The sequence below is a fragment of the Micromonospora sp. WMMA1976 genome (genome assembly GCF_027497335.1).
In the GTDB taxonomy this organism is placed as follows: domain Bacteria; phylum Actinomycetota; class Actinomycetes; order Mycobacteriales; family Micromonosporaceae; genus Micromonospora; species Micromonospora aurantiaca.
On the sequence record NZ_CP114912.1, the window covers coordinates 4,602,976 to 4,659,255 of the forward strand.

General features: G+C 73.1%; 55 protein-coding genes, 1 tRNA gene and 2 pseudogenes (2 of these 58 cut by a window edge). 32 read left to right on the plus strand and 26 right to left on the minus strand.

What is annotated here, in order from left to right; genetic code table 11:
* Both O7546_RS21005 and O7546_RS21010 read right to left on the minus strand, forming a co-directional pair.
* A protein-coding gene (locus O7546_RS21005; RefSeq protein WP_194801077.1) for a DUF1501 domain-containing protein crosses the window boundary here: on the minus strand, positions 1 to 545 show its 5' end (the start). It extends 835 nt beyond the left edge of the window; the window shows 545 of its 1,380 coding nt (coding positions 1–545); its start codon is at positions 543 to 545; its stop codon lies off the left edge, out of view.
* Between the two features lie 8 nt (positions 546 to 553).
* Positions 554 to 2,602, minus strand: a complete 2,049-nt coding sequence (locus tag O7546_RS21010; RefSeq protein ID WP_269697408.1) for a DUF1800 domain-containing protein — start codon at positions 2,600 to 2,602, stop codon at positions 554 to 556.
* Between the two features lie 446 nt (positions 2,603 to 3,048).
* Between O7546_RS21010 and O7546_RS21015 the strand changes: the two genes are divergently transcribed.
* Entirely contained in the window at positions 3,049 to 3,306 is a 258-nt protein-coding gene (locus tag O7546_RS21015; protein ID WP_135241429.1) for a DUF3040 domain-containing protein, read from the plus strand.
* Positions 3,307 to 3,326: 20 nt separating this feature from the next.
* Here the strand turns inward: O7546_RS21015 and O7546_RS21020 are convergent, their stop codons facing one another.
* Entirely contained in the window at positions 3,327 to 4,319 is a 993-nt protein-coding gene (locus O7546_RS21020) for an SWIM zinc finger family protein (RefSeq protein WP_194801075.1), read from the minus strand.
* On the minus strand, positions 4,316 to 7,636 hold the full coding sequence (locus O7546_RS21025) for a DEAD/DEAH box helicase (protein WP_194801074.1): 3,321 nt from the start codon (positions 7,634 to 7,636) through the stop codon (positions 4,316 to 4,318). Before O7546_RS21025 ends, O7546_RS21020 begins: the two co-directional genes overlap by 4 nt.
* An 82-nt stretch (positions 7,637 to 7,718) precedes the next feature.
* On the opposite strand from O7546_RS21025, the gene O7546_RS21030 reads away from it, so the two are divergent.
* A complete protein-coding gene (locus O7546_RS21030; protein ID WP_269697410.1) occupies positions 7,719 to 8,579 on the plus strand; it encodes a carbohydrate kinase family protein in 861 nt (286 codons plus the stop codon).
* 4 nt (positions 8,580 to 8,583) lie between these two features.
* Here the strand turns inward: O7546_RS21030 and O7546_RS21035 are convergent, their stop codons facing one another.
* Positions 8,584 to 9,105, minus strand: a complete 522-nt coding sequence (locus O7546_RS21035) for a DinB family protein (protein ID WP_194801072.1) — start codon at positions 9,103 to 9,105, stop codon at positions 8,584 to 8,586.
* Between the two features lie 86 nt (positions 9,106 to 9,191).
* On the opposite strand from O7546_RS21035, the gene O7546_RS21040 reads away from it, so the two are divergent.
* On the plus strand, positions 9,192 to 9,398 hold the full coding sequence (locus tag O7546_RS21040) for a hypothetical protein (protein ID WP_194801071.1): 207 nt from the start codon (positions 9,192 to 9,194) through the stop codon (positions 9,396 to 9,398).
* A 9-nt stretch (positions 9,399 to 9,407) separates the two neighbouring features.
* On the opposite strand, the gene O7546_RS21045 is transcribed toward O7546_RS21040, so the two are convergent.
* Entirely contained in the window at positions 9,408 to 10,553 is a 1,146-nt protein-coding gene (locus O7546_RS21045; protein ID WP_194801070.1) for a polysaccharide pyruvyl transferase family protein, read from the minus strand.
* 74 nt (positions 10,554 to 10,627) lie between these two features.
* Positions 10,628 to 11,206 carry a TetR/AcrR family transcriptional regulator gene (locus tag O7546_RS21050; RefSeq protein ID WP_194801069.1) on the minus strand — a complete coding sequence of 193 codons (579 nt, stop codon included), beginning with the start codon at positions 11,204 to 11,206 and terminating at the stop codon, positions 10,628 to 10,630.
* A gap of 92 nt (positions 11,207 to 11,298) precedes the next feature.
* On the opposite strand from O7546_RS21050, the gene O7546_RS21055 reads away from it, so the two are divergent.
* Both O7546_RS21055 and O7546_RS21060 read left to right on the plus strand, forming a co-directional pair.
* Positions 11,299 to 11,874, plus strand: coding sequence for a dihydrofolate reductase family protein (locus O7546_RS21055; RefSeq protein WP_269697411.1), 576 nt, complete (start codon positions 11,299 to 11,301; stop codon positions 11,872 to 11,874).
* Between the two features lie 41 nt (positions 11,875 to 11,915).
* Positions 11,916 to 12,848 (plus strand): aminoglycoside phosphotransferase family protein, encoded by a 933-nt coding sequence (locus O7546_RS21060; protein ID WP_269697412.1) that lies wholly within the window; start codon positions 11,916 to 11,918, stop codon positions 12,846 to 12,848.
* Positions 12,849 to 12,967: 119 nt separating this feature from the next.
* Here the strand turns inward: O7546_RS21060 and O7546_RS21065 are convergent, their stop codons facing one another.
* Both O7546_RS21065 and O7546_RS21070 read right to left on the minus strand, forming a co-directional pair.
* Positions 12,968 to 14,179 carry an ROK family transcriptional regulator gene (locus O7546_RS21065; RefSeq protein WP_269697413.1) on the minus strand — a complete coding sequence of 404 codons (1,212 nt, stop codon included), beginning with the start codon at positions 14,177 to 14,179 and terminating at the stop codon, positions 12,968 to 12,970.
* 160 nt (positions 14,180 to 14,339) lie between these two features.
* Positions 14,340 to 15,209, minus strand: coding sequence for a universal stress protein (locus O7546_RS21070; RefSeq protein WP_269697414.1), 870 nt, complete (start codon positions 15,207 to 15,209; stop codon positions 14,340 to 14,342).
* Between the two features lie 104 nt (positions 15,210 to 15,313).
* Between O7546_RS21070 and O7546_RS21075 the strand changes: the two genes are divergently transcribed.
* Positions 15,314 to 15,772, plus strand: a complete 459-nt coding sequence (locus O7546_RS21075; protein ID WP_194801064.1) for a MarR family winged helix-turn-helix transcriptional regulator — start codon at positions 15,314 to 15,316, stop codon at positions 15,770 to 15,772.
* 73 nt (positions 15,773 to 15,845) lie between these two features.
* Positions 15,846 to 17,273 (plus strand): MFS transporter, encoded by a 1,428-nt coding sequence (locus O7546_RS21080; RefSeq protein ID WP_281599970.1) that lies wholly within the window; start codon positions 15,846 to 15,848, stop codon positions 17,271 to 17,273.
* 1 nt (position 17,274) lies between these two features.
* On the opposite strand, the gene O7546_RS21085 is transcribed toward O7546_RS21080, so the two are convergent.
* Both O7546_RS21085 and O7546_RS21090 read right to left on the minus strand, forming a co-directional pair.
* The gene (locus tag O7546_RS21085; RefSeq protein ID WP_194801062.1) at positions 17,275 to 18,072 is read right to left on the minus strand and encodes an alpha/beta fold hydrolase; all 798 of its coding nucleotides are present in this window, start codon (positions 18,070 to 18,072) and stop codon (positions 17,275 to 17,277) included.
* A gap of 52 nt (positions 18,073 to 18,124) precedes the next feature.
* Positions 18,125 to 18,709, minus strand: a complete 585-nt coding sequence (locus O7546_RS21090) for an XRE family transcriptional regulator (RefSeq protein WP_091421325.1) — start codon at positions 18,707 to 18,709, stop codon at positions 18,125 to 18,127.
* A gap of 80 nt (positions 18,710 to 18,789) precedes the next feature.
* On the opposite strand from O7546_RS21090, the gene O7546_RS21095 reads away from it, so the two are divergent.
* The 4 genes from O7546_RS21095 (at position 18,790) to O7546_RS21110 (ending at position 24,083) form a co-directional block, all read left to right on the plus strand.
* Positions 18,790 to 19,746 (plus strand): NAD(P)/FAD-dependent oxidoreductase, encoded by a 957-nt coding sequence (locus tag O7546_RS21095; RefSeq protein ID WP_281599971.1) that lies wholly within the window; start codon positions 18,790 to 18,792, stop codon positions 19,744 to 19,746.
* Between the two features lie 75 nt (positions 19,747 to 19,821).
* Positions 19,822 to 21,669: a glycoside hydrolase family 15 protein gene (locus O7546_RS21100; RefSeq protein ID WP_194801060.1), complete on the plus strand. Its 1,848-nt coding sequence runs from the start codon at positions 19,822 to 19,824 to the stop codon at positions 21,667 to 21,669.
* A gap of 201 nt (positions 21,670 to 21,870) precedes the next feature.
* Entirely contained in the window at positions 21,871 to 23,622 is a 1,752-nt protein-coding gene (locus O7546_RS21105) for an ABC-F family ATP-binding cassette domain-containing protein (protein WP_281599972.1), read from the plus strand.
* Between the two features lie 287 nt (positions 23,623 to 23,909).
* A complete protein-coding gene (locus O7546_RS21110; protein WP_194801058.1) occupies positions 23,910 to 24,083 on the plus strand; it encodes a hypothetical protein in 174 nt (57 codons plus the stop codon).
* Between the two features lie 28 nt (positions 24,084 to 24,111).
* Here the strand turns inward: O7546_RS21110 and O7546_RS21115 are convergent.
* Together O7546_RS21115 and O7546_RS30775 are read right to left on the minus strand one after the other, a co-directional pair.
* Positions 24,112 to 24,327 (minus strand): annotated as a pseudogene (locus tag O7546_RS21115) (hypothetical protein); the annotation flags it as partial.
* Complete coding sequence (locus tag O7546_RS30775; protein ID WP_348651258.1) at positions 24,324 to 24,728, minus strand: hypothetical protein; 405 nt, start codon at positions 24,726 to 24,728, stop codon at positions 24,324 to 24,326. The pseudogene O7546_RS21115 and the gene O7546_RS30775, both read right to left, overlap by 4 nt.
* A 196-nt stretch (positions 24,729 to 24,924) precedes the next feature.
* On the opposite strand from O7546_RS30775, the gene O7546_RS21120 reads away from it, so the two are divergent.
* The 7 genes and pseudogenes from O7546_RS21120 to O7546_RS30780 all read left to right on the plus strand — a co-directional run.
* Positions 24,925 to 25,683 (plus strand): XRE family transcriptional regulator, encoded by a 759-nt coding sequence (locus O7546_RS21120; RefSeq protein WP_281599974.1) that lies wholly within the window; start codon positions 24,925 to 24,927, stop codon positions 25,681 to 25,683.
* Between the two features lie 136 nt (positions 25,684 to 25,819).
* Positions 25,820 to 26,377, plus strand: a complete 558-nt coding sequence (locus O7546_RS21125) for a hypothetical protein (RefSeq protein ID WP_269697417.1) — start codon at positions 25,820 to 25,822, stop codon at positions 26,375 to 26,377.
* Between the two features lie 63 nt (positions 26,378 to 26,440).
* A complete protein-coding gene (locus tag O7546_RS21130) occupies positions 26,441 to 26,953 on the plus strand; it encodes a hypothetical protein (protein ID WP_281599975.1) in 513 nt (170 codons plus the stop codon).
* 45 nt (positions 26,954 to 26,998) lie between these two features.
* Entirely contained in the window at positions 26,999 to 27,205 is a 207-nt protein-coding gene (locus O7546_RS21135; protein ID WP_281599976.1) for a hypothetical protein, read from the plus strand.
* A 101-nt stretch (positions 27,206 to 27,306) separates the two neighbouring features.
* Positions 27,307 to 28,110, plus strand: coding sequence for a hypothetical protein (locus O7546_RS21140; RefSeq protein ID WP_228532611.1), 804 nt, complete (start codon positions 27,307 to 27,309; stop codon positions 28,108 to 28,110).
* Positions 28,111 to 28,241: 131 nt separating this feature from the next.
* Positions 28,242 to 28,595 (plus strand): hypothetical protein, encoded by a 354-nt coding sequence (locus O7546_RS21145; RefSeq protein ID WP_194802219.1) that lies wholly within the window; start codon positions 28,242 to 28,244, stop codon positions 28,593 to 28,595.
* Positions 28,596 to 29,029: 434 nt separating this feature from the next.
* Positions 29,030 to 29,209, plus strand: a pseudogene (locus O7546_RS30780) (hypothetical protein); the annotation flags it as partial.
* 40 nt (positions 29,210 to 29,249) lie between these two features.
* Here the strand turns inward: O7546_RS30780 and O7546_RS21150 are convergent.
* The 6 genes from O7546_RS21150 to O7546_RS21175 form a co-directional block, all read right to left on the minus strand.
* Positions 29,250 to 29,324, minus strand: a tRNA-Val gene (locus tag O7546_RS21150).
* An 83-nt stretch (positions 29,325 to 29,407) separates the two neighbouring features.
* Positions 29,408 to 29,875, minus strand: coding sequence for a peroxiredoxin (locus O7546_RS21155; RefSeq protein ID WP_194802220.1), 468 nt, complete (start codon positions 29,873 to 29,875; stop codon positions 29,408 to 29,410).
* A gap of 81 nt (positions 29,876 to 29,956) precedes the next feature.
* Positions 29,957 to 30,391: a DUF3052 domain-containing protein gene (locus tag O7546_RS21160; protein WP_013287823.1), complete on the minus strand. Its 435-nt coding sequence runs from the start codon at positions 30,389 to 30,391 to the stop codon at positions 29,957 to 29,959.
* Between the two features lie 110 nt (positions 30,392 to 30,501).
* A complete protein-coding gene (locus O7546_RS21165) occupies positions 30,502 to 32,922 on the minus strand; it encodes a transketolase C-terminal domain-containing protein (protein WP_269697421.1) in 2,421 nt (806 codons plus the stop codon).
* Positions 32,923 to 32,984: 62 nt separating this feature from the next.
* Positions 32,985 to 33,455 carry a MarR family transcriptional regulator gene (locus tag O7546_RS21170; RefSeq protein ID WP_194802222.1) on the minus strand — a complete coding sequence of 157 codons (471 nt, stop codon included), beginning with the start codon at positions 33,453 to 33,455 and terminating at the stop codon, positions 32,985 to 32,987.
* 117 nt (positions 33,456 to 33,572) lie between these two features.
* On the minus strand, positions 33,573 to 33,977 hold the full coding sequence (locus O7546_RS21175; RefSeq protein WP_194802223.1) for a secondary thiamine-phosphate synthase enzyme YjbQ: 405 nt from the start codon (positions 33,975 to 33,977) through the stop codon (positions 33,573 to 33,575).
* A gap of 189 nt (positions 33,978 to 34,166) precedes the next feature.
* Here O7546_RS21175 and aceE point away from each other — a divergent pair, with 189 nt between their 5' ends.
* Positions 34,167 to 36,911, plus strand: a complete 2,745-nt coding sequence (gene aceE, locus O7546_RS21180; RefSeq protein ID WP_194802224.1) for a pyruvate dehydrogenase (acetyl-transferring), homodimeric type — start codon at positions 34,167 to 34,169, stop codon at positions 36,909 to 36,911.
* A 132-nt stretch (positions 36,912 to 37,043) separates the two neighbouring features.
* Here the strand turns inward: aceE and O7546_RS21185 are convergent, their stop codons facing one another.
* Positions 37,044 to 37,490 (minus strand): SRPBCC domain-containing protein, encoded by a 447-nt coding sequence (locus O7546_RS21185; protein WP_013287829.1) that lies wholly within the window; start codon positions 37,488 to 37,490, stop codon positions 37,044 to 37,046.
* Positions 37,491 to 37,691: 201 nt separating this feature from the next.
* Between O7546_RS21185 and O7546_RS21190 the strand changes: the two genes are divergently transcribed.
* The 3 genes from O7546_RS21190 (at position 37,692) to gltX (ending at position 41,738) form a co-directional block, all read left to right on the plus strand.
* A complete protein-coding gene (locus tag O7546_RS21190; RefSeq protein WP_194802390.1) occupies positions 37,692 to 39,005 on the plus strand; it encodes a GH1 family beta-glucosidase in 1,314 nt (437 codons plus the stop codon).
* Positions 39,002 to 40,279, plus strand: coding sequence for an MFS transporter (locus O7546_RS21195; protein ID WP_194802225.1), 1,278 nt, complete (start codon positions 39,002 to 39,004; stop codon positions 40,277 to 40,279). The genes O7546_RS21190 and O7546_RS21195 overlap by 4 nt, the downstream gene beginning before the upstream one ends.
* 88 nt (positions 40,280 to 40,367) lie before the next feature.
* Positions 40,368 to 41,738: a glutamate--tRNA ligase gene (gene gltX / locus O7546_RS21200; RefSeq protein ID WP_281601174.1), complete on the plus strand. Its 1,371-nt coding sequence runs from the start codon at positions 40,368 to 40,370 to the stop codon at positions 41,736 to 41,738.
* 166 nt (positions 41,739 to 41,904) lie between these two features.
* On the opposite strand, the gene O7546_RS21205 is transcribed toward gltX, so the two are convergent.
* Positions 41,905 to 42,486 (minus strand): copper resistance CopC family protein, encoded by a 582-nt coding sequence (locus tag O7546_RS21205; protein ID WP_228532612.1) that lies wholly within the window; start codon positions 42,484 to 42,486, stop codon positions 41,905 to 41,907.
* Between the two features lie 213 nt (positions 42,487 to 42,699).
* Here O7546_RS21205 and O7546_RS21210 point away from each other — a divergent pair, with 213 nt between their 5' ends.
* On the plus strand, positions 42,700 to 43,362 hold the full coding sequence (locus O7546_RS21210; RefSeq protein WP_194802228.1) for a hypothetical protein: 663 nt from the start codon (positions 42,700 to 42,702) through the stop codon (positions 43,360 to 43,362).
* A gap of 18 nt (positions 43,363 to 43,380) precedes the next feature.
* On the opposite strand, the gene O7546_RS21215 is transcribed toward O7546_RS21210, so the two are convergent.
* Positions 43,381 to 43,710: a hypothetical protein gene (locus O7546_RS21215; protein ID WP_269697423.1), complete on the minus strand. Its 330-nt coding sequence runs from the start codon at positions 43,708 to 43,710 to the stop codon at positions 43,381 to 43,383.
* A 105-nt stretch (positions 43,711 to 43,815) separates the two neighbouring features.
* On the opposite strand from O7546_RS21215, the gene O7546_RS21220 reads away from it, so the two are divergent.
* The 5 genes from O7546_RS21220 (at position 43,816) to fabF (ending at position 48,853) form a co-directional block, all read left to right on the plus strand.
* Positions 43,816 to 45,090 carry a helix-turn-helix domain-containing protein gene (locus tag O7546_RS21220; protein WP_269697424.1) on the plus strand — a complete coding sequence of 425 codons (1,275 nt, stop codon included), beginning with the start codon at positions 43,816 to 43,818 and terminating at the stop codon, positions 45,088 to 45,090.
* A gap of 97 nt (positions 45,091 to 45,187) precedes the next feature.
* Positions 45,188 to 46,357 carry an acyltransferase domain-containing protein gene (locus tag O7546_RS21225; protein WP_194802231.1) on the plus strand — a complete coding sequence of 390 codons (1,170 nt, stop codon included), beginning with the start codon at positions 45,188 to 45,190 and terminating at the stop codon, positions 46,355 to 46,357.
* Positions 46,358 to 47,302 carry a beta-ketoacyl-ACP synthase III gene (locus O7546_RS21230; protein ID WP_194802232.1) on the plus strand — a complete coding sequence of 315 codons (945 nt, stop codon included), beginning with the start codon at positions 46,358 to 46,360 and terminating at the stop codon, positions 47,300 to 47,302.
* Between the two features lie 82 nt (positions 47,303 to 47,384).
* Entirely contained in the window at positions 47,385 to 47,624 is a 240-nt protein-coding gene (locus O7546_RS21235; protein WP_007072348.1) for an acyl carrier protein, read from the plus strand.
* A 2-nt stretch (positions 47,625 to 47,626) separates the two neighbouring features.
* A complete protein-coding gene (gene fabF / locus O7546_RS21240; RefSeq protein ID WP_135241466.1) occupies positions 47,627 to 48,853 on the plus strand; it encodes a beta-ketoacyl-ACP synthase II in 1,227 nt (408 codons plus the stop codon).
* Between the two features lie 51 nt (positions 48,854 to 48,904).
* On the opposite strand, the gene O7546_RS21245 is transcribed toward fabF, so the two are convergent.
* The 3 genes from O7546_RS21245 to O7546_RS21255 are packed head-to-tail and all read right to left on the minus strand — an operon-like array spanning position 48,905 to position 51,430.
* Complete coding sequence (locus O7546_RS21245; RefSeq protein WP_194802233.1) at positions 48,905 to 49,126, minus strand: hypothetical protein; 222 nt, start codon at positions 49,124 to 49,126, stop codon at positions 48,905 to 48,907.
* Positions 49,127 to 49,180: 54 nt separating this feature from the next.
* Positions 49,181 to 50,905 (minus strand): glycoside hydrolase family 3 protein, encoded by a 1,725-nt coding sequence (locus tag O7546_RS21250; protein WP_194802234.1) that lies wholly within the window; start codon positions 50,903 to 50,905, stop codon positions 49,181 to 49,183.
* Positions 50,906 to 50,938: 33 nt separating this feature from the next.
* Positions 50,939 to 51,430, minus strand: a complete 492-nt coding sequence (locus tag O7546_RS21255) for a DUF3145 domain-containing protein (protein WP_194802235.1) — start codon at positions 51,428 to 51,430, stop codon at positions 50,939 to 50,941.
* A 328-nt stretch (positions 51,431 to 51,758) separates the two neighbouring features.
* Between O7546_RS21255 and O7546_RS21260 the strand changes: the two genes are divergently transcribed.
* The gene (locus O7546_RS21260; RefSeq protein ID WP_013287842.1) at positions 51,759 to 52,088 is read left to right on the plus strand and encodes a hypothetical protein; all 330 of its coding nucleotides are present in this window, start codon (positions 51,759 to 51,761) and stop codon (positions 52,086 to 52,088) included.
* A 37-nt stretch (positions 52,089 to 52,125) separates the two neighbouring features.
* Here the strand turns inward: O7546_RS21260 and O7546_RS21265 are convergent, their stop codons facing one another.
* Complete coding sequence (locus tag O7546_RS21265) at positions 52,126 to 52,749, minus strand: carbonic anhydrase (RefSeq protein WP_194802236.1); 624 nt, start codon at positions 52,747 to 52,749, stop codon at positions 52,126 to 52,128.
* 147 nt (positions 52,750 to 52,896) lie between these two features.
* Between O7546_RS21265 and O7546_RS21270 the strand changes: the two genes are divergently transcribed.
* From O7546_RS21270 to O7546_RS21280, 3 genes are all read left to right on the plus strand, one after another.
* Positions 52,897 to 53,811, plus strand: coding sequence for an alpha/beta hydrolase (locus O7546_RS21270; RefSeq protein ID WP_194802237.1), 915 nt, complete (start codon positions 52,897 to 52,899; stop codon positions 53,809 to 53,811).
* A gap of 124 nt (positions 53,812 to 53,935) precedes the next feature.
* Positions 53,936 to 56,053 (plus strand): AAA family ATPase, encoded by a 2,118-nt coding sequence (locus O7546_RS21275; RefSeq protein ID WP_281599977.1) that lies wholly within the window; start codon positions 53,936 to 53,938, stop codon positions 56,051 to 56,053.
* 91 nt (positions 56,054 to 56,144) lie between these two features.
* Positions 56,145 to 56,280 carry the beginning of a cation diffusion facilitator family transporter gene (locus O7546_RS21280; protein ID WP_194802239.1) on the plus strand. 779 nt of this gene lie beyond the right edge of the window, so only the first 136 of its 915 coding nucleotides appear in the window; it begins with the start codon at positions 56,145 to 56,147; its stop codon lies off the right edge, out of view.

Genomic DNA, 56,280 nt, shown 5'->3' on the forward strand with positions numbered 1-56,280 from the left:
CACGCGTCGGCGGCCTGGAAGTGGCTGCGCGACAGGCGCGGGTCGGACACGGCCGGCACGAAGCCGAGCTGCCCGGCCTTGAGCCACTTCTCCAGCGGCGCGAACGCGCTGGTGAGCTTGAAGCCGCGGGCCAGCGCCAGCGAGTCGTTGCCGAGCAGCAGGTCGGGGCGCGCCTTGGCGAGCACCGGGTCATCGGCGGGAGCGACCAGGCTCAGCCCGTCCAGCCCGCCGTAGAGGAAGACGTGGATCAGCGTGCCGGTCTTGGTCGCGGCGAACGACGCCGACGTGGTGACGAACTGCGCGGTCGCGAGCGCGGTCGCGGTCGCGGCGGCGCCGGCGACGAAGGTACGCCGGGTGACGCCCCGGCCGTCCTGCTGCGCCTCCTCGATCTCCTCCAGCCGGCGGTACCGGTCGGTCTCGGCCGCGTTCTCGGCCGCGACGATGTCCGCCTCCGCGCGCAGCAGCGCCTCGGCCGGGTTGTCGGCCAGCCGCCGCAGGTCGGGGCATTCGGGGTGCAGGGGGTACGGGTTCACGGTCATCTCCATCGAATGCCTCACCGGAGGTGGTGCTGGGGGGACGCGAGGATCGTCCGCGCGACAGCGGCGATGGCCCCGTTGAAGGTGGCGTCGACCTTGGCGCTCTCGGCCACGCCGGCGACGGCGAGCACGAGCTTCCTCTCCTTGGCGCTCAGCTTCTGGTGCACCAGCCGCTGGGCCAGCGCGTCCACGTACGCCCCGGCGGTGGCCGGCGGCTTCGCCACCAGCTTCTCCGGCTTCACGAAGGTGAACTGCTTGCGGTAGCCGGCGATCAGGTCACCGGCCTCGTTCCAGCCGTCGATCATGGTGCCGGCCGAGGTCCAGGCCAGGTACACGTCGGCGTAGCCGTCCGGGGTGGGCTTGCCCATCGGGTACTGGCCGAGTTCGCGCATCTTGTCCTGGATCTGCCGCAGGCCCTGCGCGAACGGGGTGCGCCGGTTGTCGCCGGAGTAGTCGGGGGCCGCGTCCGGCGAGACGCCGAGCGCCCGGTACGTGGCGACCAGGTACTCCATCGGGCGGCGTACCTTCTGCCCGACCGCGGCCCAGAACTCCGAGGAGCTGAACAGCGTCGCCAGCACCGGCCGGATCTGCCCCTTGTTCGTGGTGTACGCCTTCGCGAGCCGGTCCACCACGGACTTCGGCGGGGTGTCGGAGACGAAGCGGGTGGCGAGGTTCTGTGCCACGTACCGCGCGGTCGACGGGTGCATCGCGATGTAGCGGATGTACGAGTCGATGACCTTGTCGGCGGCCACCGGGTCGTCGGAGTTGTTGGCGTGGCTGAACCCGAGGATCTTCACCTTGCCGAGGTAGTGCCGCTCGGCGAAGAACTTGTACTTGCCGTCGGCGACACCGCGTCCGGTCTGGAGCAGTGCGGCCTGGCGGACGTCCTTCTCGGTGTAGCCGCCGTCGACGCCGACCGAGTACAGCTCCAGGTTCTCCCGGGCCAGGTTCTCGTTGACCGCGTCCTTACGCGAGTCGACCTGGTTCAGGTAGAGCAGCAGCGCCGGGTGCTTGTTCGCGGCGACGAGCATCTCCGGGTAGCTGCCCAGCGCGTGCTTGCGGATGACGTCCCGGTCGAACGCGTTGCGGTAGTTCTCCCCGCCGTCGAAGTCGGCGGCGACGTGCAGGAAGTCGTTCCAGAAGTCGACCATCACCTCGAACAGCTGGCGGTCGGACCAGATCTGCCGGGCGATGGTGGCGTCCACCGTCTCCCGGGCCGGGTCGACGCCCTTCTCGTTGAGCTGCTCGCGCTGGTCACGCAGCTGCGTCGGGCTCAGCTTGAGCGACTGCAGCTCGGCCAGCTTCAGCTCGGCCTTCGTCGGGGCCTGCTTCTCCGGCTGGAGCTGCCCACGCAGCCAGTCGTCGATGCCGACCCGCTTGACCTCGGCCATCATCTTCTGCGTCGGACCGAAGGTGGTCCGGCTCAACAGGTGCCGGATCGGGTCCTTGGCGAGCACCGTCTTCACAGTCACCTTGGTCGCCGCGGCGGCTTCGGCCGGGCTGCCGTAGAGCCGTCCGCCGGACGGCGCGTTGCGCTTGAGCGCCTCGCCGGCCCGGGAGCCCATGTAGCTCTCGTTCTGCTCGGTGTAGGTCCGTACTGTGCTGGGCTGCTGCCCGCTGGGCCGGGCGGCGTTGCCGTCGGTGGTCACGGTGCCGGTGGCGTCGCCGGCCGGCGCGTCACTGAACAGGCCGCGCACCTGCGGGGACATGGCCAGGGCGGCGCCACCGGCGACCACCACGGCACCGCCGAGGGTGGCGAGCGCCCGGCGCCGGCCCCGCTTCGGGGCCTCGTCGCCGTCGTCGTCCAGGTCGGGCAGTCCACCGCCGGGCGGCGGGCCGTACCCGCCGGCGGACTGGGCGTAGCCGCCGGACTGGGGGTAGCCGGCGGGGGCCGGCGCGGCGGGGGCGAAACCGTTCGGCCCGACCCACTGCGGGCCTGCGGCGGGGTGAGCGCCGGCGTGCGGCGCGGCGTGCGGGTCGCGGTACCCGTCCGGATGGGGGTGCTGGTATCCGTCCCAGCCGCGATCGTCCCGGGGGCGACGCGGTGGCACGTTCAGGTCGGCCATGTACCTATCCCGTTTTCTTCGAGCGCCGGCACGCCTGCCACCCGGGGGGTCGGGTGGCGCAGGGGCGGCGACGGTTGCCGGAGAAGTTGCCTACGGGAAAGTAGCCATGCCGTCCCGGCCGCTCAAGGCGCGCCGGACGCGCTCGTGAGCGCACTTAAGACAGTGCTCATACCTGCCGGGGAGGGCGCGTCCCGACCGCCGGGGCGCGGCGGCCTCCGGAGCAGGGCCGACCCGGGCGCACAGCGCCCGGATGCGAGGTTTCGCACCCCGCCGCCGCCGCCGGACGCGTTCAGCGCCTCACCGAAACTTAAGGTACGGATAAGCCTGCGCTGAGAAGCTCGTTCCCCCTGTCCGGTACGGCGAAACAGCAGCAGCGGCGGCGCGTGACCGGCCTCCGATCCGGGTATGCCGCCGAACCGCTGAAGCCGTGAGGGGAAGGCACCGCCATGCTCAGCCAAGAGGATCAGCGCAGGTTCGAACAAATCACCCGCCAGCTGCGGGAGAGTGATCCACGTTTCTTCGCCCGGTTGGACAGCCGGATCAAGGGCCGCCGGGGCCGGTACATGATGCTGTTGACGATCGTGCTGTGGGCGTCGCTGCCGGCGATGACAGTGCTCGTCGGACGGCTCGCCGGGGCGATCTGCGCGGTGGTGCTCGTCGCCAACGCCGCAGTGATGTGGCGCTTCCGCCGCCGCCTCCTTTAGGCGTGAGGAAGGGCCCCTTGTCAACGCTCGCCTGCGGGTTCGCCGCGGCCGAACTCCCTGGGGGACGCGGCTTCGCCGCGGCTGAACTCCCGGTACGCCCGGCGCAGCCGCTCGGCCAGGCCCGGCCCGCCGATCCCGGCACCGGGTGAACCGAGCTGGCGCAGCAGCAACTCCGGGCCGGTGGCCAGCGTGGGCGGACGGTCCGGCAGCGCCACCGGCGACAGCCAGAACCGGGCCGGTTCGGCGTCCGCCTCGACCGGCGGCAACCCGGCCAGGGCTCGCGCCGCGCCGACCACCGGCACACCGGTCGTCCCGGCCGGCTCCGGCCCGGCACCCGGCACCGCCTCCGCGCCATCGACTGCGCCAGCACCGCCGGCTCCGCCAGGACCGCCGGCTCCGCCCAAGCTGCCGGTATCGGCGGCGCGCAGCGTACGCAGCCGGTCCAGCAGCTCGGTGCGGGATCGGCCGCGCCAGTGCAGCAGGTGGAACGGGTCCGCGTCGAACGCCTCGGCGAGCAGGTAGAACGTGGCCGCCAGGTGTTTGCACGGCACCGCGAAATCCGGGCAGCCGCAGCGCTGGTCCAGCTCGCCGATCTCGGCCGGGAACAGCGGCGCGCCCGCCTCGGCGAACAGCTCCTCCAGTTCGGCCGGCAGGTCACCGGCGAGCAGCCGGGCGCTGAAGAACGCCTGCCCGGCCAGTTCGGCCTCGATCCGCCGCCAGGTCTCCTCCGGGTACGCGGCCAGCCCGATCCGCACCGGGTAGGGCCGTGGCCGGGAGCCCTGCACCTCGGCGGTGACCTCGCCCGGCGACACGTCCAGCCGCAGCACCTGGCCCCGGCGCGCGTACGCCCGTCCGCGGGTGAGCCGGGAGCCGAGCGCGAACGACTCCAGCACCTCCACGAAGCGCCGGGACCACCAGGACTGACCGATCGCGCCCCTGGTGCTGCGGGCCCGCAGGCCGCCCTCGACGCGTACCGGCGGCCCGTAGTCCTCGAACCGGTTGAACGGGCTCACTCGACCACCGCCCCGGACTCCAGCCGGAACAGGTCACGCAGCGTGTCGGTGGACAGCTCGGTGACCCACTGCTCGCCGCTGCCCACCACCGACCGGGCCAGGCTGCGCTTGTCGGCGATCATCGCGGCCACCTTCTCCTCGACGGTGCCGGCGCAGACGAACTTGCGTACCTGCACGCGGCGGCGCTGTCCGATGCGGAACGCCCGGTCGGTGGCCTGGTCCTCGACGGCCGGATTCCACCACCGGTCCACGTGCACCACGTGGTTGGCGGCGGTCAGGGTGAGCCCGGTGCCGCCGGCCTTCAGTGACAGGACGAACAGCGGCGGACCCTGCGGCGTCTGGAACCGGGTCACCATCGCGTCCCGTTCGGCCTTGCCGACGCCGCCGTGCAACAGCAGGACCTCCCGTCCGGTACGCGCCGACAGGTGCCCGCGCAGCATGCCGCCGAACTCGGCGTACTGGGTGAACAGCAGCGCCTTCTCCTCCGCCGCGAGCACCTCGTCGACGATCTCGTCGAGGCGTTCCAGCTTGCCGGACCGGCCGTCCAGCGCGGATCCGTCGTGCAGCAGCTGGGCGGGGTGGTTGCAGACCTGCTTGAGCCGGGTCATGGTGGCCAGCACCAGTCCGCGCCGCTCGATCCCGTCGCTGGACTCGATCTTCGCCATCATGTCGTCGACCACGGCGCGGTAGAGGGCGGCCTGCTCGGCGGTGAGGTTGCAGACCACCTCCATCTCCAGCTTCTCCGGCAGGTCGGTGATGATCGTCGGGTCGGTCTTGAGGCGGCGCAGCACGAACGGGCCGGTGATCCGGCGCAGCCGCTCGGCCACCTCGGCGTCGCCGTGCCGCTCGATCGGTTCGGCGAAGCGCTTGCGGAACGTCGCGGCCGGGCCGAGCAGCCCCGGATTCGCGAACTGCATGATCGACCAGAGGTCGGCGAGCCGGTTCTCCACCGGCGTACCGGTGACCGCGACCCGGTGCCGCGCGGGCAGCGACCGGACCGCCTCGGCCTGGCGGGTTGCGGCGTTCTTGATCGCCTGCGCCTCGTCCACCACCACCCGGTGCCAGTCGACGCCGGCCAGCTCGAACGCGTCCCGGGCGGCCACCGAGTACGTGGTGAGCACCAGGTCCGCCTCGCCCACTGCGGTCGCGAAACTCTCGCCCCGGGCGCGCTCGGCGCCGTGATGTACGTGTACGCGCAGTCCGGGCGCGAACTTCGCCGCCTCGCGCTGCCAGTTGCCGACGAGCGACATCGGGCAGACCAGCAGCGTGGGCCCGGCGTCCGGCGGGTCCCCGGCGAGCAGGGCGAGCAGCTGCACGGTCTTGCCGAGGCCCATGTCGTCGGCGAGGATGCCGCCGAGCCCGAGCGACTGGAGGAACGCCAGCCAGGCGAGCCCGCGCCGCTGGTACGGCCGCAGCGTCCCGGTGAACCCCGGCGGCGGGTCGGCCGGGGTGAGCCGCCGTTCCGCCTCACCGGCGAGCAGTTCGCCGAGCGCGCCGTCGGCGACCACGTCCAGCACCGGCAGCTCACCGGCACTGTCGTCACCGGACAGTCCCATCCGGAGCAGGTCGGCCACCGTCAGCTCGCCGGAGGACCGCAACAGCTTCAGCCCGGCCTCCAGCCGCTGCGGGTCCAGCTCGACCCACCGGCCGCGCAGCCGGACCAGCGGCGACTTCAGGTCGGCCAGCGACGCCAGCTCCTCGGCGGTCAGCGGCTCGTCGCCGAGTGCCAGCTCCCAGCGGTAGTCGACGAGCGCGTCCAGCCCCAGCTTCCCGGTGTTGGTGGCGACAGCACCCGGCGCGGTACGGCTGCGCGCCCGCAGCCGCGCCCCCAGCCGCGACGAGGAACGCCGCCACCACGACGGCAGCAGCACCCCGAACCCGGCCGCGTGCAGCACCGGCGCGCCCTCGCGCAGGAACCGGTGTGCGCCCTCGGCGTCCAGTTCCATGCCCTCGGGCGCGGCGGTACGCAGCGCGGCGTCCACCTCGGGCCACAGCCGGCTGGCCCGGCCCAGCTCGGCGAGAAGCGTCTCCTGCGGCTCCACGCCCCGGGCGGCGAGCGCCGGTGCGGGCCGCTGCCAGATGTGCGCGGCGTCGACCACGAGTCCCGGCTCGTCGGCCGGGTGCAGGCCGAACTCGACCCGCCAGACGGCGTCCTCGACCAGTTCGGCGACCGGGTCGACGGCCGGCTCGACGAGGCGGAACGTGGCCCGTACCGCGCCGCCCGCGGCGTCGCGCTGCCAGGCGTCCAGTTCGTCGCGCAGCGTCGCCAGCGCGTCCGGCTCGGCCGGGAAGGCGCGTTCCGGGCCGGTGAGCGCGGCCAGCCAGCGCGGCACCGCGCCGACCGGGCGCATCCCCCGGTGCAGCCGGGCGTCGGTCAGCGCCACCCGGGCGGCGGCGTCGACGAGCTCGTCCAGCGCCTCCGCGACCAGCTCACCGGCCCCGACGTCGTCGGCCCGCCCGGCCCACACGTCCTCCGCCGGACCGCTCGGCCCGCTTCGCGGGGCACTTCCTTCCGGCGAGCGCCCGGCGCCGCCGCCCGTCCGGACATCAGCCGACCCCGAGACGACCGCCGCGCCGCCGATGGCAGCCCGCGCGGCCGAGACCTCGGGTCGCCACTCGCGAGCGGCGCAGGCCGCCGGTGGCAACGCCGTCGCCAGGTCGCGCGCCCAGGCCGCGTCGGTGCCGGTGAGCAGTGGCCGCCAGAGCGCCCACGCCGTCGCCACGTCGGCCGCCCCGACGGCCCGCAACGGCCGCCCGGACCCCGCCGCACCCGAGCCGACCGCGCCCGAGGCCGCCGGTGAGCGTCGCGCCGAGGTCCGCCCGCCGGTCGCGGCCGACCCGCCAGCGCCACCACCGGGGTACGCCTCGAGCACGACCGGCAGCAGCCGGCCGCGTACGACCAGGTCGGCGGCGAAGTCGGCCAGCTCGCACAGGTGACGCAGGCTCGCCCCGACCGGGCCCGGCATCGGGGTGCGCAGCAGCGCGTACGCGTCGTCCGGGGCGTACCCCAGGGCGGGAGCCCGCCATCCGGCGCGGGTGACCGGGCCGCGGACCGGTTCCCCGACGGTGGCCCGGACCAGTTCCGGCGAGTCCAGCGGCGAGCCGGCCCGGGTCGGCAGGTCCAGCCGGACGGAGATCGGCTCGCCGGGCGGGCCGTCGAGCGCGGCGGCGAGCGCGGCGTGGTCGGCGGCGAACGGGTGCGGGCGTTCGCGCGGGACGCGGCCGGGACGGCGGGGCGCGCGGGCCGGGAGCGTGCTGTCCTCGGCCCACAGGGCGAGCCCGGCGCCGGGCAACCACAACCCGTGGACGACCAGCACTGCTCCCCCTCGACGGCGCCGGGTCCCGGAGACGACGCCCGGGGGCCAGGATAGGCGGCGGGTCGCGGTTATCGTCGGCGACATGGTCGACCTTCTCGTGATCGGCGGGCTCGGCGTGGACGTCCGCGTCCAGGTGCCCGCCCTGCCGCCACCCGTCGCCGACTCGCTGCTGGTGCCGCCGATCGACCTGCGGATCGGCAACACCGGCTCCGGGGTCGCGCTGGCCGCGCACGCGCTCGGCCTGCGGGTGGCGCTCGTCGACGTGCTGGGCGCCGATGCGGCCGGGGACGTGGTGCGGGCGGCGCTGGCGCGTACCTCGATCCGGACCACGCTCGCGGACGCGCCGGCCGGTACCCGCCGCTCGGTGAACCTGGTCGACCCGGCGGGGCGGCGGATGTCGCTGCACGATCCGCGTCCGTGGTCGGGGCCGGCGCCGTTCGGCGAGGCGGAGCTGGCCGCTCTCGTCGCCGAGACGACCCACGTCCACCTGTCGATCATGGACTGGGCCCGGGACTCGCTGGGGGTGCTGCGCGCCGCCACGTCGGTCTCCACCGACCTGCACGACTGGGACGGCGAGAACGACTACCACCGCCCGTTCGCCCGGATCGCCGACCTGGTCTTCGTGAGCGACACGCGGCTCGGCGAGCGGGCCGTGAAGGAGGCCGCCGAGCTGGCGCCGCGCACGGTGCTGGTCACCGGCGGGGCGGCGGGCGCGACGCTGCACACGCCCGGCGTGCCGCCGACGCACGTGCCCGCCGCCACCCCACTGGGGCCGGTGGTGGACACCAACGGCGCCGGGGACGCGTTCGCGGCCGGGGTGATCGCCGCCCGGCTGCGCGGCGCGGGCGTCCTCGACGCGGCCCGGTACGCCGCCCGGGTGGCCGCCGCCGCCTGCACCCACGACGGGATGGAGTATCCGGATGGGCTGCTGCCCCGCGAGTGACCGGTCAGATCGCGCCGGTCTCGCCGTCGGTCAGCTCGCGCAGGATGTCGGCGTGCCCGGCGTGCCGGGCGGTCTCCTCGATCAGGTGCACCAGCACCCAGCGCAGCGACACCTCGCCGAGCTGCGGGTGCGGCACCACGTGGTCGAGGTCGAACCGGGCGGCGACCCGGCGGGATTCGTCGCAGGCCGCCTCGTACGCGGCGACGAGCGACTCGACGGTGTCGCCGGCGCCCAGCGTGAAGCTGGCGTCGGCGTCGTCCTGCGAGGTGACGTAGACGTCGCCCGGCTCGGGGGCGAACAGGCAGCGGAACCAGTTCCCCTCCACCACCGTCAGGTGCTTGAGCAGCCCGGCCAGGGTGGTCAGCGAGGGCACCAGGCGCCGGGCGGCGTCGGCGTCGGTCAGGCCGCGCGTCTTGCGCAGCACTGTGGCCCGGTGGAAGTCGAGGAACGCGTCGAGGATCGCCCGTTCGCCGCCCGTGCGGGCGAGGACCGGACCGAGTGTCGGATCGATCGTCGGGTGCGCCATCCCCGGACCCTAGTACGCGGTGTGCCCGCCCCGCTGCCCCGCGTGATCCCCCTGCGCGGGCGGGCCGGCCGGGGCAGGATGGGCGCATGGCTTCCACGGTGCAGATCCCCCTGGTGGGCGGTACGGCCGACGGCGAGACCGTCACCGTCGAGCTGGACGTCAACGGCCGCCCGCCGCTGACCCACCACCACCTCGGGTCGAAGGGGCTCGCGGAGGCGCAGATCTACGAGCTGGAGTCGGGCGACCAGCCGGGCCGCGAGTGGGTCTACGCCTGGCGCGGCCCGGCGGTCTGACGGCCCGGCTCACAGCGCGTGCGTCAGCGTGCGGGCCCGGATGCTGTCCAGCACGCTGCGGGTCACCTGCGAGGTGCCGCGCGCCTGCTCGCACACCTCCGCGACCCGGCGCGCGGTCGCGTCGGCCCGGGCCTCCCGCTCGTCCCACAGCCGGTCCACCTCGGCCAGCAACGGGCCCTCCACCTCGCGCTCCACGCCGCGCAGCGCCGGCACACCGAGCCGCTGGGCCAGGTCGAAGACCTTTCCGGCGTACGGCAGCGGCAGGAACGGCGTGCCCATCATGGCCGCGAAGATCAGGAAGTGCAGGCGCATGCCGACCGCGAGGTCGAAGTGGCGCATCAGACCGAGGATCTGCGCCGGGCGGTAGTCGCCGTGCAGGATGCGTCCCCGGTCGGCGGCCGTCATGTGCGACAGCACGCCGTGGGAGTGCCGGATGTCGTCGCGTTCCATCGGCACGAACAGCACGTACGCGTCGATCCGGTGCACCAGGAAGTCACCGATCTGGGCGAGCAGGCGGTGGTAGCCGTCCACGTCGAGCCGTTCGGCGGCCCGGCCCGGCTCGCGCACGCTCAGCCCGACCAGCCGGGAGCCGGCCGGTACGCCCTCCTCACGCAGCCACTGCTGGGGGAACTCCTCCGCTTCGAGCAGGAACGCCGGGTCGGCGGTGACGGTGATCGGGTTGACCAGGCCGGCCTCCTCCAGCACCATCCGCGACTCCTGGTCGCGCACTGTCACCTCGACTGCTTGCGCCAGCGTCTCGCGGACCATGCCGCTGTCCAGCGTGTCGGTGAGCGGGCCGACCCCTACCGCGTACGTGATCAGCGGCAGTCCTCGCTCCTGGGCGACCCGGACCACCCGCAGATAGCGCCGGGCCTCCTTGTCGTAGAGGATCCCGCCGCCGCCGAGGATGAGCAGGTCGAGCTGGTTGAGCACCGGGGACGAGTCGACCCGGCTGACGCCCTCCCACGGCACCGCCTCGACCTCGGGGTGGGCCAGCGCGGTGTGGGCCGGGTTGCGGGAGAAGACGATGATCCGGGCATGCGGCTCGTGGCGGCGCAGATCGTCCAGCAGACCCGTGAGGATCGCCTCGTCGCCGAGGTTGCGACCGCCGTAGGAGCCGAGCACGCCGATGGTCAGTCCGGTGCGTTCCCTCATCCGTTGCTCCTTCCCAGGGGCGTCCGCGCCAGCGTTCCCGCTGGCCGCCCCGGGTTAACGCACGGCGAGGAGGCTCAACCGGTGGCGTTGCCGACCAGACGGGAGACGAGGTCCGTGACCACCTGATCGGTGTCGAACCCGGCGTCGATCGAGGTGGTGAGCAGGTCGAGCAGGAGCCCGTCGACCGCGTAGTGCAGCAACGCCACCTCGTACGCCCCGCCGGGTAGTCCGGCGGCGGTGTGGTGGGCGACGTCGTCGGCGTACCCCCGGCGCAGCACGCCGCCGAGCGCGGCCCGCAGCTCCGGGCGGCGCGCGGCCTCCAGCCGCAGCTCGAACAGCGCCCGGGTGAGGCCCGGTTCGCGGGTGGTGCGGGCGACGATGTCGCGCAGGTAGTCGGTCATCAGCGCGAGTGACGGCTCGCGGCGGCCGAGGCCGGCCAGCACTGCCGGGTCGGGGGCGATCCGGTCGAAGATGCGTTCGGCCAAGCCGGCGAGCAGCGCCGCGCGGGACGGGAAGTAGTTCGAGGTGGTGCCGGTGGGCACGCCCGCCTCGGCGTCGACCGCCCGGTGGGTCAGCCCCCGCGCGCCCGCGTCGGCGAGCACCCTCAGCCCGGCGTCGGCGAGCAGGGTACGGCGTTCCGGATTCCTGGCCACGCGAACACACTAGCAACAACCACGACAGGTGTTGTAGATTCATCGCCGAACCACGACAGCCGTCGTGGATCACCTCGGACATCGGAGCCGGTTTGCGCAAGCTCGTCTACTTCGTCGCCAGCACCCTCGACGGCTTCATCGCCGCGCCCGACGGGACGTTCGACTTCCTCCCGCTGACGCCCGACCTGGCGCCCCACCTGGTGGCCGAGTGGCCCCAGACGCTGCCCACGTTCGCCCACGCCCAGCTCGGCATCGACTCCCCGCCCGCCGGCCGCTTCGACACCGTGCTGATGGGCCGCGGCAGCTACGAGCCGGGCCTGAAGCTCGGTGTCACCAGCCCTTACGCCCACCTGGAGCAGTACGTGTTCAGCCGCTCCCTGCCCCCTGCCGACTACCCGGACGTGCACGTCGTCGACGGTGACCCGGCGGCCCTCGTCCGCGACCTCAAGACCCGCCCGGGGCGCGACATCTGGCTGTGCGGCGGCGGCCGGCTCGCCGGTCAGCTCCTCGACGAGATCGACGAGCTGGTGGTCAAGCTCAACCCGGTGGTCGTCGGCAGCGGCATCAAGCTCGTCGACAGCGGCTTCGACCCGCGACGGCTCACGCTCACCTCGGCGCGACCGTTCGACGCCGGCGTGGTCGTCCTGCACTACACGCGCAACGATTAACCCGGTTGCCCCGGACGGCGGGCGGCACGCACCGTGGAGCGGTGACGAAGACCCGGCTGCACTGGCACCAACTGCCCGCACACGTCCGCGACGGCGTCGAGGCCGTCCTCGGCGACCGGGTGGTGGCGGCGCGGTCCCAGCCGGGCGGCTTCTCCCCCGGCACCGCCGACCGCGTCCGTACCGCAGGCGGTGGCCGGGCCTTCGTCAAGGCGGTCAGCCCGGCGCAGAACGACCGCAGCCCCGACCTGCACCGCGCCGAGGCCCGGATCGCCGCCGCCCTGCCGCCGGACACGCCCGCGCCCCGGCTGCTCGGCAGCTACGACGACGGCGACTGGATCGCGCTCGTCTTCACCGACGTGGAGGGCCGGCACCCGGTCACGCCGTGGCGGGCCGACGAGCTGGCCGCCGTGCTGTCCACGCTGGAGGCGATGGCCGGCGCGCTCACCCCGGCACCGGCCGCCGCACCCACCCCCACCGCCGCCGAACGGCTCGCTCACGACTTCGGCGGCTGGCGGCGCCTCGCCGCCGACCCGCCGGCCGACCTCGACCCGTGGGCCCGGTCCCACCTGCCCGAACTGTGCGCCGCCGCCGAGCGAGGGCTGGCCGCGCTCGACGGCGACACGCTCTGCCACGTCGACGTGCGCGCCGACAACCTGCTGCTCGGCCCGGACGGATCGGTCACCGTTGTCGACTGGCCCTGGGCCTGTCGCGGGCCGGCCTGGCTGGACACGCTGCTCACCGTCGTCAACGTGCAGGTGTACGGCGGACACGACCCGGACGCGCTGCTGGCCGCCCGGCCACTGACGGCAGGCGTGGACCCGGCCGACCTGACGGGTGTGCTGGCCGGATTCACCGGTTTCTTCCTCGACGGCGCCCGCCAGCCCCCACCACCCGGCATCCCCACGGTGCGGGCCTTCCAGCGCCTCCAGGGCGAATCCCTGCTCCCCTGGCTGACCCACCGCCTCACCCCCTGACCCCCGGGCCGGGGATGTCGCCGTCGATCTTGGACTTGTGGCACCTCACAAGGCTCGCCAAAGCCACATCCCAGGCACCACAAGTCCAAGATCGACGAAGCGCGCCGACACGCGTCGGGTTACCCGGGGGTGGGGGTGCCCAGGGGGTCGGCGAACAACGGGGAGAAGCCCAGTTCGGCGGCGCCGATCAGGGTGGCGTCGTAGCCGAGCGCGGACACCCGCAGGCGGGCCTTGTCGCGGGAGATGGGCAGCACGTTGGCGGCGATCCGGCTGCGGACGTGGGCGGCGCAGACCGGAAAGACCTCCTGGAGCGTGCCGCCGAAGATCACCACGCCGGGGTTGAACAGGTTGATCACGTTCGCCACGCCGATGCCCAGCCAGTCACCGATGTGCCGCAGTGCCTCCTGCGCGGCCGGTTCCCCCTGAGCGGCGGCGACGACCGCGCGTACCGCCTCGCGCCCCTTCTCCCGCGCCGGTCGGCCCGCGACGTCGAGCAGCGCCCGCTCGCCGACCTCGGCCTCCAGGCACCCGCGCGAGCCGCAGCCGCAGGGCCTCCCCTGGTACGGGTTCACGAGCATGTGCCCGACCTCGGAGGCGTACCCGCCGTCGCCGTCGAGCAGTTCCCCGCCCACGATGATCCCGCCGCCCACACCGACGTCGCCGTGCAGGTAGACCAGGTTCTGCACGCCGACTCCGGCGCCGCGCTGATGCTCGGCCAGCGCCCCGAGGTGCGCCTCGTTGCCGACCAGGACGGGCAGGCCCAGGTCCAGCCGCCGGGCCAGCTCGGCGCCGAACGCCTGGTCCACCCACCCCATGTCCGGCCCGAACCGGACCATCCCGTCGCCGGGGCGGATCATCCCGCAGTAGGAGGCGCCCACGCCGACGCACACCGACCCGGGTGGCGCGGCGTGGTGCAGCGCCCGTCCGAAGTCGGCGAGCACCGAGACCACGGAGTCGAGGTCGGCCCCGGCCCGCGGCCGTTCCGCCTCCAGCCGCGCCGACACCACACCGCCGAGCCCGACGCGGGCGGCCACGAGCCGGTCCACGGCGATGTCGAAGGCGATGACGTAGACGGCGTCCGACGCGGGACGCACCACACGGGAGGGACGCCCGGCGCGTCCGCTGCCGCCCGCCGTGACCTCCCGGACCAGGCCGGCCGCCGCGAGTTCCGCAGTGAGTGCCATGACCGTGCTGCGGTTGACGCCCATCCACTCGGCCAGCTCGACGCGCGTGACCGGGCCGGTCAGGTGGACGCGCCGCAGCAGCGCGCCGAGGTTGAGCCGGCGGCTGTCCCCCTGCGCGTGCCGGTCTGCTGCCAGACCTTTCAGCATCGACCACTCCGTCGGATGGCGACTGGCTCTCCGAGACCGAGGATAGTTGGCACACATCGACAGCAGCCAGCGCGGAGGCGCTCACCGGACTGCCGAAGTGCGAGTGGAACGCCACGGGTGCCTCCCGGCCCGGGAGGCACCCGTGATGGTCCAGTGACAGCTACTCGGCTTCGCGCACCGGGCTCTGCGGCACCACCATCACCGGCCGGTGGGCGCGGTGCAGCGTGGCCATGGCGACGCTGCCGAGCAGGATCTTGCGGACCGCGGTCCGGCCGCGCGAGCCGACCACGAGCAGGCTCGCCTTGCGCTCGGTGGCGACAGCGGAGAGCGCGTCGGCCACCGCGCGGCCGGGCGCTCCGCCGCCGGCGCGTACGCGCACCGTGGTCACCCCGTCGACCGTCTCCGGCGCGTCCCCCTCGTCGCCGTCGACGGCGACCAGGACGATCTCCCGCTCGGGGAAGAGGCGGCGGGCGGCGGCGAGCGCGGCCTCGGATCCGGCCGAGGCGTCCCAGCCGACCACCACCGGCCCGGCGGCGAGCGCGTCGTACTCGTCGGTCAGCAGCGGGTGCGGCACGACCAGCACGGGACGCGGGCTGTAGTGCACGGCCATGTCGGAGACGCTGCCGAGCACCGCGCGGGCGCCGCCGAGGCCCCGCGAACCGAGCAGCAGCACGTCGGCCTGCTTCTCGTCGGCCAGCTCGGCGAGGCGGAGCCCTTCACCACCGTAGCTGCGGCACACGAGCGGCTCGGCGTCCCAGCCGGCGGCCCGGCCCAGCATCACGCCGACCGCAGTCATCCGGTCGGCCTCCCGGCTGCCCTCGCGCTCGATCGCCTCGACGAACACGTTGATGTTGCGGGTGCCGGTCCAGAGCCGCTTGCGGAGTTCCTCGCTGGCGAACGGAGGCGTCCACAGATGCCCGATCCACGCGTGCGCGCCGGGGAACAGCAGCGCGCCCACCTCGATGGCGGCGCTAGCGGCCGGAGACCCGTCGTAACCCACCACCACTTGCCTGCCGTGCTCGTCGCTCACCGCACCCAACCTCTCTCACCGACGACATCTCACAAGATCGTATCCGGGCCCGGACCGCGTCCGAGCCGGATCATCCGCCACGGAATCATCGGTACGCTGGGCGGATGAGCAGCCCGGACCTGTCGTACCTACTCGACCACACCAGCCACGTGTTGCGTACCCGGGTGGCGGCGGCGCTCGCCGAGATCGGGCTGACCGCACGGATGCACTGCGTGCTCGCGCACGCGCTGCCCGAGGAGCGTACGCAGATCCAGCTCGCCGAGATGGGCGACATGGACAAGACGACGATGGTGGTGACGGTCGACGCGCTGGAGCGGGCCGGGCTGGCCGAGCGGCGTCCGGCGCGTACCGACCGGCGGGCGCGGATCATCGCGGTCACCGAGGAGGGCGCCCGGGTCGCCGCGCGCAGTCAGGAGATCGTCGACCGGGTGCACGCCGAGGCACTGGCGAGCCTGCCGGAGGACGAGCGGAAGGTCTTCCTGCGCGCGCTGGAACGCCTGGCCGCCGGCCATCTGGCCACGCCGGTGCAGAGCCCGAAGCCGGCCCGCCGGGCCCGCCAATAGTCTTTCAATAGATTGTCTGTAACGGAACTATCCGTTACGGTCCTCCTGTCGCACCTCTCGACAGGAGGACTCCATGTCCGCTCCCCGCTCCCGGCAGCTCGCCCTCGGCGTGCTCGCCACCGGCGCCCTGATGACCATCCTCGACGGCAGCATCGTCACCGTGGCGATGCCGGCCATCCAGCGCGACCTGCGCTTCTCCCCCACCGGCCTGAGCTGGGTGGTGAACGCGTACCTGATCGCGTTCGGCAGCCTGCTCCTGCTCGCCGGCCGGCTCGGCGACCTGATCGGGCGCCGGACGATGTTCCTCGGCGGCACCGCGCTGTTCACCGCCGCCTCCGTGCTGGCCGGGGTGGCGGCGAACAGCGCCACGCTCGTCGCGGCCCGCTTCCTCCAGGGCGTCGGCAGCGCGGCGGCCACGGCGGTGAGCCTCGGCATCCTGGTCACGCTCTTCCCCGACGCCGCCGGGCGGGCGCGGGCGTTCGCCGTGTTCGCGTTCACCGGCGCGGCCGGGGCGGCGATCGGTCAGGTCGCCGGCGGCCTGCTCACCGACGCGCTGGGCTGGCACTGGATCTTCCTGATCAACCTGCCGATCGGCCTGGCGACGATCGCGCTCGCGATCCGTACGCTGCCCGCCGACCGGGGCCTGGGCCTGGCCGCCGGGGCCGACGTGGCGGGCGCGCTGCTGGTAACCGCCGGGCTGGTGCTCGGCATCTACACGGTGGTCACGATCGAGCGGTACGGCGCGACGTCCGCGCACACGCTCGGCCTGGGCGCGCTCGCCGCCGCGCTGGTCGCCGGGTTCGTGGTCCGGCAGGCCACCGCGCACCGACCGCTCATGCCGCTGCGGCTGCTGCGCTCGCGCGGCGTCGCCGTGGCGAACGTGGTGCAGGTCCTCACCGTGGCCGCGACGTTCGCGTTCCAGGTCCTCGTCACGCTCTACCTTCAGCAGGTGCTCGGCTATGACGCCACCGGCACCGGGCTGGCGCTGCTGCCGGCCGCTGTCGTCATCGGCGCGGTGTCGCTCGGCGTCTCGGCCCGGCTCAACGCCCGCTTCGGCGAGCGGGCCGTGCTGATCGCCGGGCTCACGCTGCTCGCCGCCATGTTCGCGCTGCTGGCCCGGGTGCCGGTGGACGGCCGCTACCTGCGCGACGTGCTCCCGGTGATGCTGCTCGCCGGCGGGTTCGGGCTGGTGCTGCCGGCGCTCACCGCGCTCGGCATGTCCGCCGCCCGCGCCGAGGACGCCGGTCTCGCCTCCGGGCTGTTCAACACCACCCAGCAACTCGGCATGGCGTTCGGCGTCGCGGTGCTGTCCACGCTGGCCGCCGCGCGTACCTCGGACCGGGTCGCGCTCGGCGACGACCGGGCCACGGCCCTGACCAGCGGCTTCCACGCGGCATTCGCGGTCGGCGCGGGACTCGTGGTGGTCGCCGTCGTGCTCGCGTACGCGCTGCTGCGCCCGCGCACGGCGGCGCGCACCGACGCCCCGGCGCTGGTCGGGTGAGTCAGCCGGGAGCGCGCGCCGGATGGGTGAGGAACGGCAGCACCGCGGCCGGCAGCGCGGGCGAGGCCACCACGTCGTAGTGGGTGAGCCCCGGCAGCACCGCGAGCCGGGACGCGGGCCGGGCGGCACCGTCGCCGCCCGCGTCCCGCCGGCCACCGCCGAGCAGGCCGAAGAACTCCGCCGCGTGGCTCACCGGGATCTCGTCCGCGTCGGCGAAGACCAGCAGCACCGGCATCGGCAACGCGGCCACCTCGGCGGACCAGTCGTAGTCGCGCCGCAGCAGGTCCCCGCTGCGGGCCCAGAGCAGCGGCCAGTCCTGCGGGCGGGGCGCGACCCGCGCGTACCGCTCGTACGGCGGGGTGCCGCGCATGCGTCTCGCGGCGCGCTCGTCGTGGGCGGACATCGCGGCGAGCGTCTCCGGGTACCAGCCGCGCCGCCGGAACGGCGTGGAGACGAGCACCAGGCGGCGGACCAGGGCGGGGTGCTGGATCGCGGTACGCAGGGCCACCCCGCCGCCGAGCGAGTAGCCGAGCACGTCGGCGCGCGGCAGGCCGACGTGACGCAGCAGCCCGGCGACGTCGTCGGCCATCGACTCGTACCGCAGCGGCCGGTCCAGACCGCCGGTGCGGCCGTGGCCCCGCAGATCGACGGCGATCAACCGGCGGCGCGCGGCGAGCGCCTGCCGGACCGGCGCGAACGTCTCGGTCGACCCGTACCCGCCGTGCAGCAGGACCAGCGGCCTGCCGGTGCCGTGCTCCTCGTACCAGATCCGCAGCCCGCCGACGTCCGCATAGCTCACCCGCCGATCGTCGCGCCCCCGGCGCCGTGGCGGGCGCGTTCGCGGACGCCGCTCAGCGGGACGCGCGGGGGCGGGCGCGCAGGTGGGCGCGTTCGCCCTGACTGCCGAAGAGGCTGAGGAACTCCACCCCCTCGCTGTCGGCGCGGCCGAACCAGTGCGGGACGCGGGTGTCGAACTCGGCCGCCTCACCGGGTTCGAGCACCAGGTCGTGCTCGCCGAGCACGAGCCGCAGCCGCCCGTTGAGCACGTAGACCCACTCGTACCCCTCGTGGGTCTTCGGCTCGGGCTCGGACCGCCCACCGGCCGGGATGATCAGCTTGTACGCCTGGATGCCGCCCGCGCGGCGGGTGAGCGGCAGCATGGTCATCCCGAACGCGGCGACCGGCCGCAGGTGGACGCGGGGGTCGCCGGTCGGTGGGGCGCCGACCAGTTCGTCGAGCGTGACGCCGTGCGCGCGAGCCAGCGGGAGCAGCAGTTCCAGCGTCGGCTTGCGGCCGCCGGACTCCAGCCGGGACAGCGTGCTCACCGAGATGCCGGTGGCGGCGGAGAGGTCGGTGAGGGTGGTCTCGCGCTCGCGGCGCAGCGCACGCAGCCGGGGGCCGACCGCGTCGAGGGCCTGATCGAGGTCGTCGTCCATGCCCACGAGTTTGCCACATCAGCAACAGAGTTTGCAGTTCTGCCGAGCCTCGCCGCAATCTGGTCGCGGAGGTGGTCACGATGACCGAGAGCTACGAGGTACTGGTGATCGGCGGCGGCGCGGCCGGGCTCAACGGCGCACTCATGCTGGCCCGGGCACGCCGGTCGGTGCTGGTGGTGGACGGGGGCGAGCCCCGCAACGCGCCCGCCGACGGCGTGCACGCCCTGCTGGGGCACGACGGCGTACCGCCGGCCGAGCTGCTGGCGCGCGGCCGGGACGAGGTGCGCCGCTACGGTGGGCACCTGACCGAGGGCCGGGTCGAGACGGTGGACCGCGACGGCGACCGGTTCGCGGTGGCGCTCGCCGACGGCCGCCGGGTACGCGCCGGGCACGTGCTGGTCGCCACCGGCCTGGTCGACGAGTTGCCCGACGTGCCCGGCCTGCGCGAGCGCTGGGGACGGGACGTGGTGCACTGCCCGTACTGCCACGGCTGGGAGGTGCGCGAGCGGCCGATCGGGGTGATCGGCAGCGGCCCGATGTCGGTGCACCAGACGCTGCTGTTCCGGCAGTGGAGCGACGACGTGGTCTACCTGCGGCACACCGCGCCGCCGCTCACCGACGAGCAGGCCGAGCAGCTCGCCGCGCGCGGCGTGCCGGTGGTCGAGGGCGAGATCGCGGCCGTCGAGACGGACGGGGACCGGCTGACCGGGGTACGCCTGCGCGACGGCCGCACCGTCGACCGCGAGGTGCTCACCGTCGCGCCCCGGATGGTGGCGCGCGCCGGGTTCCTGGCCGGGCTTGGCCTGCGCCCGCAACCGCACCCCAGCGGGATGGGCGAGTACCTGCCGGCCGACGAGTCGGGGCGTACCGATGTGCCCGGGGTGTGGGTCGCGGGCAACGTGACGAACCTGTCGGCGCAGGTCGGCGCCGCCGCGGCGGCGGGCGCCTGGACCGCGGCGATGATCAACGCGGACCTGGTGCAGGCGGAGACCCAGCGGGCGGTCGAGGCGCACCGTGGCGCGCGGGCGGGTGGGTGACCACGAATCACCCCTAACCTGACAATTCTTCCCCTAGGTTGAGTCGGAGAGGGCAGTCGGAACCTGGGGGGCGATGTGAAGGGCTATCCGGCGATCGAGGATCACGGGCTCATCGGCGACCTGCAGACCGCCGCGCTGGTGACCTGTGACGGAACGATCGACTGGTTCTGCGCGCCGCGCTTCGACTCGCCGAGCATCTTCGCCGCACTGCTCGACAAGGACAAGGGCGGCTTCTTCCAGATCGCCCCGCACGAGGTCCGGTACGTCACCAAGCAGCTCTACCTGCCCGGCACACCGATCCTGATCACCCGGTTCATCAGCGCGGACGGCGTCGCCGAGGTGATGGACTTCATGCCTGTGACCGGCGAGCGGGTCACCGACTCGCACCGCCTGGTCCGCATGGTCAACATGGTGCGCGGCAGCATGCGCTTCCGGGTGGAGTGCCGGCCCCGGTTCGACTACGCCCGCGAGCGCCACGAGGTGGAGCGGCACCGCAACGGCTACCTGTTCCGCAGCCCGTCGGCGACGCTCACCTTCAACCCGATCGACCCGGTACGGCAGCTCTGGGCCCAGACCGGCGAGATCCGCATGGAGGACGGCGACCTGATCGCCTACGGCACGCTGAAGGAGGGCGACACCGGCGGGGTGATCCTGGAGACGGGCAGCGACGAACCCCGGATCATCCCGCCGGAAGAGGTCCAGGGCATGTTCGAGTGGACCCGGGACTACTGGCGGCGCTGGGTCGAACGCTCCCGCTACACCGGGCGCTGGCGGGAGATGGTCGAGCGCTCGGCCATCACGCTCAAGCTCATGACGTACGCGCCGACCGGCGCGATGATCGCCGCGCCGACCGCCGCGCTGCCCGAGCTGGTCGGCGGCTCCCGCAACTGGGACTACCGCTACACCTGGGTACGTGACACCTCGTTCTCGGTGCACGCGCTGCTCGGTCTCGGGTTCACCGAGGAGGTCAGCCGGTACATGGACTGGCTGGACGAGCGCATCCGCGAAGCCGGCGACCACCAGGACCCGCTGAAGATCATGTACCGGGTGGACGGCTCCTCGGACCTGCACGAAGAGGTGCTCGACCACCTGGAGGGATACCGGGGCTCCCGGCCGGTGCGGATCGGCAACGGCGCCGCCGACCAGCTTCAGCTCGACATCCACGGCGAGGCGCTGTACGCCATGCACCTCGCCGACGAGCAGGGCATCCGGGTGTCGCACCAGGTGTGGAAGAGCACCGTGCGCCTGGTCGACTGGCTCTGCCACAACTGGGACAAGCGCGACGCCGGGATCTGGGAGAGCCGGCACCACCCCCGCAACTACACGTTCGGCCGGGTGATGTCCTGGGTGGCGCTGGACCGGGCCATCCGGCTGGCCACCCGCACCGGCCGGCCCGGGGACATGAGCTGCTGGACCGAGCAGCGCAACCGGATCTACAACCAGGTCATGGCCCGCGGGTTCCACCGGGAACGCGGCAGCTTCGTGCAGGCGTACGACGAGAACGTGCTCGACGCCGCCCTGCTCTACATGCCGGCGGTCGGCTTCGTCACGCCCAGCGATCCGCTGTGGCTGTCCACGCTGGAGTCGATCGAGCGGGATCTGGTCTCGGACAGCCTGGTCCACCGGTACGACCCGGTGCACTCCCCCGACGGGCTGCCCGGCCACGAGGGCACGTTCAACATGTGCACCTTCTGGTACGTCGAGGCGCTGGCCCGCTCCGGCCGGCTGGACGACGCCCGGCTCACCCTCGAGAAGATGTTCACCTTCAGCAACCACCTCGGCCTGTACGCCGAGGAGATCGCCTCCACCGGTGAGCAGATCGGCAACTATCCGCAGGCGTTCAGCCACCTCGCGCTGATCAACTCGGCGCTGACGGTGAACGACCTGCTCGACGCCGAGGCCTCCGCCCGCCTGCGCCGGTAACTCCGGCGATCTCCGGTCCCGCTCCGGGTAGCCTTGACCGCATGAGGTTCCACGCCGCCGTCATGAAGCCCTGGTCCCTCCGCTGACGGCGGCAGGGTGACCGGCTTCTTCTGACGTACCAGCTCTGCTCCGCCGTCCTGGCGTTCCCGCCGGGCGGTGTCCTCGCGCTGCCCGGCTCCACGACGAGCCGAAGAGCGGACTGTGAACAACCTCGACCACATTCCTTCGTCCCCATCCATCTCAGGCGGTTCGCTGCCCGCCGGGCACCGGGCGCACGTCCGGGCCGACGGCGTCCGCGTCATCCGCGGCGGCCGGGTCGTGCTGTCCGACGTCGGCGTGACCGTCTCCGCCGGCTCCCGCCTGGCGGTCGTCGGCGAGAACGGCCGCGGCAAGACCACACTGCTGCACGTGCTGGCCGGCATCCTCGTGCCCGACCAGGGCACGGTGGAACGGCTGGGCACGATCGGCGTCGCCCGGCAGAACCTGGAGGCGCGCCACGGCGAGACGGTGGGCACGCTCGTCCGGGAGGCGATCCGGGAGTCCGAATGCGCGCTGCGGGCACTGGACGACGCCGCCGGCGCGCTGGCCGAGAGCCGGGCGGGCGCGGACGACGCGTACGCCGCCGCGCTCGACGCGGCAACCCGGCTGGACGCCTGGGACGCGCAACGTCGCGTCGACGTGGCGCTGGCCGGTCTCGACGCCTGCCCGGACCGGGACCGCCCGCTGGCGACGCTGTCGGTCGGCCAGCGCTACCGGGTCCGGCTGGCATGCCTGCTCGGGGCGCGGGTCGACCTGCTGATGCTGGACGAGCCAACCAACCACCTCGACGCGGCCAGCCTGGCCTTCCTCACCGCGCGGCTGCGCGAGCACCCGGGCGGCGTGGTGCTGGTGACCCACGACCGCGCCCTGCTGCGGGACGTGGCCACGGAGTTCCTGGACCTCGACCCCAGCCCGGACGGGCGCCCACGCCGCTACGCCGGGGACTACGACGCCTGGCAGGACGGGCGCAGTCGCGACTTCGCGAACTGGGTACGGGACCACGAGGCGCAGCAGGCCGAGCACCAGCGGCTGGCCGACGCGGTCCGGGAGGCGCAGGGCCGGCTCAGCACCGGCTGGCGTCCGGAGAAGGGCCACGGCAAGCACCAGCGCCAGTCCCGCGCCCCCGGCCTGGTCCAGGCGCTGCGACGCCGGCAGGAGGCGCTCGACGAGCACCGGATCACCGTCCCGGAGCCACCGCAGCCGCTGCGCTGGCCGCCGCTGGACGCCCGGGCCGGACTGCCGATCCTGCGGTGCCACGACGTGACGGTCGCAGGGCGTCTGCGTACCCGGGTCACGCTCACGCTCGACGGCGGGGACCGCCTGCTGGTGACCGGGCCCAACGGCGCGGGCAAGTCGACGCTGCTCTCCGTGCTGGCCGGCGACCTCGTGCCGTCGACCGGCGAGGTTCGCCACCCGTCCGGCGCGCGGGTGGCGTACCTCGGTCAGGAGGTGCCCGACTGGCCTCCCCTGATGCTCGCCCACGACCTGCACGAACAGCACGTGGGCCGGTTGCGCTCCACCGGACGCCTCGGCTCCGGCACGCCTCTGCCGCTGGGCGCGACGAACCTGCTCGACGCCGAGGCCCGGCGTACCCCGGTCGGCCGGATGTCGCACGGACAGCAACGGCGGCTGAACCTGGCGCTCCGCCTGGCCGAGCGTCCCGACCTGCTGATCCTCGACGAACCCACGAACCACCTGTCCGCGCCGCTCGTCGACGACCTCACCGCGGCCCTGCTGACGACCCGGGCGGCGGTAGTCGTCGCCACCCACGACCGGCAGATGCTCCACGACCTGGCGGCCTGGCCCACGCTGCCGCTCACCGCCCCGGCCCCGGACCGGCGGGTGGCGGCGTTCGCCCCTCCGGTGACGCCAGGTCGTTCGGTCACGGAGGGTCATGCGTCTCGGGAAGAGTGATACACCGAGCGATATGCCTGAGAGTCATGAATATGCCTCTCAGGCATATTCACTTCTCATCACCACGTCCTCACCGGGCTGGACCGGCTGGCTACTGTGGGGTCCCGGGACAGTCGGCGAAGGAATGGCGGGATGGCTGTCGACGGAGCGGACGCCGGGCACGTCGGCCGCCCCTAGCGCTACGAGGAGGCCGTCCTCGGCCTGCTGCGGGGCGACGGGGCGACCGCGCTGACAGCCGGCCTCTGGCTGCTCGTCACGTCGCTGTTCACCGGCCGGCAGCAGGCGACGTGATAGCGGTCCGCTACGACCCCCGGCACCCCACCCACCTGCGGGAAGCCGACGCGCCGATCTGGCGGTGGCCGGACTTCCTGGCGACCGTGCCGCCGGCCGTGGCGGGCCGCCTCGTCGTACCGGCGGAATGGATGCGGTTCCGGCGGCGGCTGCGGGAGCGGCGCGGCTGAGCAGTCACCGCCCCCGCGGACCGGCCGCGCGGGTCCACCCGACGAAGCGGCGGTGCAGCGCGCCGGCAGGCGCCCACGGCATGTCCTCGGAGGCCTGCACGAGGTAGGCGCCGAGGTACAGGGTCAGCGACACGGGCGCACCGGCGTACTCCGCGCGCAGTTCCCGTCTCCGCGTGGGGCACGGCCAGGGCAGGTCACAGCCGCCGCAGCTCCAGACCGGCATGACCGGGCCGTGGGTGGTCACCGCGCACCTTCCAGGAACCGCGCGGTGACCGCCCGCGCCTGCCTGCTGGTCGCCCATTCCACCTGCCAGCAGGGGTACGGAGTCAGCCGTGACCACCAGGCCCGGCACCCGGCACACATGCCGTCAAGTCCTCGGACGTGTACCGCGAGGATCGTCTCTTCCGGCCCGCCGATCACTCGTCGCCCCCCTGCGGCCACTGACCACGATTGATCGGAATCCGATGCCGCGAATGGCAGGGCAGATCGGCACCGCACCGGCAGACCCGTGTCCACCGCCGCCAGCACCAGACCGGCCGATGCCGCCGGGCCAACGTCAACGCTGCGGCGGACAGGTACGCGTCCCTCGCCGCGAGCCGCCTCAGCAGCGGCGAGAGGTCGCCTCTTTGTCGCCCCTCGGTCCACCGCGTGGATCTGTTCGCTCCGGCTCATCGACGGTTCGTCGCCAGTGCTCGGCATCTCCACCTCCGCCAGGAGAAACGCGGCGGCCCTCTCAGCCGCCACCAGTCCACAGTGACGTCTGGGTGTCACTGATCGCGACGGCACGAGAGCCGACAGTCCGACTCCATAGGTGGCGACATTTAGGCGACATAGCATTATCGTGGCGGGCATGACCGCCCCCAACACGGTTCTGCGCGGCGTCCGCACCGGAATGCGCATGAGCCAGGACGACTTCGCCCGCGCGCTCCAAGCCGTCGGCCACCGCGTCGGCGAACCCAACGACGCCAACAAGCGACTCGTCCAGCGATGGGAGTCCGGTGCGATCGCCGCACCGCGCCCCGTCTACGCTCGCGCGCTGGAGGTCGTGACCGGCCTGCCCATCTCACTGCTCGGCTTCGCCGCGGTGCCCGGTGGGCACGTGGCCGACGACCAACACGGTGGCTACGACCTGACCTCACCCGTATCGAGCCTGGCTACGCCCACGCCGACATCGAAGTCCGCCACGGCCCACAGGTCGTACGAGGGCGTGTGGCTCAGCCGCTACCAGTACTACTCCAGCGGCCGGGAGGAGTCCTTTGCCGGACAGCACTTCGTCGTCCTGCTGCAGCACGGCGACAGGCTGACCGCGCGCAGCCTGCCCGGATCGGCGTCCTCGTCCCTGTCGCTGGACCTGACCGTGGACGGCGCCGTCATCACCGGCACCTGGGTGGAACAGACGGACCCGGCCGGTTACTACCGGGGCGCCCGCTATCACGGGGCGATCCAGCTCCTGGCCGAGCCGACCGGCCGACGGATGGCCGGGAAGTGGGTCGGATTCGGCAAGGACATGGACGTGAACACCGGCCCGTGGGAGTTCGTCTTCCGCGACGCGTCGACCTCCAAGGCGACGCTGGACCGGTACAACACGCCGGCGACGTAGCAAGCGCCGCGCCATCGCCTCGACGTCGGACAGGAGCGGTGCCGGCGTCGACTACTCTGCATCGGAACACGGCAGGGCACGGTGCCCAGTTCCAGCGAAGCCGCACGTCGTGCCCGCGATACAACAGGAGAACGCTGTGACAGTCCGCGCCGCGGGCCGCCCACTGACCCGACTGGAAGCCGCCCAGGCGCAGGCAGAGCACGCGCTCGGCGCCCGCAAGGCCAAGCGGATCGCGATGTTCGGCAACGGCACGCTGTATGTCAAGGCCGGCACGATGGCGCAGGTCATGTCCTGGCTCATCGACTTCGTGGTGTGCCTGTTCGCTGTCGCGGTAGGTGTCGTCGCCCTGTCCGTGGTGGACCGTGCGGTGACCCTCTCCGGCGGCGCCCTCGCCGGGGCGGTGCTCGCGTTGTTCGTACTGGTGCCGGTGCTCTACGGCCTCTGCTACGGCAACGGCCGGGCGCTCGGCGGGGTCCTCACCGGCACGCAGCTCGTGCGGGTCAAGGACGGCAGCCGGATCGGCCTCAAGGCGTGCTGGGCCATGCTGGTCCGGACGCTGTTCATGCCGGTCCTGTCCGTCGTGCTGGTGGTGACCGCGTTCAGTACCGGTTCCGCGGATGCGCCCGGTTCGCTCGTGCGGACCAGCATCGACCCGGACGCCACCCGACGCCTCCACGCCGCAGGCATCCGCTGACCCGTCACCACACCGCACCGCGACGGCCGACGCCGCTCTCGTCCATCGCCTAGCCTCTCGGGCGTGGAGCACCTGCGCGACCTCGCCGTCCGGCTGGCGATGGACGAACCGGTCGGCGACGACCTGCCGATGGCGGCTGCTCACGCTCTGACCCGAGGCGTCGACTCGCCGGGCCTGCGTGAGCTTGCCGGCCTGTCGAGGGGCCAGTCGCGGGAGGCGGTCGATCTGTTCCGGCAGGCGATGGACGAACTCGGCTCGCCGGTGCCGGACGAGCGCGGCGCTCGGCTGCACCTCATGCGTCAGGTAGCGGCGAGCATCGTTGCGGGAGAGGGCGACGCCGAGGACCTGGCCCACGAGATCTACTGCCAGGCGGCCGAATCCCAGTTGCCGGAGCTGCGACCCGTGGCCGATCGCTTCCTGGAGCTGTACGTCGGATGGGGCACGGCATACGACCAGACAAACGAGGCCGTAGCGGCCACGAAGGCGGCTGCCCAGTCGTTCCTGAACGACCATCCAGCCTCAACGGCTCCCGAAAGTCTCGCAAACAGCGGTGATCGCGAGGGAGCGAGCCCTTGACCGGCTGCGGACACTGGGGGCAGGCATCTGACCCGGGAGGTCGACATGCGCTGGGTGATCCTCGTACTCGTCATCGCGGCCGCCGTGTTCGTCGTCGGCCTGCTGCGTCGTCGTCGGCAGACACCCGTGGACGGCCGCCAGGTACGTGACCTCCGGGCGTCCGCCGAGGCACGCCGCCGGCTCGACGACCATCGGAATCGTACGGACGGCAGCAACACCGGCAGCGGCGGCGTGGGCGGCTGGAGTTCCTGACCGCTCCGGCAGATCACGGACGGTCCGCGCTTCTCCCGCACTCCTGATGGCGGAACCTTCGCCGCGGACGGCACGGGCAAACGCCGGACGTGATGAGCCATATGCTGCACCCCGAGTGGAAGCGGGGATTCGTGGGGATCGTTGATCGGGTTCGCGGCGGATCCTTCGTCGCCGGCGTACTGGTGGTACTGGGCCTTGCCGGCTGCGTCACACGAGCCGACCCGCCACCGCCTCCGGCACCCTCCGTGGATCCGTCACCGTCGGCATCGCCCACCGAGCAGGAGGCGCTGATGGCGACGATTCGCCAGCTGGTCGAGCGGGCCGATGTCGGCGACGACATCCGGGAGCGCACGATCGAGGTCGGCGAGCCCTACAACCCCTGCGACCTGCTCATTGCCGACCCCGACCGGTCGAGCGGGAGCGGCTTGGAGTTCGACCAGGTGTGGGGCGCGGGCCTGGAGGTCAACCCCGTAGGGATCTTCGTCGACGTGCAGCCCCCGACAACCCTTCTGAACGTCACGGTGATCGGTCTGGGCGATGCCTCGGCGGCCGCTGCGGCCGCGCGTACGGCGCGCGCCGCACGTTGCCCGAGTAAGGATTTCCCACTCAACATCGGGATGGCCACCGCCCGGTGGGGCGCACGCACGATGCCCATCGGATCGACGAGCGCGCGGCTGACCACGGCGACGGTGAGCCGGGTGAACCCGGAAAGCGCCGAAGGAATGCCGTTCCTGCCCGGCAACGCGCGGCTGATCTTCGCGCACGGCTCGCTGCTCATCAGCGTCGAGGCGCTCACCTTCTGGCCGCCCAAACTGAACACTGCCACCGAGGTCACCGCAATCGCTCAGGAGAAGGCGACGTCCCTGGCAACGGCGATCGTCACTACCGTCTCCGCGCCAGGTTAGAACCGAGCCGCCCCGCCGGCGTCGACACACGCCGGCCGTGTGACTGGCATCAGCGACTGTCATCCAGGTTCGCTCAAAAGACCGCAACCCCGAACCACAAGGTGCATTCTCAGCCCACGGCAGAGGACGAAATGGACAACCGTACCGACCCGATCGAAATCATCGCCCGGGTATCAGAGAACCAGGGTAAGCAACGGGCCCTAGAGGTCTGGCTCTACAAGGCCCACAAGGAAGGCTGGCCTGTGACAGTGGATTCGTCCTCCGTCGACCAGCCGGGCAACGAATGCGGAGTGGTGGCCATCGAGGGACTGAAGTACCGGATCCGTCACACGAAGCGAGTCCGGCGACGGGTCGCCATCGTGCCCGCAGGGCAGCATCTGACCGCCGCTGCCGTCGACTCGGCCACGGGCAGGTCCGACGGCATCACCTGGACCTGGGAGTTCGACCATGCCGCGTGGGCCGAGCCGATGATCGACGATCACTAGCGCGGGCGAAGCACGAACGACGCACCGCGTAACGGCATTCTGCGGCCATGAGGCCGCAGCGTGTCCGCGCCGCCGTGGGGCATCTGCGGGTACGGGCATCTGACGTCGAGGAGGGTCGTCATGACGTTGGTCAAGAAGGGCTCTCGGCTCATCACGGTGGACGGGGTCACCTACAGGTGGCGCGTACGCGGCAGACCGACCTATGCCCAAGCGCTGTGTGAGGCTCCACTCGCTGTCGCTGTCGAACAGGTCGGCTGCAAGGGCAGGGTGTTGCTGGTCCGCATGTCTCAGGATCATCCAAGCAACTGGTTCGGCACGCCAGTCGTCCCCGTACTTCCGTCGACTGTCGCGGCGATAGTCCGGAAGGCGCTGGCCGAGGGATGGCAACCTACCCAGCCGGGCACGACCATCCACATGACTGCGCCCGCGGGCTGATGACACGGCGCATCGGTGACCGGGCCATGTTCGCGGTGGAGATCGGCGAGGTCGAGCCGCACCAACTCCGCGTCGTCGAACTGTGGGCGGCTGGTCAGAGGTTGACCACCGAGGACAACTGGGCCTTCCTCCCGTTCTTGATCCGCGTCATGCGGTCGAGCACAGCGCAGGTCCGCCGAGGCACACGTACGGACGCTGCCGAGGCAGCCTGCTGAAAGATGGTGGGCGCGGCAGGTTTCGAACCTGCGACCCCTCGCTTGTAAGGCGAGTGCTCTCCCACTGAGCTACGCGCCCGGAACGCCCGTACGGCGGGCCGGAGCGGCCAGCTTACCTGCCCGCCTCCGGCCCCGCGCAACGACGTGCCTGGGGTGTGGGACTCAGGCGGCGACGGCCTCGGCCAGCGCCTTGCGCCAGCCCTGCTGGTCGCGCGCCTCGCCGGGCATGTTCATCTCGGCGAACCGGACCACGCCGGCCTTGTCGATGACGAAGGTGCCCCGGTTGGCGATGCCTGCGACGTCGTTGAAGACGCCGTACGCCTGCGCCACCGCGCCGTGCGGCCAGAAGTCCGCCAGCAGCGGGAACTGGTAGCCCTCCCGGTCGGCCCAGATCTTGTGGGCGTACACGGAGTCGACGCTGACGGTCAGCACCTGGACGTCGTCGTTGACGTACTCGTTGAGGTTGTCCCGCACCTCGCACAGCTCGCCCTGGCAGATGCCGGTGAAGGCGAGCGGGTAGAAGACCAGCAGCACGGTCTTGCTACCGCGGAAGTCGGAGAGCCGGACCTCCTGGTTGTTCTGGTCCTTGAGCAGGAAGTCGGGCGCCTCGGCGCCAACCTCGATGGGCATGCGTGCTCCCTCGGGATCGGGTCTGGAGATGATCAGCCTGCCACACCCGGCGACCTCGGTCGCCGGATGTGCGGCGCCGCCCTACTTCTTGCTCTTGGACCCGCGACGCATGACGAGGCGGGCCCCGCTCCAGTCGCGGCCGGCGTTGATGGTGGAGGTCTGCTGGAGCCCGGCGGTCTGCGCGCTCTCCGCGACCTCGCTCGGCTCGACGTGGCCGTCGCGGCCGGCCTTCGGGGTCAGGAGCCAGACCACGCCGTTGTCCGCGAGCGGCCCGAGGGCGTCGACGAGGAGCTCGAACAGGTCACCGTCGCCGTCTCGGTGCCAGACCAGAACCGCGTCGACAACCTCGTCGGTGTCCTCGTCGACGAGTTCCCCACAGCGGTCGGTCAGGGCGTCCCGGAGATCGGTGTCGACGTCGTCGTCGTAGCCCATCTCCATGACGACCATGCCCGGCTCGATACCGAACCGGTCCGCCAGGCTGCGTACCCCGTCGGCCTGGCCAGCGGTCGCGCTCACTGTCGAGTGCCTCCTCATCTATCCCTGCTCGTGGCGTCGGGTGACACCGTCGGGCTCAGTCCACACAGTTGCGGCTCGCCGCGCAAGTGGCGCACCGGGTGGAACGGAATTTACCGTGCCAGCAGCGTACGGGCACCCTGGGTGATGGCTTCCGCGGAGACCAGAACCTGACGGGCAGCCGGACCTAATGGTACAAACGAGTCAAGTGCGGCTACGCGGCGCGCGGCGCCCACGTACCCGGTGTCGACGAGCGCGGACAGCACGCCCTCGCCCACCCCGCCGGTTCGCCGCGTCTCGTCCACCACCAGCACCCGGCCGGTCGCCGAGGACTCCCTGATGATGTCGGCCACCGGCAGCGGGGCCAGCCAGCGCAGGTCGACCACCCGGCTGCCCACGCCCTCCTCGGCGAGCGTGGCGGCGGCGCGCAGCGACATCCGCACTCCGTTACCGAACGTAATGATGGTGAGGTCCTCGGCGGAGCCGATCCCGTACACGCGGGCCCGGCCTATCGGCACGTGCCGGTCGGCCCAGGCGCCCGGTTCGGCGTACTCGGCGGTCCACTCGTCGTCACCGTCCGTGTACAGGTCGCGCACGTGGTAGAGCGCGATCGGCTCCACGAACACGCAGACGCTGCCGTCCACCCGGGCCGCCGCCAGGCAGGTCCGCAGCATCGGCGCGGCGTCGTCCGGCCGGGCCGGCACGGCCACCACCAGGCCCGGTACGTCGCGCAGCGCCCCCAGCGAGTCGTCGTTGCGGTCGTGGCCGCCGAGTCCGTCCGGGCTCGCCAGGCCGGGCACCCGCACCACCATCGGGTTGCGGAACGCGCCCCGGGAGAGGAACCGCATGGTGGCCGCCTCACCGCGGAGCTGGCCCTCGGCGCCGTGCAGCAGCGTCAGGTGGCGGATCTCCGGCACCGGCAGCAGACCGGCCAGCCCGGCGCCCAGCCCGAGCCCGAGGATCGAGGTCTCGTCCGGCAGCGTGTCGAACACGCGCGCCGCCCCGAACCGGTCCCGCAGCCCTTCGGTCACCCCGTACACCCCGCCCCCGGCGGCGACGTCGTGGCCGAACACCGCCGTACCGGGATGGTCCAGCATGCCGTCGGCGAGCGCGGCGTTGATGCTCTGCGCCAGCGTGAGCGGGCCGGTCAGCTCCGGCGGCTTGCCGCCGAACGCCTCCGCCCGCGCTCCGGCGCCCGGCCCGGCCGCATGCGCCGCCGCCTCGGCCACCGCGCGGGACACCCGCACCGGCCGGCGTGGCGCCAGTTCCCGCACGATCTCGACCGGGGCGGCGAGCTTCGGCTCGTCCAGCACCTCCTCGGCGACGCGGCGCAGCTGCCAGCCCCGCTCGTCGTAGCGGGCGAGCAGTTCCTCGCCACTGGCGTACCCGGAGGTCACCAGCAGCCGCGCGGTGGCCAGCAGCGGGTCGCGGGCCGCGTCGCCGTCACAGTGCTCCATCAGGCGGACCACGCTCAGGTGCAGCACGGCGGGCCGCCGCTGCCGGCGTACCCACTCCGCCGCCTCCGCCGCGACCCGGTAGGTCGCGGCCACGTCCGTGCCGTCGGCGGCGAAGTACCTGATGCCGGGCCGGGCCCGCAGCGTGGTGGCCACCCAGCCCTCGGCGGACGCGCCGCTGTCCGCGCAGACGAACAGCACCGGGATGCGCAGGCCGGTGTGGTCGTACCAGCCGGTCGTGTTCAGCGCGGCGGTGGCCGTGGCGTGGTCGACCGCGCCGTCGTCGAAGGCGCAGACAACCACGGCGTCGGCGGGCCACTGCGCCGCCTCGGCCTCGCCGTCGGCGGGCCGCGCGCCGCGGCGCAGCCGCTCCAGCGCCAGCCCCAGGCCGACGGCGCGCGGCAGGTGCGAGCCGGCGGCGGAGATGGTCGGCACGACCGCCAGGTCGGCGCGGCCGAAGACCTTCGCCCGCCCGCCGGCCGCGGGTTCCTCGGCGGAGGCGACGATGCCGCGCAGCACGTCGCGCGCCGCCGCCGCGAACGCGTCGTCGGGCGCGGGCTGCGGCAGATCGGGTACGACGACAGTCGCGTCCCCGTCCGCGTCCACGACGATCCCGGCGCCCACGGGCAGGCTGGCCGCCTCCGTCTTTTCCGGTTCCGGTTCCGGTTCCGGTTCCGGCTCCGGCTCCGGCTCCGGCTCCGGCTCCGGCTCCGGCTCCGGCTCCGGGAAGGTGACGGGGAAGGCGCCGCCGGCCTGGGCGACGCGCAGGCAGTAGAACGCGCCGGAGCGGGCGTGCAGCAGCGCGGGGTCGGTCGGCCGCAGCGCGGCTGCCACCGCGGCGTCGCCCTCGTGACCGGCCGACTCGATCGTGTAGTACCCCTCACCGAAGCCGGACAGCCACCGGCCGGCCAGGTCGAGCAGCCGGCTGGTCAGCTGCGCGTCGAACAGGGCCAGTGCCTGCGCCCCGGTCAACGCACCGCCGTCGGGCAGCGGTTCGCCCAGGTCGCGCCGCTGGTCGGGCGCCCCGAGCGCGGCCAGTTCGGCTCGGAGCCGGTCGTCGAGATCGTGCGGGGTGGTCACGCGGACAGCATTACCGACTCGGGCCCGCCTCGCCCACTCGGACACGTTCCGCCCGGCGTGGCTCAGACCTGCCCACACTCCGTCGGGCAGCCCCCGTCGGAGACCTTGAGCACCAGGTTCCGCAGTGTGGCCAGTTCTTCGGTGCTCAGGGCGTCGAGGAGTCGGGAGTCCGACATCACCTGGCGGACCCGCTCGCGTACCTGCCGCCCCCGCCCGGTGACGACGAGCGCCTTCTGCCGCCGGTCGGCCGGGTCGGTACGCCGTTCCACCAGCCCGGCCTGCTCCAGCTTGTCGGCCAGTCCGGTGACGTTCGACCTGTCGCAGCCGAGCTGCGCGGCGAGGTCGCGGGCCGGGAGCGGGCGGTCCGGGTCCAGCTCGTGCAGCGCCCGGGCGACCGCCGGGGTGAGGCCCAGTGCCGCGATCCCCTCGTGCTGGTGGTGCCGCATCGCGGCGGCGACGTGCAGGATCCGGCGCACGGTCTCCCCGGCCAGGCCGGCCCGGTCACGGGCGGTGGGAACGGTGGAATGCGCCATCCGTTCATGTTATGGCGAAGTCGATCTTCGTTCATCCGAACGGTCAGGCACCTCGTGCAACCGATTGCCGATCATGAAGCGCTGTTCGGCGGAAACTCCCGCCCGGTCGTCCGCGCGTCAGCCGGCCAGGAACGAGAAGCGGACCTGGCGGTCGGCGTTGTCGCCGTTGGTGTCGACCAGGCAGATCGACTGCCAGGTGCCGAGCTGGAGCCGCCCGCCGAGCACCGGCAGCGTCGCGTACGGCGGTACGAACGCCGGCAGCACGTGGTCGCGGCCGTGCCCGGCTGAGCCGTGCCGGTGCCGCCACCTGTCGTCGGTGGGGAGCAGGTCGTCGAGCGCCCGCAGCAGGTCGTCGTCGGACCCGGCGCCGGTCTCGATGATCGCCAGCCCGGCGGTGGCGTGCGGGACGAAGACGTGCAGCAGTCCGTCGCCGGCGCCGGAGACGAACCGTTCGGCCTCGCTCGTGATGTCCCGGACGGTCGGACGGGAGCCGGTCCGGACGGTGATCACCTCACTGCGCATACGGCGCATTCTGCCGCAGTGCCCGGATCCCCGCCGCGTCCGCCGATAGCGCATCCGGCGATCGCGCAAAGTTACTGATGGGTACCTGTGTTGAGCGTCGCGTCTGGGGGTGGGAGAGGTGACGACACGCGCCACCAGGGGGCAGGATGGCGCTAGAGACCTATCCCACACGAAACCGAGGGAACGCCTGTGGCTACGGAACGCAAGCGCCCGGTGATCACCGCTGGTCTGCCGAGCCAGCTTCCGGACATCGACCCTGAAGAGACCAGCGAATGGGTTGAGTCACTCGACGGTGTCATCGACGAGCGCGGGACAAAGCGAGCCCGGTACGTCATGCTGCGCCTGCTGGAGCGGGCCCGCGAGCGGCAGGTCGGGGTGCCGTCACTGACCACCACCGACTACATCAACACGATCCCGCCGGAGCGCGAACCGTGGTTCCCGGGTGACGAGCACGTCGAGCGGCGGCTGCGGGCGTACATCAGGTGGAACGCCGCGATGCTGGTGCACCGGGCGCAGCGCCCGGAGATCGGCGTCGGTGGCCACATCTCCACGTTCGCCAGCTCGGCGTCCCTCTACGAGGTGGGCTTCAACCACTTCTTCCGGGGCAAGAACCACCCCGGCGGCGGCGACCAGATCTTCTACCAGGGCCACGCCTCCCCCGGCATGTACGCGCGGGCGTTCCTCGAGGGCCGGCTCAGCGAGAACCAGCTCGACGGGTTCCGGCAGGAGCTGTCGCACCCCGGTGGCGGGCTGCCGTCGTACCCGCACCCGCGGCTGATGCCGGACTTCTGGGAGTTCCCCACCGTCTCAATGGGCCTCGGCCCGCTGAACGCCATCTACCAGGCGCGGTTCAACCGCTACATGCAGCACCGCGGCATCAAGGACACCTCTCAGCAGCACGTCTGGGCGTTCCTGGGCGACGGTGAGATGGACGAGGTCGAGTCGCTCGGCGCGATCGGCGTAGCCGCCCGCGAGGAGCTGGACAACCTCACCTTCGTGATCAACTGCAACCTCCAGCGCCTGGACGGACCGGTCCGCGGCAACGGCAAGGTCATGCAGGAGCTGGAGGCGTTCTTCCGGGGCGCCGGCTGGAACGTCATCAAGGTCGTCTGGGGCCGCGAGTGGGACCCGCTGCTCGCCGCGGACACCGACGGCGCGCTGGTCAACCTGATGAACACCACGCCCGACGGTGACTACCAGACCTACAAGGCGGAGTCCGGGGCGTACGTGCGGGAGCACTTCTTCGGCCGCGACCCGCGGACCCGCAAGATGGTCGAAGGGCTGACCGACGACGAGATCTGGAACCTCAAGCGGGGCGGCCACGACTACCGCAAGCTCTACGCGGCCTACAAGGCGGCGATGGAGCACACCGGCCAGCCGACGGTGATCCTCGCCAAGACGATCAAGGGCTGGACGCTCGGCTCGCACTTCGAGGGCCGCAACGCCACGCACCAGATGAAGAAGCTGACGCTGGAGGACCTGAAGCTCTTCCGCGACCGCCTCTACCTGGACATCCCGGACAAGCAGCTGGAGGAGAACCCGTACCTCCCGCCGTACTACACCCCGGGCGAGAAGTCGGACGAGATCGCGTACCTGAAGGACCGGCGGCAGCAGCTCGGCGGCTACCTGCCCACGCGCAGCACCGCGCGCAAGACGCTGGCCATCCCTGGTAGCGAGCGGTTCTCCGACGTCAAGCGCGGGTCGGGCAAGCAGAAGGTCGCCACCACGATGGCGTTCGTCCGCCTGCTCAAGGACATCATGAAGGACAAGGAGTTCGGCAAGCGCTGGGTGCCGATCATCCCGGACGAGGCCCGTACCTTCGGTATGGACTCGCTGTTCCCGACGCAGAAGATCTACTCGCCGCACGGCCAGCGCTACACCGCCGTCGACCGGGACCTGTTCCTGTCCTACAAGGAGTCGACGACCGGCCAGATCCTGCACGAGGGGATCAACGAGGCCGGGTCGGTGGCCTCCTTCACCGCCGCGGGCACGGCGTACGCCACCCACGGTGAGCCGATGATCCCGCTGTACATCTTCTACTCGATGTTCGGCTTCCAGCGCACCGGCGACGGATTCTGGGCGGCGGCGGACCAGATGGCTCGGGGTTTCGTGCTCGGCGCGACCGCCGGCCGGACCACGCTCAACGGTGAGGGCCTCCAGCACGAGGACGGCCACTCGCTGCTGCTCGCCGCCACCAACCCGGCGGTGGTCTCCTACGACGCGGCGTTCGCCTTCGAGCTGGCGCACATCGTGGAGAACGGCCTGCACCGGATGTACGGCGAGGCGCAGGAGAACATCTTCTACTACCTCACCGTCTACAACGAGCCGATCTTCCAGCCGGCCGAGCCGGAGGGTGTGGACGTCGAGGGCATCGTCAAGGGCATCCACCGCTACTCCCCCGCGCCGCAGGTCGGCGAGGACGCGCCGAAGGCGAACATCCTCGCCTCCGGCACCGGCATGCAGTGGGCGCTCAAGGCCCAGCAGCTGCTCGCCGAGGACTGGGGCGTGGCCGCCGACGTGTGGTCGGTGACGTCCTGGACCGAGCTGCGCCGCGACGCGGTCCAGTGCGAGGAGCACAACCTGCTCAACCCGGGCGAGGAGCCGCGGGTGCCGTACATCGCGCGGAAGCTGGCCGACGCCGACGGGCCGAAGGTCGCGGTCAGCGACTGGATGCGCGCGGTACCGGACCTGATCGCCCGCTGGGTACCCGGGGACTACACCTCGCTCGGCACCGACGGGTTCGGCATGTCGGACACGCGGCACGCGCTGCGCCGCCACTTCCACGTGGACGCCGAGTCGGTGGCGGTGGCCACGCTGCGCCAGCTCGCGCTGCGCGGCGTGGTGCCGGCGCACGTGCCGGCCGACGCGGCCCGCAAGTACGCGCTGGACGACGTCAACGCCGCCCCGGTCGGCGAGACCGGCGGCGACAGCTAGTACGCCTCACGCGAGAAGGGCCCGGCGCCAGGCGCGCCGGGCCCTTCTCGTCCCCCGATGCGACGACGGCCCGGCGTCCCTGGCGGGAACGCCGGGCCGTCACCATCGCGGGCGACGCCGGGACGGGCTCGGTCAGCCGACGGCGGCCAGGTCGGTCAGCCGGGCCAGCGAGTCCTCCAGGTCGGCGCCGACCCGGCGCAGGCCGAGCCGGAGCAGGGCCGCCTTGACGGGTCCGGCGGGCCACCGCACGACGATCAGGCGTACGACGGTGCCGCCGCCCTCCTCGTCCGGGGTCAGCTGGACGTAGATCTCGGTGCGCGCCTCGGCCCGGGCGCCGGCGCCCTTCGCGCGTTCGCGCCAGCCGATCAGGGTCGGCTCCTGGAAGGCGATCACCTCGGCCTCGTGCGCGGCGCCGCGTCCGGCCTGGACCAGCTGCCGCCGCCCGAATCCCTCCCCGGACAGGACCTCGGCCGCGCGGACTCCCGCCAGCCAGGCCGGCAGCTGCTCGGCGCGCTGCACGACGTCCCAGACCACATCCACCGGCGCCGCCACGTGCGCGCTTCGTTCCACGAGGATCATGAGTATCTTTCCCCCACTTAAATCACATCCGCGATATTTGGCACTCTATGTGTAAATCGGACTTAAGCGGACGGGTTCGGAAAAGACACGCCGAACTCCCTTGCGCCACCCAGTCATCTCGGCCTATGGCGCGGCGGTCCGCGGAGCCCTAGAGTCGCGAGCACGCTTCACGTTCTGGAGGGTGACTTGACGACCGCGCCGATGCCCGAGTTCCCCGCCGGCTTCCGCTGGGGGGTCTCCACCTCCGCGTACCAGATCGAGGGCGCGACCTCGGTCGACGGACGTGGTCCGTCCATCTGGGACACGTTCGCCCACGACCCGGGCCGGATCGCCGACGGGAGCACCGGCGACCAGGCGTGCGACCACTACCACAGGTACGCCGAGGACACCGCGCTGCTGGCCGGGCTGGGGGTGTCCGCGTACCGGTTCTCGATCGCCTGGCCCCGGATCCAGCCGGCCGGGACCGGCCCGGCCAACGCCGCCGGGCTGGACTTCTACGACCGGCTGGTGGACGGACTGCTCGCCGCCGGCGTGGACCCGGTCGCCACGCTGTTCCACTGGGACCTGCCGCAGGCGCTGGAGGACGCCGGCGGCTGGCTCAACCGGGACACCGCAGCCCGCTTCGCCGAGTACGCCGACCTGACCGCGGCCCGCCTCGGCGACCGGGTGAAGCTCTGGATCACGCTCAACGAGCCGTTCATCCACATGAGCCTCGGTCACGGCACGGGCGAGCACGCGCCCGGCCGGACGCTGCTGTTCGACGCGTTCCCGGTGGCCCACCACCAGCTCCTCGGGCACGGCCTCGCGGTCGCCGCGCTGCGCGCCCGCAGCGCGTCCCCGGTGGCGATCGCCAACAACTACTCCCCGGTGCGCCTGGCCGGCGACACCGACGCGGACCGGGCCGCCGCCACGGCGTACGACGCGCTGCACAACCGGCTGTTCACCGATCCGCTGCTCGGACGCGGCTACCCGGATGCGCTCGGCCCCGAGCCGGGCGTGGTACGCGACGGCGACCTGGCCGTCATCGCCGCCCCGATCGACGTGCTCGGCGTCAACTACTACAACCCGACCGGCATCCGCGCGCCGGAGGCGGACTCGCCCCTGCCGTTCGAGATCGTGCCACTGGAGGGCTACCCGCGTACCGCGTTCGACTGGCCGGTGGCCCCGGACGGCCTGCGCGAACTGCTGCTCCTCCTGCACGAGCGGTACGGCGACGCGCTGCCGCCGATCCAGGTCACCGAGAGCGGCTGCGCGTACGACGACGCGCCGGACGCCGACGGCCGGGTGCACGACCCGGAGCGGATCGCGTACCTGGACGGGCACATCCGCGCGGTGCGCGAGGCGATGGCCGGGGGCGTGCCGGTGACCGGGTACTTCGTCTGGTCCCTGCTGGACAACTGGGAGTGGGCCGAGGGCTTCACCAAGCGGTTCGGCCTGGTGCACGTCGACTTCGCCACGCAGCGGCGGACGCCGAAGTCGTCGTACACCTGGTTCCGGGATCTGGTCCGGCGGTGACCACCGTCAACCCGACGCCGGCCTCGCTGCCGGCGGCGCTCGCGGAGCCGACCGTCCCGGTACGGCGGGGCTGGATCGCGCTGATCTTCGCGGCGAACCTGGGCGTCTGGATGGCGTTCTTCACCCCGATCCAGGTGCTGCTGCCGCAGCAGGTGGAACGAATCGCCCCGGCCGACAAGGAGGCCATGCTGGCGGTGGTCACCGGCATCGGCGCGCTCGCCGCGGTGCTGGCGAACCCGCTCGCCGGGGCGCTGTCCGACCGCACCTCGCTGCGGCTGGCCAACCGGCACTTCGGCCGCCGGCACGTCTGGACCGCGCTCGGCGCGGTGGTCGGCGCGCTCGCCCTGGTGCTGCTGGCCCGGCAGAACACGATCGCCGGGGTGGCGGTGGCCTGGGTGGCGGCGCAGGTCTGCTTCAACGCGATGCTCGCCAGCCTCACCGCCGCGATCCCGGACCGGGTGCCGGTGGCGCAGCGCGGCGGCGTGTCCGGCTGGGTGGGCATCCCGCAGGCGCTGGGCCTGGTGCTCGGCGCGGTGCTGGTGACCGCCGTGGTCACCGGCAACGCCGCCGGGTACGCCGCGATCGCGCTCGCCGTGCTGCTGCTGTCGCTGCCGTTCGCGCTGCTGACCCAGGACGACCACCTGCCCCGGGAGCACCGCTCCCCGCTGCGGCTGCGCTCGCTGTTCGCCTCGATGTGGATCAGCCCGCGCCGCCACCCCGACTTCGCCTGGGCCTGGTTCACCCGGTTCCTGGTGCAGACCGGCAACGCGCTGGGCACGCTCTACCTGCTCTACTTCCTCACCGACGGGGTACGGGTAGCCGACCCCGAGGGCTCCCTGCTGGTGCTGATCCTGCTCTACACGGTGGGCATGATGCTCACCGCAGTGGTGGCCGGGCGGATGTCCGACCGCTCCGGCCGGCGCAAGGTCTTCGTGATCACCTCCGGGCTGATCATGGCGGTGGCGGCGGTGCTGCTCGCGGCGGCGCCGACCTGGCCGATGGCGATCGTCGCGGCACTGCTGCTCGGCGCCGGGTACGGCGTCTACCTGTCGGTGGACGCCGCGCTGATCACGCAGGTGCTGCCCGCCGCCACCGACCGGGCCAAGGACCTCGGCGTGATCAACATCGCCAACTCGGCGCCGCAGGTGCTCGGTCCGGCGCTGTCCGCGCCGATCGTCGTGCACCTCGGCGGCTACCCGACGCTGTACGCGGTCACCGCGGCGGTCACCCTGCTCGGCAGCGCCCTGGTCGTGAAGATCAAGTCGGTGCCCTGACCCGGCCCCCTGCCGGAAACCCGTCGCGGTCAGCCGTAGGCTGGGGGGCGTGACGGTACGTGTACGCTTCGCCCCTTCCCCGACCGGTATGTTCCACGTCGGCGGTGCCCGCTCGGCGCTGCAGAACTGGATCTTCGCCAAGCAGCAGGGCGGGGTGTTCGTGCTGCGCATCGAGGACACCGACGCGGCACGTAACCGGCCCGAGTGGACCGAGGGCATCCTCTCCGCGCTCGACTGGATCGGCATCGCCCGGGGCAGCTACGAGGGCCCGTACTTCCAATCCTCGTACGCGGGCGAGCACCGGGCCGCCGCGCAGCGGCTGTACGAGGGCGGCCGGGCCTACTACTGCGACTGCACCCGCGAGGACGTGCAGGCGCGTACCGGCCCGCAGCAGCGCGGCTACGACGGCTTCTGCCGGGACCGCGGCCTGGAGCCGGGCGAGGGACGGGCACTGCGCTTCCGCACGCCGGACGAGGGCGAGACCGTGGTCGTCGATCTGGTCCGCGGCGAGCCGACGTTCGAGAACAAGCTGATCGAGGACTTCGTCATCGCCCGCGGCGACGGCTCCCCGGTGTTCCTGCTGGCGAACGTGGTCGACGACATGTCGATGGGCATCACCCACGTGATCCGGGCCGAGGAGCACCTGCCGAACACCCCGAAGCAGCAACTCCTGTGGGACGCGCTCGGCGTCAAGCCGCCGGTCTGGGCGCACGTGCCGGTGGTGGTGAACGAGAAGCGGCAGAAGCTGTCCAAGCGGCGGGACAAGGTCGCACTGGAGGCGTACCGGGACGAGGGCTACCTCGCCGACGCGATGCGCAACTACCTGATGCTGCTGGGCTGGGCGCCCTCGGGCGACCGGGAGATCGTGCCCTGGTCGGTGATCGAGGAGGAGTTCCGGCTGGACGAGGTCAACCCGTCCCCGGCGTTCTTCGACGAGAAGAAGCTGCGCGCGTTCAACGGCGACTACATCCGGGCGCTGCCGGTGGCGGACTTCGTCGAGGCGTGCCGGCCGTGGCTCACCGGCACCGGGACCATCGCCCCGCCGCCGTGGCAGCCCGAGGAGTTCGACCCGGCCGCGTTCGCGGCGGTGGCCCCGCTGGCGCAGACCCGGATCGCGGTGCTCAGCGAGATCGTGCCGAACGTCGACTTCCTGTTCCTGGCCGACCCGCTGATCGACGAGGCGGCCTGGGCCAAGGCGATGAAGGAGGGCGCCGCCGACCTGCTGGACGCGGCGATCGTCGCGTTCGAGGCGCTGGAGTCCTGGGACGCCGAGTCGCTGAAGGCCACGCTGGAGGCGGTCGGCGCGGAGCGCGGGCTGAAGCTCGGCAAGGCGCAGGCACCGGTACGCGTCGCGGTCACCGGGCGCACCGTCGGCCTGCCGCTGTTCGAGTCGCTTGAGGTGCTCGGCCGCGACCGTACGCTGACCCGGCTGCGCGCCGCCCGCGTACGCCTGGTCTGAGCCGCGGGCCCGGCGCCCGTTCCGACGCTCGGGCGTGTCGTGGCCGGAGAGCGGTACCTCTATTGCGCGATATGCCTCTGAGTCATAGTTATGGCTCAGAGGCATATGCGTTTTCGGCGAACATTGCGCCAGCAGTGTCACGCAGAGTGAAGCGCGCTGGCCACAATCACCGGCGAGTGGCCCGGCGCCGCCACAGCAGCCCGCCACCCAGCGCCGCGAGCACCACCACCGCGCCGGCCGCCCACAGCCAGCCCGTCCCCCAGTCGTCGTCCGCCCCAGCGGCGGCCGGAGTCGGGCTCGCCGGGGACGGCGCGGCGCTGGTGGGCGCGGCGGTCGGCGCGGCGCTGGTGGGGGGCACCGTCGCCGACGGCGACTCGGCCGGGGTGCCGGTGGTCAGGGTGAACCGGACCTCCCCCTTGATCGGGTGTCCGTCGTCGGAGGCCAGCCGGTAGGTCACGATGTAGAGGCCGGCCGCGCCCGGCCGGAACGGCACGATCACGCGCTTGCCGGAGAAGGTCGGCGCGCCGCCGGTAGCGGCCACGTTGTCCGGGCCGGTGACGGTGACCTCGGTGGTCGCCTCCTTCGGCGTGGCGAGGAACCGCAGCTCGATCCGCTCCGGCGCGGCGGCCAGCCGGGCCCCGTCGCGCGGATCGCTGCCGGTCAGCGAGTTGTGCGCGGCGGCCGGCGCGGCCGGCAGCAGTGCGAACGCCGCCACCACCCCGAGCACCACCACCCAGGTACGTGTCATACGGGCGACCCTGCCCCCCATGATTCCCTCCGTCCGGGTAGGATCCGGCCGATGATCATCGACCGCTCGTTGGTCGGTCTCAGCTCGCAGATAGTTCCAAATACTCTTCCACCAGCTGCAACCGAGCGCCGTTCTGCGGAGTCTTTGTGGTGGACACCGGTCCAGTGTGACCTGCAGCGGAAGCCAGCCATCGAACGGGGCGAGGAGGCGGCGATGGTCCGAAGGGTGAGACGGCTGCTTGTCGCCGTGACCGGGAGCGTAGCGGCCCTGGCGTGCACGCTGGCCCTGGCCGGCACGGCAGCGGTTCAGGCCGCGCCGAAGCCCAAGCCGGCCCCGACCGGCGTCGACATCACCGGCGAGCGGCTCGACGCGCCGTTGCAGCTGCGCGCCGACGTCAGCCCGAACGAGGTCAACCTGGTGGTCGACCAGGTCAAGTGGCTCGGCACGACCGGTCAGCTGCGCGGCCCGGCCGCCAAGGACCTCGGTCCGAAGTACACGGTGGTGGTGCTCGCCGCCGCCGGCCCGCAGCGCACCTACGACCTGTTCCCGCTGGCCAAGGGCGGTCCCCGGATCTACCGGCCGGGCAAGCAGCCGGACCTGAGCAGCACCCGCGCCGGCTGGTTCTTCGGCCGGCTCAACATGCCCGAGACGCTGCGCTCGGTGGGCGTGCCGATGCCGGCGCAGTTCGACACGCTCGCCGGCGGCATCGGCGGCGGCGAGCGGGTGCTTCCGGAGGAGGCGCTCGACCCGGTGCAGAACATCGACACCGCGCTCGGTGAACTCCAGCGGCTGCTGCTGCTCAACGTGGGCATCGTGGTCGTCATCACCGCCGGGCTGGCCGGCATCGCGCTGCTGGTCCGGCGGCGCACGCGCTGACCCGCACCCGGCGGAGCGTCAGCACCAGCGGCGCGGCGGGCGCTCCCGGCGGGTGGTGCGGTTGCGCGGGCGTACCGCGCCGTGCCGATGGGCGCCCGCCCAGCCCGCGAGATCGCTGCGGCAGTTCCGGTCGAACGGCTCGTCGTCGGCCGGGTGCGCCGGCTCCGCCGCCCGCTGCCGGGGCACGCCCGGCTCGTCCTCGGCGCGCTCCGGCACCCGGCCCGCAGGCTGCTCGCCCTGATGGTTCAGGCACGGCCGGCGCGGGTGCGTGGCAGTCGCCGGCTGGTCGTGGCCCCGCCGGCAGGCCTCACCCTGGGCGCAACCGTGCTCGGCCTCCCCCTGCGCCATCCCCGGCCCCCCTCACGCGTCGCCCTCGCCCGCCCGGCCGGAGTCTGGCCCGGCGTGCCCTGACACCGTACTGGCCCGGCCGGACGAGATCGTCAGCGCGTACCGGTGGAGATCGTCACGCCACCGCGGGCCCGCCGGCTCGAAGTGGATCCGCTGGTCACGCCGTGTCAGGCTGGTGCGGTGAGCGAACCGGGCGGAACGGAGACGTCGGCGACGCTGCGCCGCATCGAACGGGCGGCGGGCGGCCTGGCGACCGCAAGCGTGGCCCGGATGGACGAGACGCTGCCGTGGTTCCGTGAGCTGCCCGCCGACCAGCGCTCCTGGGTCATGCTCGTCGCCCAGGCCGGCGTGCGCTCCCTGGTGCAGTGGCTGCGTCAGGGCGGCGGCGCGACCGACCGCACCCAGGAGGTGTCGGACGAGGTCTTCGCCGCCGCGCCGCAGGCACTGGCCCGCTCGATCAGCCTCCAGCAGACCGTGGCGCTGATCAAGGTGACCATCGACGTGGTCGAGGAACAGGTGTCGGACCTGGCCGTGCCGGGCGAGGAGCAGTCGCTGCGGGAGGCGGTACTGCGCTTCTCCCGGGAGATCGCGTTCGCCGCCGCACGGGTGTACGCCCGGGCCGCCGAGAGCCGCGGCTCCTGGGACGCCCGGTTGCAGGCGCTGCTTGTCGACGCGCTGCTGCGGGGCGATTCCCCGGACGTGCTGGCCAGCCGCGCCGCCGCGCTGGGCTGGACCGACGCGCCGCCGGTGGCGGTGGCGGTGGGCCGCTCCCCCGGCGGCGAGGTCGCGGCCGTGCTGCACACCGTCTACCGGCAGGCCCGCCGGATCGGCGTCGAGGTGATCGGCGGCGTGCACGGCGACCGCCTGGTCATCGTGCTGGGCGGGGCGGCCGATCCGGTGGCGGCCACGGAGAAGCTGCGTACCGCCTTCGGTGAGGGGCCGGTGGTGGTCGGCCCGGCGGTGCCCAGCCTGGACGAGGCCACCGAGTCGGCGCGGGCCGCGCTGGCCGGGTTCCGGGCCGCGCCGGCCTGGCCGACCGCGCCGTGCCCGGTCGCCGCCGACGAGTTGCTGCCGGAACGCGCACTGGCCGGGGACACCGAGGCCCGCCGCCGGCTGCGCCACGACGTGTACGCGGCGCTGGCCCGCTCCGGCGGTGAGCTGCTGGAGACGCTCGACGCGTTCTTCGCCGCCGGCGGCACGCTGGAGAGCGCGGCCCGGGCGCTGTTCGTGCACCCGAACACCGTGCGCTACCGGCTGAAGCGGATCGCCGAGGTGACCGGTTTCTCCCCACTGGCCCCGCGCGACGCGTTCGCGTTGCAGGTCGCGCTCACAGTGGGACGGCTCGACCCGGTGGTGCCGTCGGTCTCCGACAGGCGATGATCGCCAGCGATCTTTGTAGGTTTCCTCTAAAGGTTCTAGTGCGGTTTGGTGCCGTACGTTACAGCGCGGCACGCCCGGATCCGTCAGAGTCGTACACGTGCTCGCCGTACTCTCTCCCGGACAGGGTTCGCAGAAGCCCGGCTTCCTCACGCCGTGGCTCGACCTCCCCGGCACCGAGGCACGTCTGCGCTGGTGGTCGGCGCTCGCCGGGGTGGATCTGATCCACCTGGGCACCCGGGCGGACGCGGACGAGATCAAGGACACCGCCCGCACCCAGCCGCTGCTGGTCGCCGCCGCGCTGCTCGCCGCCGAGCACCTGCCGATGCACGACGTCGGCCTGGTCGCCGGGCACAGCGTCGGTGAGCTGGGCGCCGCCGCGCTGGCCGGAGTGCTCCCGGCCGAGGCCGCCGTGACGCTCGCCGGCGTACGCGGGCGGGAGATGGCCGCCGCCTGCGCGCTGGAGCCGACCGGGATGGCCGCCGTGCTCGGCGGCGACCCGGACGAGGTGCTCGCCGCGCTCCAGTCGCACGGGCTGCACCCGGCCAACCGCAACGGCGCCGGTCAGATCGTCGCCGCCGGCGCGGTCGACGCGCTGGACAAGCTGGCCGCCGAGCCGCCGGCCCGCACCCGGGTCATCCGGCTCCAGGTGGCGGGCGCGTTCCACACGCCGTACATGGCGCCGGCCGAGACCGCGCTCGCCGCGATCGCCGCCGGTGTCCCGGCCTCCGCCCCGGCCCGGATCCTGCTGTCCAACCTCGACGGCGCACCGGTCGGGCACGGCCCCGAGACGGTACGCCGGCTGGTCCGGCAGGTGACCGCCCCGGTCCGCTGGGATCTGTGCATGCGTACGCTGGCCGACCTCGGCGTCACCGGCGTGATCGAATTGCCGCCCGCCGGCACGCTCGCCGGGCTGGTCAAGCGGGAACTCAAGGGCGAGGGCGCACCCGAGATCGTCGCCCTGAACACCCCGGCCGACCTGCCCGCCGCGCGCCGCCTGATCGCCCGGCACGCCGGCCCCGCCGCCCGCCCGACCGCGCCGTCGTTCCGGGTGGTCGTCTCCCCCGCCGCCGGACGCCTCGACCGGTCGGCCGGACCGGCCGAGGGCGCCGAGGTACGCGCCGGTGCGGTCCTCGGCCACGTCACCACCGGCCGGGGCCCGGTCGAGGTGACCGCACACGACAACGGGCCGCTCGTCGAGTGGCTCGCACACCACGACGACCCGGTCGCACCGGGCCAGCCCCTCGTCCGTATCGGAGGAACGCACTAAATGGCCGGCAGCCGGATCGTCGCGATGGGGCACTACCAGCCCTCCCGCGTCGTCACGAACGACGAGATCGCCCAGATGGTCGACACCAACGACGAGTGGATCCGGGACCGGGTCGGCATCGTCACCCGGCGGATCGCCGGCGACGAGACGGTGGCCGACATGGCCGCCGCCGCCGCCGGCAAGGCGCTCGCCAACTCCGGCCTCACCGCCGCCGACATCGATCTGGTCGTAGTGGCCACCTGCTCGTCGGTGGACCGCAGCCCCAACGTGGCCTGCCGGGTCGCGGCCAAGCTGGGCATCAATGCGCCCGGGGCGTTCGACCTCAACACCGCCTGCTCCGGTTTCGCGTACGCGCTGGGCACTGTCGACCACGCGATCCGGGCCGGCGCGGCGCGCAACGCGATCGTCATCGGCGCGGAGAAGCTCTCCGACTTCACCGACTGGACCGACCGCTCGACCTGCATCATCTTCGCCGACGGCGCCGGGGCGGCCGTGGTCAGCGCGACCGCCGACGACGAGCCGGCCGGGATCGGGCCGGTGGTCTGGGGTTCCGCGCCGGAGAAGAGCGACGCGGTCCGGATCGAGGGCTGGCAGCCGTACATCACCCAGGAGGGCCAGTCGGTGTTCCGCTGGGCCACCACCGCGATCGCCCCGCTCGCGCTGCAGGCGTGCGAACGCGCCGGGGTGGACCCGTCGGAGCTGGCCGCGTTCGTGCCGCACCAGGCCAACGCCCGGATCATCGACGGCATCGCCAAGCGGCTGAACATCCCGGACGCGATCATCGCCAAGGACATCGTCGAGTCCGGCAACACGTCGGCGGCGAGCATCCCGCTGGCGCTGTCGAAGCTTGTCGAGCGGCGCGAGGTGCCCTCGGGCGCCCCGGTGCTGCTGTTCGGCTTCGGCGGCGGCCTGACCTACGCCGGTCAGGTCGTGCGCTGCCCCTGAGACCCCCTCGGGCGCGAACGCGCCGAGGTGCGTGACCGGCGACGCCGGTCACCGGAACCCCCGATGAGAGGAACCAACCGCAATGACCCGTGACGAGATCACCGCCGGCCTCGCCGAGATCCTCGAAGAGGTTGCCGGGGTGAACCCGGACGACGTGGCCGAGGGGAAGTCCTTCACCGACGACCTCGACGTCGACTCGCTCTCCATGGTCGAGGTCGTGGTGGCGGCCGAGGAGAAGTTCGGCGTCAAGATCCCGGACAACGAGGTGCAGAACCTCAAGACCGTCGGGGACGCGGTCAGCTACATCGAGGCGCAGTCCTGATCATGAGTCGTCCCGACGTCGTCGTCACCGGGCTCGGCGCGACGACCCCGCTCGGCGGGGACGTCGCGTCGACCTGGGACGCCATGCTCGCCGGCCGCTCCGGGGTGAGTGCGCTCACCCAGGAGTGGGCCGCGCAACTGCCCGTCCGGATCGCCGCCGAACTGGCGGTCGACCCGTCCGAGGTGCTGGACCGGGTGAAGCTGCGCCGGCTGGACCGCTCGGAGGCGATCGCCATCATCGCCGCCAAGCAGGCGTGGGCCGACGCCGGTCTGGACGAGGCCGCGCCGGACCCGGAGCGCCTGGCGGTCAGCGTGGGCTCGGGCATCGGCGGCGCCACCACCCTGCTCGCCCAGGACGACATCCTGGAGGCGTCCGGACCGCGGCGGGTCTCCCCGCACACCATCCCGATGCTGATGCCGAACGGCCCGGCCGCCTGGGTCGGTCTGGAGCTGGGCGCCAAGGCCGGCGTCCACACCGTGGCCAGCGCCTGCGCGACCGGCGCGGAGGCGATCGCGCTGGGCCTTGACATCATCCGCGCCGGCCGGGCCGACGTGGTGGTGGCCGGCGGCACCGAGGCGGTCATCCACCCGCTGCCGATCGCCGGCTTCAGCTCGATGCGGGCCATGTCGACCCGCAACGACGAGCCGGAACGGGCCTCCCGGCCGTGGGACTCCGGTCGCGACGGCTTCGTCCTCGGCGAGGGCGCGGGCGTGGTGATCCTGGAGCGCGCCGACCACGCCGCCGCCCGGGGCGCCCGGGTGTACGCGCGCCTGGCGGGCGCGGGGATCACCTCGGACGCGTACGACATCGTGCAGCCGCACGCCGAGGGTGAGGGCGCCATCCGCGCCATCGCCCGGGCGGTCGCCGACGCGGACGTGGCCCGTACCGACATCGTGCACGTCAACGCGCACGCCACCTCCACCCCGGTCGGGGACATGCTGGAGATCGGCGCGCTGCGTCAGGCGGTCGGCGACCACCCGGTGCTCACCGCCACGAAGTCGATGACCGGGCACCTGCTCGGCGCGGCCGGCGCGCTGGAGTCGATCGCCACCATCCTGGCCATCCGGGACGGCGTGATCCCGCCGACGATCAACCTGGACGACCCGGACGAGGGCCTGACGCTGGACGTCGCCGCGCACAAGGCGCGTCACATGGAGATCCCGGCGGCGCTGAACAACGCGTTCGGCTTCGGCGGGCACAACGTGGCGCTGGTCTTCACCCGCCCCTGAGCGGACGCGAAGGGCCCCTTCTCCGTTCGAGGAGGGGCCCTTCCGCACGTCTCAGCCGCGGTTGCGGGGGTGCTGCCGGGCGGTCCGCTCGTTGCCGTGCCGGTAGTTGCCGGTCCACCGGGCCATGGTCAGCTGCGGATCGTCGTCCACCTCGGCCAGGAACTGCGCGGCCCGGCCGCCGCGCAACGTGCCGGCGACCCGGCCGTGATGCGTGATCACCACCGTGCCGTCGCCGCGCTCGACGTACCGGAAGCCCTGTGCCGCCTGTCCCATGTGCGCCACCCTGCCAGCCGGCCACCCCGGGCCGCACCCGAGTTACGACGGCGGTCAGGTCCGGCAGGTGGTGGCGGGCAGGCCGGAGACCGGCACCGGGGAGCGGCCGGCCGGGCGGGCCTTGCCGGCGAGCACCGCGGCCAGCCCGGTCATCGAGGCGCGGGTGGACGAGTAGGTCGCCATCAGCGTCGGGGACTTCGCACCGGACAGGACGTACGGCGTGTCCATCGCCACCGTCACGGCGGCGCCGGCGCTCAGGTCCTTCGCCCCGTCGCCGTACCCGACCAGGTGCACCACTGTGCCGCCGGAGGGCACGACCTTGACCCCGGCCGCGGTGAGCGCCTCGGTCAGCAGCTTGCGGGTGCGCTCCCGGCCGCCGGAGGAGGTCACGCTCACCGGGCCGGTCACCGCGCCGCCGCACTTGCCGCGCAGCACCGTCACGGCGGCGGTCGCCAGGTCGTCGGCGGCCTTGCGGTGCGCAGCGCCGTCGAGCGTGGACAGCGCGGGGGTGTCCCGTCCGGCCAGCCGGAACTTCATGGTCAGCACGCGGGTGACCGCCTCGACCAGGCGGGCGCGGGGCAGTGAGCCGTCCTTGAGTGCGGCGCGCAGCCCGTCGTACGCCTGGGTGACGTTCGGGGTCATCAGGATGAGGTCGTTGCCGGCGTTGAGCGCGCGCACGGCGGCCTCGCCCGGCGACCACTTCTTCGCCGGGGCCATGTTCATCCCGTCGGTGATCACCACGCCCTGGAAGCCGAGCTGGCCGCGCAGCACGTCGGTGAGCAGCTTGCGGGAGAACGTGGCGGGGGTGCCCGGGTCGACGGCCTTGACGTCCAGGTGGGCCGACATCACCGCCATCGCTCCGGCGCCGATGCCGGACCGGAACGGCGGGAACGCGAGACGGTCCAGCTCGGCGCGGGACTGCTTGATCACCGGCAGTTCGGTGTGCGAGTCCTCGGCGCTGAGGCCGTGCCCGGGGAAGTGCTTGACCGCGGCGCCGACGCCCTCGGCCTGCAGGCCGCGTACCGCGCCGGCCACCTGCGGGGACGCGCTCGCCGGGTCGGCGCCGAAGGACCGGGAGCCGATCACCGTGCTGCGGGTGGCGAGCACGTCGGCGACCGGGGCGAAGTCGAGGTTGATGCCCATCGCGGCCAGCTCGGCCCCGGCGGCCCGCCAGGCGGCCTCGGTGAGTGCCGGGTTCCCGGCGGCGCCGGCGGCGAGCGGGCTGGGCAGCAGGGTCACCCCGTCGGTGATCCGGGTGACCACGCCGTACTCCTGGTCGGTGCCGATCAGGAACGGCGCGCCGCCGGCGGGCAGCTTGCCGGCGGCGGCGCGCAGCCCGTCGGTGAGCGCACGGACCTGCTTCGGGTTGTCCACGTTCGTGGTGGCCTGGTTGCCCGAGGTGGGGTCGTCGGCGCTGAAGCCGACCAGGATCACGCCGCCGAGCCGGTACTTCGCCACCATCTCGGCGGGGGTGTCGACCCCGGCGAGCGCCCGGTTCCCGGCCGCCGAACCGGCCGAGACCTCGGTGGCCGAGCTGCCGTACGCGTAGGGCATCAGCACCTGCCCGACCAGGTCTTCGTCGCTCAGCGTGCCGACGAGCGCGACGGCGCGGGCGGCCGGATCGGCGGCCGGCGAGTCACTCGGCGCGGGCGCTGCGGACGACGGCGCCGGGCTCGTCGGGGCGGGCCGGGGACGGTCCGGCCCGTCCGAGCACCCGGAGACGAGCAGCGCGGTCAGTGCGGCGAGCGCGACGGCGGAGCGCCGCGGGGAAATCGACACGCGGCCCACCGTATCGGGGCAACTCGGCCGCCGTCACCCGACCCGGGTGAGCAGCGTCACCGGCGCGCCGTCGCCGGCGTACCGGTAGGGCTCCAGCTCGGCGTCCCAGGCGGTGCCGAGCGCCTTGTCCAGGGCGTGGGCCAGCGCCTCCGGGCCGCGTGCGGCGGTCATCAGGCTGCGGAGGCGGTCCTCGCCGAGCTGGATGTCGCCGGCCGCGCCGACAGCGGCCCGGAACAGGCCCCGGCCCGGTACGTACATGAAGCGCTCGCCGTCGACGCCGGGACTGGGTTCCTCGGTGACCTCGAAACGGATCATGGGCCACTGCCGGAGGGCAGCGGCCAGCTCCGCGCCGGTCCCCGGGCTGCCGGTCCAGCCGCACTCGGCGCGGCGGGCGCCCGGATCGACGGGCTGCGCCGTCCAGTGCAGGTTGACCGGCGCGGCGAGGACGCGCGCGATCGCCCACTCGACGTGCGAGCACACGGCGAGCGGGGTCGAGTGGACGTATACGACGCCACGCGTTGGCACGGTGACCTCCCGGTGAGCCGAGGTGCGTCTTCCCCTACGACCTCGTCCTACCGAGTGGTACCTGGCACACATGATGACCCGTGTGACTGGTGGTGCGCCAGCGAATCGGAAAATTCGCCGGGCCCCGGAGCGGGAAATACCCGGGTGGCGGACCCGGTTATGCCCTCTGACGCCGCGACGACCAGCCAGGTGTCGTGGTCGTGTACAGTTCTCTGGGCGGTTCTCTGTGCCGCCGTACATCTTCGCGGGCCGGCGCCCACCCGGGCGTCACTCGCACAGCCCCCGGACGGCCTTCCGTCCCCACCGTACGTCTGCAAGGAGTACCTCCGTGGCGAGCAACACCTCTAAGACCGCGCGCGCGTCCGTCCGGGCCGGCCAGGCTGGCCAGGGTGGCGCCCTCAGCGTGCTGGGCGAGTTCAAGTACCTGATCCCGCTCAACGGCGGCAAGCACGCCTACGTGCGCAACCTGACCAACGGCAAGACCGCGCACCTGCGCACCGACTCCGACGCCTTCGTCGAGGAGATCCGGGTGCTGGCCGCCGCCGGCCACGCCGCCAAGATCCGCGCCGAGATCAACGGCCTGGCCGCGTCCTACCCGGACCACGGCTGGGACGCCACCGAGAAGCGCCTGGTCGAGGCCGGCGTCTTCGAGGGCTGAGCGCCCTCACCCGCACCACCGCGACCGCCCGCCGGGATCATCCCGGCGGGCGGTTTCGCGTCTCCTCCTGCGGCAACAGCGTGACCTCGCCGGTGGCCAGGTCGTAGAGCGCGCCCTCCACCGCCAACTCGCCGGCCTCCACCGGCCCGGCCAGCCGGTCGTCGGCGCGCAACGCGGCCACCGTGCGCCGGACGTGGCGGCGGATCGCCAGCGGATGCGCGTCCGGGTCGTCCAACCCGACGTCGGTCACCGCCGGGGCGATCCGGTCCACCACGTACGCCAGGTCGCCGCCGGGCCGCCGCCCGGTGCGCAGCGCCTCGACGGTCGAGCCGACCGCGCCGCAGCGCTCGTGGCCCAGCACCATCACCAGGCGTACGCCGAGCTGCTCCACCACGTACTCGATCGAGCCCCGGACGGCCCGGTCCAGCACGTGCCCGCCGGTACGGATCACGCAGATCGAACCGAACGTCTGGTCGAAGATCGCCTCCAACGGCACCCGCGAGTCGATACAGCCCAGCACCACCGCGTACGGCTGCTGGTCGCCGGAGGCCACCGCGGCGGCGGCGGTGACGTCGTGCCCGTGCACCGGCCGGCCGCTGACGAAGCGGCGGTTGCCGGCGAGCAGCTCGGCCAGCGCGGCGCGCGGACTGGTGTACGGCATGCCTCCCAGCCTGGTCACCGATCCGACGCCGTGGGGCCGGACCGGAATCTTCTCTCCGGGCCGGTTGCCGTGGTCTCATGGCGGGTAACGCCGGTGTCACCGCCGGGTCATCCGGTGGACACACATCGGCGGGCCGGGAGGTGGACGATGCCGGACCTGGAACTGCGGCTCCCCGACGACGTACGCCTGCACGTCAGCGTCACCGGGCCGGTCGACGCCGAGGTCACCGCCGTCCTGCTGCACGGCTGGACGCTCGACGGGCGCAGCTGGCACCGTCAGGTCGCCGAGCTGCGGGAACGCTTCGGCGGCCGGGTCCGCCTGGTCACCTACGACGCGCGCGGCCACGGCCGGTCGAGCTGCCTGGCGCTGCGCGACGCCACCCTCGCCCAGCTCGGTGACGACCTGGCGGCGGTGGTCGACGAGATCGTCCCGTCCGGTCCGGTCGTCCTGGTCGGGCACTCGATGGGCGGGATGACGGTGATGGAGTACGCCCACCGCCACCCCGACCGGTTCGCCGCGCGTACCGCCGGTCTGGTGTTCGTCTCCACCACCGCCGAGGGGCACACGCACACCGCGTACGGTCTGTCCCCCCGGATCACCCGGCTGATCCGCCTGGCCGAGACGACAGGCGCCGGGGTGCTGGCCCGCTGCGGCGGCTGGCGGCCCCCGCACGCGCTGCTGCGCGCGCTGCGCCCGAGCATTCGCTGGATGCTGTTCGGCGACCGCTGCGACCCGGCGGACATCCGGTTGGTCACCTCCGCGGTGGCCCGGGCCACGCTGCGCTCGATCGGCGGTTTCCGCGCCTCGATCGGCGCCCAGCACCGGCTGGATACGCTCGCCGCGCTCGGCGGGCTGCCGGCCGCCGCGCTGGTCGGCGACCGGGACCGGCTCACGCCGCCGCCCTGCGCCGAGTCGATCGCGTCGGCGCTGCCCAGCACGGAGCTGACCGTCTGCCCGGGTGCCGGGCACATGCTGATGATGGAGCGCCCCGACGAGGTGAACGCGGCCCTCACCGGCGTGCTGGACCGGGTGCTGGCCGCCCGTCCCGCGACCCGCCTCTGAGCGTTCCCCACCTCCGGGCGGCACCGACGTACGCCACGTGCGCGGCATGCCCCGGCGTGCCGGTTGCCGGCGGCCCGTACCCTCATTCAGCCCGTCGTGCCCTCCGAACACAGGAGCATCCGCGTTGACCGACCAGACCACGCTGGACCGGGAGATCGCCGCCGAGCAGCGCCACCTCGACCGGGTGTACGCCCGGCTGGCCGAACTGCGCCGGTCGGCGGCCGACGCCGAGCGGGAGGGCTACCGGCTGGCCCGGGTCGGGAACTTCGGCGCGCTTGTCGAGCGGGACGCGATGGTCTTCCACGCCGCCCAGCGCCGACACGTGCTGGACGCCGAGCACGAGGGGCTCGTGTTCGGGCGGCTGGACCTGCGTACCGGGCAGGTGCTGCACGTCGGCCGCCTCGGGGTGCGGGGCGTGGACGCGGAGACGCTGGTGGTGGACTGGCGGGCGCCCGCTGCCGCCGCGTTCTACCAGGCGACACCGGCCGAGCCGCGCGGCGTGGTGCGCCGGCGCACGATCCAGTCCGCCTCCGAGAAGGTCACCCGGATCGAGGACGACCTGCTGGACCCGGAGGCCGCGCCGCCGGACATGGCGGTGGTCGGCGACGGGGCGCTGCTGGCCACGCTGTCCCGGGCCACCGGCCGGGGCATGCGGGACATCGTCGCCACCATCCAGCGCGAGCAGGACGAGGCGATCCGCTCCCCCGGCAACGGCGTCACGATCGTCTCCGGCGGCCCGGGCACCGGCAAGACGGCGGTGGCGCTGCACCGGGCGGCATACCTGCTCTACTCCGACCGGGCCCGGTACGCCGGCGGCGGCATCCTGGTGGTCGGCCCGTCCGGTGTGTTCGTCGAGTACATCGCCTCGGTGCTGCCCTCGCTCGGCGAGGAGACCGCCACGCTGCACTCGCTCGGCTCGCTGTTCCCCGGCCTGTCCGCGTCCCGCACCGACCCGCCGGACGTGGCGGCGGTGAAGGGATCGCTGCGGATGCGCCGGGTGCTGGAACGCGCGGTCCGCGACGCGGTGCCGGACTCCCCGGCCGAGCTGCGCCTGCTGTACCGGGGCGAGTTGCTGCGCCTGGAACGTCCCGCGCTGGACGCGATCCGGGAGCGGACGCTGGGCCGTGGGGCGCGCCGCAACGAGGTACGCCGGGCGGCGTTCGACGCGGTGCTCGCCGCGCTCTACGCGCAGGCCCGCACGCTGCGGGTGGGACGCCTGCCGGAGCAGCCCGCATTCGAGGACGAGATCATCGGGCGGCCCGAGTTCCGCGAGTTCCTCAAGGCGTGGTGGCCCCGGCTGCACCCGCGGCACGTGCTGGACTGGCTGGCCCGCCCGGACCGGCTGCGCCGCTACGCCGGGGGGATCCTCTCCTCGGCGGAGATCCGGCTGCTCGGCGACGCGTACCGGACGCTTGCGACCGAGGGGCTGACGGTGGCCGACATCGCGCTGCTGGACGAGCTGGACGCGTTGCTCGGCAAGCCGGTGCAGCGGGCCCGGCCCAAGCGCGACCCGTACCAGCTCGCCGGTGGCGTGCGCGAGCTGAGCACGTACGCCGACCGGCAGCGCGCCGCCCGCGCGGCGGCGCGGGAGCGTCCGGCCGACTACCGCGACTACGCGCACGTGGTGGTGGACGAGTCGCAGGACGTCTCGCCGATGCAGTGGCGGATGATCGGCCGGCGCGGCCGGCTGGCGTCCTGGACGGTGGTCGGTGACCCGGCGCAGACCGCCTGGACCGGCGACCCGCAGGAGCTGGAGCGGGCCCGTGACCAGGCGCTGGGCCGGCGTAAGCGGCACCGCTACGAGCTGACCACCAACTACCGCAACTCGGCGGAGATCTTCGCGGTGGCGGCGGCGGAGATCCGCCGCCTCTACCCGGACCTGCCGCTGCCCGACGCGGTGCGGTCCACGGGCGTGCCGCCGGTCGAGCGCACAGTGCCCGCCGCCGACCTGCCGGCGGCCACCGTCGAGGCGGCCGAGGCGCTGCTCGCGCAGGTGGAGGGCACCGTCGGCGTGATCACGCCGGTGCCGCGCCGGGACGAGGTGGCCGGCTGGCTGGGCGCGCTCGGCGCGGGCCGGCTCCAGGTCGTCACCAGCCTCCAGGCCAAGGGCATGGAGTACGACGGCGTGGTGCTGGTGGCGCCGGGCGAGATCCGGGCCGACCCCGGCTCGGGCGTCCGCACGCTCTACGTGGCGCTGTCCCGGGCGACGCAGCGCCTCACCACGCTCGACCCGGTGGGGTGACCGGCCCCGCCGCCACCCACAGTTCACTTGCATACATAGCGATGTGAACATACATTGGGCCGGGCCGGTACGCGGCAGGGAGGGTGTTGGCGTGGGCGCAGGTCATGACCACAGCGGCGCGGTGGCCAATGCGGCACACCGCCACGCAGGCCGCCTCTGGGCCGCGTTCGCGCTGCTCGCCGCCCTGATGGTGGTCGAGGCGGTGGCCGCCTTCACCACCGGCTCGC

Excerpts from the sequence above, each read along its gene's own strand:
- O7546_RS21010 (WP_269697408.1), bottom strand. The coding sequence starts at position 2,602 with ATGGCCGACCTGAACGTGCCACCGCGTCGCCCCCGGGACGATCGCGGC.
- O7546_RS21015 (WP_135241429.1), top strand. The coding sequence starts at position 3,049 with ATGCTCAGCCAAGAGGATCAGCGCAGGTTCGAACAAATCACCCGCCAG.
- O7546_RS21030 (WP_269697410.1), top strand. The coding sequence starts at position 7,719 with ATGGTCGACCTTCTCGTGATCGGCGGGCTCGGCGTGGACGTCCGCGTC.
- O7546_RS21035 (WP_194801072.1), bottom strand. The coding sequence starts at position 9,105 with ATGGCGCACCCGACGATCGATCCGACACTCGGTCCGGTCCTCGCCCGC.
- O7546_RS21040 (WP_194801071.1), top strand. The coding sequence starts at position 9,192 with ATGGCTTCCACGGTGCAGATCCCCCTGGTGGGCGGTACGGCCGACGGC.
- O7546_RS21045 (WP_194801070.1), bottom strand. The coding sequence starts at position 10,553 with ATGAGGGAACGCACCGGACTGACCATCGGCGTGCTCGGCTCCTACGGC.
- O7546_RS21065 (WP_269697413.1), bottom strand. The coding sequence starts at position 14,179 with ATGCTGAAAGGTCTGGCAGCAGACCGGCACGCGCAGGGGGACAGCCGC.
- O7546_RS21075 (WP_194801064.1), top strand. The coding sequence starts at position 15,314 with ATGAGCAGCCCGGACCTGTCGTACCTACTCGACCACACCAGCCACGTG.
- O7546_RS21080 (WP_281599970.1), top strand. The coding sequence starts at position 15,846 with ATGTCCGCTCCCCGCTCCCGGCAGCTCGCCCTCGGCGTGCTCGCCACC.
- O7546_RS21090 (WP_091421325.1), bottom strand. The coding sequence starts at position 18,709 with ATGGACGACGACCTCGATCAGGCCCTCGACGCGGTCGGCCCCCGGCTG.
- O7546_RS21095 (WP_281599971.1), top strand. The coding sequence starts at position 18,790 with ATGACCGAGAGCTACGAGGTACTGGTGATCGGCGGCGGCGCGGCCGGG.
- O7546_RS21135 (WP_281599976.1), top strand. The coding sequence starts at position 26,999 with ATGCGCTGGGTGATCCTCGTACTCGTCATCGCGGCCGCCGTGTTCGTC.
- O7546_RS21140 (WP_228532611.1), top strand. The coding sequence starts at position 27,307 with ATGCTGCACCCCGAGTGGAAGCGGGGATTCGTGGGGATCGTTGATCGG.
- O7546_RS21145 (WP_194802219.1), top strand. The coding sequence starts at position 28,242 with ATGGACAACCGTACCGACCCGATCGAAATCATCGCCCGGGTATCAGAG.
- O7546_RS21155 (WP_194802220.1), bottom strand. The coding sequence starts at position 29,875 with ATGCCCATCGAGGTTGGCGCCGAGGCGCCCGACTTCCTGCTCAAGGAC.
- O7546_RS21170 (WP_194802222.1), bottom strand. The coding sequence starts at position 33,455 with ATGGCGCATTCCACCGTTCCCACCGCCCGTGACCGGGCCGGCCTGGCC.
- O7546_RS21175 (WP_194802223.1), bottom strand. The coding sequence starts at position 33,977 with ATGCGCAGTGAGGTGATCACCGTCCGGACCGGCTCCCGTCCGACCGTC.
- O7546_RS21185 (WP_013287829.1), bottom strand. The coding sequence starts at position 37,490 with ATGATCCTCGTGGAACGAAGCGCGCACGTGGCGGCGCCGGTGGATGTG.
- O7546_RS21190 (WP_194802390.1), top strand. The coding sequence starts at position 37,692 with ATGCCCGAGTTCCCCGCCGGCTTCCGCTGGGGGGTCTCCACCTCCGCG.
- gltX (WP_281601174.1), top strand. The coding sequence starts at position 40,368 with ATGTTCCACGTCGGCGGTGCCCGCTCGGCGCTGCAGAACTGGATCTTC.
- O7546_RS21205 (WP_228532612.1), bottom strand. The coding sequence starts at position 42,486 with ATGACACGTACCTGGGTGGTGGTGCTCGGGGTGGTGGCGGCGTTCGCA.
- O7546_RS21210 (WP_194802228.1), top strand. The coding sequence starts at position 42,700 with ATGGTCCGAAGGGTGAGACGGCTGCTTGTCGCCGTGACCGGGAGCGTA.
- O7546_RS21215 (WP_269697423.1), bottom strand. The coding sequence starts at position 43,710 with ATGGCGCAGGGGGAGGCCGAGCACGGTTGCGCCCAGGGTGAGGCCTGC.
- O7546_RS21230 (WP_194802232.1), top strand. The coding sequence starts at position 46,358 with ATGGCCGGCAGCCGGATCGTCGCGATGGGGCACTACCAGCCCTCCCGC.
- O7546_RS21235 (WP_007072348.1), top strand. The coding sequence starts at position 47,385 with ATGACCCGTGACGAGATCACCGCCGGCCTCGCCGAGATCCTCGAAGAG.
- fabF (WP_135241466.1), top strand. The coding sequence starts at position 47,627 with ATGAGTCGTCCCGACGTCGTCGTCACCGGGCTCGGCGCGACGACCCCG.
- O7546_RS21245 (WP_194802233.1), bottom strand. The coding sequence starts at position 49,126 with ATGGGACAGGCGGCACAGGGCTTCCGGTACGTCGAGCGCGGCGACGGC.
- O7546_RS21265 (WP_194802236.1), bottom strand. The coding sequence starts at position 52,749 with ATGCCGTACACCAGTCCGCGCGCCGCGCTGGCCGAGCTGCTCGCCGGC.
- O7546_RS21270 (WP_194802237.1), top strand. The coding sequence starts at position 52,897 with ATGCCGGACCTGGAACTGCGGCTCCCCGACGACGTACGCCTGCACGTC.